Source organism: Methylobacterium haplocladii (genome assembly GCF_007992175.1).
Lineage (GTDB): Bacteria > Pseudomonadota > Alphaproteobacteria > Rhizobiales > Beijerinckiaceae > Methylobacterium > Methylobacterium haplocladii.
This window is the reverse complement of sequence record NZ_BJZT01000008.1, coordinates 110,050-158,631: the sequence shown is the minus strand read 5'-3', so window position 1 is coordinate 158,631 and position 48,582 is coordinate 110,050. Positions and strand designations below refer to the sequence as shown.

Annotated in this window: 38 protein-coding genes (1 of these 38 only partly in view); 14 read left to right on the top strand and 24 right to left on the bottom strand. The window is 66.7% G+C overall.

Features of this window, described 5'->3' with window-relative positions:
- Window positions 1-41: 41 nt before the first annotated feature.
- The 10 genes from MHA02_RS05510 to MHA02_RS05465 form a co-directional block, all read right to left on the bottom strand.
- Window positions 42-1,343: a YeaH/YhbH family protein gene (locus tag MHA02_RS05510; RefSeq protein ID WP_147077363.1), complete on the bottom strand. Its 1,302-nt coding sequence runs from the start codon at window positions 1,341-1,343 to the stop codon at window positions 42-44.
- A 101-nt stretch (window positions 1,344-1,444) separates the two neighbouring features.
- Window positions 1,445-3,397, bottom strand: coding sequence for a PrkA family serine protein kinase (locus MHA02_RS05505; protein WP_147077361.1), 1,953 nt, complete (start codon window positions 3,395-3,397; stop codon window positions 1,445-1,447).
- A gap of 258 nt (window positions 3,398-3,655) precedes the next feature.
- On the bottom strand, window positions 3,656-4,141 hold the full coding sequence (locus MHA02_RS05500; RefSeq protein WP_147077359.1) for a 4-aminobutyrate aminotransferase: 486 nt from the start codon (window positions 4,139-4,141) through the stop codon (window positions 3,656-3,658).
- Window positions 4,142-4,255: 114 nt separating this feature from the next.
- Window positions 4,256-4,675, bottom strand: a complete 420-nt coding sequence (locus MHA02_RS05495; RefSeq protein ID WP_147077357.1) for a hypothetical protein — start codon at window positions 4,673-4,675, stop codon at window positions 4,256-4,258.
- A 58-nt stretch (window positions 4,676-4,733) separates the two neighbouring features.
- Window positions 4,734-5,210, bottom strand: a complete 477-nt coding sequence (locus MHA02_RS05490) for a MerR family transcriptional regulator (RefSeq protein ID WP_147077355.1) — start codon at window positions 5,208-5,210, stop codon at window positions 4,734-4,736.
- A 56-nt stretch (window positions 5,211-5,266) separates the two neighbouring features.
- On the bottom strand, window positions 5,267-5,587 hold the full coding sequence (locus tag MHA02_RS05485) for an integration host factor subunit alpha (RefSeq protein WP_147077353.1): 321 nt from the start codon (window positions 5,585-5,587) through the stop codon (window positions 5,267-5,269).
- Window positions 5,588-5,716: 129 nt separating this feature from the next.
- Window positions 5,717-6,694 (bottom strand): beta-ketoacyl-ACP synthase III, encoded by a 978-nt coding sequence (locus tag MHA02_RS05480; protein WP_147077351.1) that lies wholly within the window; start codon window positions 6,692-6,694, stop codon window positions 5,717-5,719.
- A 28-nt stretch (window positions 6,695-6,722) separates the two neighbouring features.
- Window positions 6,723-7,757, bottom strand: coding sequence for a phosphate acyltransferase PlsX (gene plsX, locus MHA02_RS05475; protein WP_147077349.1), 1,035 nt, complete (start codon window positions 7,755-7,757; stop codon window positions 6,723-6,725).
- Between the two features lie 155 nt (window positions 7,758-7,912).
- The gene (locus tag MHA02_RS05470) at window positions 7,913-8,419 is read right to left on the bottom strand and encodes a YceD family protein (RefSeq protein WP_147077347.1); all 507 of its coding nucleotides are present in this window, start codon (window positions 8,417-8,419) and stop codon (window positions 7,913-7,915) included.
- Window positions 8,416-8,976: a ubiquinol-cytochrome C chaperone family protein gene (locus MHA02_RS05465; RefSeq protein ID WP_147077388.1), complete on the bottom strand. Its 561-nt coding sequence runs from the start codon at window positions 8,974-8,976 to the stop codon at window positions 8,416-8,418. Before MHA02_RS05465 ends, MHA02_RS05470 begins: the two co-directional genes overlap by 4 nt.
- Window positions 8,977-9,127: 151 nt before the next feature.
- Here MHA02_RS05465 and MHA02_RS05460 point away from each other — a divergent pair, with 151 nt between their 5' ends.
- Window positions 9,128-9,625, top strand: a complete 498-nt coding sequence (locus MHA02_RS05460) for an outer membrane protein assembly factor BamE (protein WP_147077345.1) — start codon at window positions 9,128-9,130, stop codon at window positions 9,623-9,625.
- Window positions 9,626-9,664: 39 nt separating this feature from the next.
- On the opposite strand, the gene MHA02_RS05455 is transcribed toward MHA02_RS05460, so the two are convergent.
- The 4 genes from MHA02_RS05455 to MHA02_RS05440 all read right to left on the bottom strand — a co-directional run bounded on the left by MHA02_RS05455 (window position 9,665) and on the right by MHA02_RS05440 (window position 13,629).
- Window positions 9,665-10,315 (bottom strand): HAD hydrolase-like protein, encoded by a 651-nt coding sequence (locus MHA02_RS05455; protein ID WP_147077343.1) that lies wholly within the window; start codon window positions 10,313-10,315, stop codon window positions 9,665-9,667.
- Between the two features lie 10 nt (window positions 10,316-10,325).
- The gene (locus MHA02_RS05450) at window positions 10,326-11,417 is read right to left on the bottom strand and encodes an alkene reductase (RefSeq protein ID WP_147077341.1); all 1,092 of its coding nucleotides are present in this window, start codon (window positions 11,415-11,417) and stop codon (window positions 10,326-10,328) included.
- 161 nt (window positions 11,418-11,578) lie between these two features.
- Window positions 11,579-12,079 (bottom strand): GNAT family N-acetyltransferase, encoded by a 501-nt coding sequence (locus tag MHA02_RS05445; RefSeq protein WP_147077339.1) that lies wholly within the window; start codon window positions 12,077-12,079, stop codon window positions 11,579-11,581.
- On the bottom strand, window positions 12,076-13,629 hold the full coding sequence (locus tag MHA02_RS05440; RefSeq protein WP_147077337.1) for a glucan biosynthesis protein G: 1,554 nt from the start codon (window positions 13,627-13,629) through the stop codon (window positions 12,076-12,078). Before MHA02_RS05440 ends, MHA02_RS05445 begins: the two co-directional genes overlap by 4 nt.
- Before the next feature lie 695 nt (window positions 13,630-14,324).
- Between MHA02_RS05440 and MHA02_RS05435 the strand changes: the two genes are divergently transcribed.
- The gene (locus tag MHA02_RS05435) at window positions 14,325-15,491 is read left to right on the top strand and encodes a type III PLP-dependent enzyme (RefSeq protein ID WP_147077335.1); all 1,167 of its coding nucleotides are present in this window, start codon (window positions 14,325-14,327) and stop codon (window positions 15,489-15,491) included.
- Window positions 15,492-15,643: 152 nt separating this feature from the next.
- Window positions 15,644-16,204 (top strand): GNAT family N-acetyltransferase, encoded by a 561-nt coding sequence (locus MHA02_RS05430; RefSeq protein WP_147077333.1) that lies wholly within the window; start codon window positions 15,644-15,646, stop codon window positions 16,202-16,204.
- Window positions 16,205-16,265: 61 nt separating this feature from the next.
- Here the strand turns inward: MHA02_RS05430 and MHA02_RS05425 are convergent, their stop codons facing one another.
- From MHA02_RS05425 to MHA02_RS05415, 3 genes are all read right to left on the bottom strand, one after another.
- A complete protein-coding gene (locus MHA02_RS05425; protein ID WP_147077331.1) occupies window positions 16,266-17,222 on the bottom strand; it encodes a class I SAM-dependent methyltransferase in 957 nt (318 codons plus the stop codon).
- Entirely contained in the window at window positions 17,219-18,496 is a 1,278-nt protein-coding gene (locus tag MHA02_RS05420; RefSeq protein WP_147077329.1) for a glycosyltransferase, read from the bottom strand. The genes MHA02_RS05425 and MHA02_RS05420 overlap by 4 nt, the downstream gene beginning before the upstream one ends.
- A gap of 379 nt (window positions 18,497-18,875) precedes the next feature.
- The gene (locus MHA02_RS05415; RefSeq protein ID WP_170249041.1) at window positions 18,876-19,091 is read right to left on the bottom strand and encodes a hypothetical protein; all 216 of its coding nucleotides are present in this window, start codon (window positions 19,089-19,091) and stop codon (window positions 18,876-18,878) included.
- 335 nt (window positions 19,092-19,426) lie between these two features.
- On the opposite strand from MHA02_RS05415, the gene MHA02_RS05410 reads away from it, so the two are divergent.
- The 5 genes from MHA02_RS05410 (at window position 19,427) to MHA02_RS05390 (ending at window position 24,748) form a co-directional block, all read left to right on the top strand.
- The gene (locus MHA02_RS05410) at window positions 19,427-20,821 is read left to right on the top strand and encodes a homospermidine synthase (RefSeq protein WP_147077386.1); all 1,395 of its coding nucleotides are present in this window, start codon (window positions 19,427-19,429) and stop codon (window positions 20,819-20,821) included.
- A gap of 414 nt (window positions 20,822-21,235) precedes the next feature.
- A complete protein-coding gene (locus MHA02_RS22890; protein ID WP_306469028.1) occupies window positions 21,236-21,445 on the top strand; it encodes a hypothetical protein in 210 nt (69 codons plus the stop codon).
- Window positions 21,446-21,488: 43 nt separating this feature from the next.
- Window positions 21,489-21,827 carry a hypothetical protein gene (locus tag MHA02_RS05400; protein ID WP_147077325.1) on the top strand — a complete coding sequence of 113 codons (339 nt, stop codon included), beginning with the start codon at window positions 21,489-21,491 and terminating at the stop codon, window positions 21,825-21,827.
- 6 nt (window positions 21,828-21,833) lie between these two features.
- Window positions 21,834-22,688 carry a DUF1206 domain-containing protein gene (locus MHA02_RS05395; RefSeq protein WP_147077323.1) on the top strand — a complete coding sequence of 285 codons (855 nt, stop codon included), beginning with the start codon at window positions 21,834-21,836 and terminating at the stop codon, window positions 22,686-22,688.
- Window positions 22,689-22,750: 62 nt separating this feature from the next.
- Window positions 22,751-24,748, top strand: coding sequence for a polysaccharide biosynthesis protein (locus tag MHA02_RS05390; RefSeq protein WP_147077321.1), 1,998 nt, complete (start codon window positions 22,751-22,753; stop codon window positions 24,746-24,748).
- A gap of 9 nt (window positions 24,749-24,757) precedes the next feature.
- On the opposite strand, the gene MHA02_RS05385 is transcribed toward MHA02_RS05390, so the two are convergent.
- Together MHA02_RS05385 and MHA02_RS05380 are read right to left on the bottom strand one after the other, a co-directional pair.
- Window positions 24,758-25,684, bottom strand: coding sequence for an NAD-dependent epimerase/dehydratase family protein (locus MHA02_RS05385; protein WP_147077319.1), 927 nt, complete (start codon window positions 25,682-25,684; stop codon window positions 24,758-24,760).
- Window positions 25,681-26,736 carry an MraY family glycosyltransferase gene (locus MHA02_RS05380; protein ID WP_147077317.1) on the bottom strand — a complete coding sequence of 352 codons (1,056 nt, stop codon included), beginning with the start codon at window positions 26,734-26,736 and terminating at the stop codon, window positions 25,681-25,683. Before MHA02_RS05380 ends, MHA02_RS05385 begins: the two co-directional genes overlap by 4 nt.
- 340 nt (window positions 26,737-27,076) lie before the next feature.
- Here MHA02_RS05380 and MHA02_RS05375 point away from each other — a divergent pair, with 340 nt between their 5' ends.
- On the top strand, window positions 27,077-29,968 hold the full coding sequence (locus MHA02_RS05375) for an EAL domain-containing protein (protein ID WP_147077315.1): 2,892 nt from the start codon (window positions 27,077-27,079) through the stop codon (window positions 29,966-29,968).
- Here MHA02_RS05375 and MHA02_RS05370 read toward each other — a convergent pair whose 3' ends face one another.
- Window positions 29,969-30,331 carry a response regulator gene (locus tag MHA02_RS05370; RefSeq protein WP_147077313.1) on the bottom strand — a complete coding sequence of 121 codons (363 nt, stop codon included), beginning with the start codon at window positions 30,329-30,331 and terminating at the stop codon, window positions 29,969-29,971.
- 408 nt (window positions 30,332-30,739) lie between these two features.
- On the opposite strand from MHA02_RS05370, the gene MHA02_RS05365 reads away from it, so the two are divergent.
- The gene (locus MHA02_RS05365) at window positions 30,740-31,060 is read left to right on the top strand and encodes a hypothetical protein (RefSeq protein WP_244612401.1); all 321 of its coding nucleotides are present in this window, start codon (window positions 30,740-30,742) and stop codon (window positions 31,058-31,060) included.
- 47 nt (window positions 31,061-31,107) lie between these two features.
- Entirely contained in the window at window positions 31,108-32,052 is a 945-nt protein-coding gene (locus MHA02_RS05360; protein ID WP_147077309.1) for a ferredoxin reductase domain-containing protein, read from the top strand.
- A gap of 57 nt (window positions 32,053-32,109) precedes the next feature.
- On the opposite strand, the gene MHA02_RS05355 is transcribed toward MHA02_RS05360, so the two are convergent.
- Window positions 32,110-34,749, bottom strand: a complete 2,640-nt coding sequence (locus MHA02_RS05355; protein ID WP_373866679.1) for a glycogen/starch/alpha-glucan phosphorylase — start codon at window positions 34,747-34,749, stop codon at window positions 32,110-32,112.
- Between the two features lie 292 nt (window positions 34,750-35,041).
- Between MHA02_RS05355 and MHA02_RS05350 the strand changes: the two genes are divergently transcribed.
- The 3 genes from MHA02_RS05350 (at window position 35,042) to MHA02_RS05340 (ending at window position 39,994) form a co-directional block, all read left to right on the top strand.
- The gene (locus MHA02_RS05350; RefSeq protein WP_147077307.1) at window positions 35,042-36,646 is read left to right on the top strand and encodes an alpha-amylase family glycosyl hydrolase; all 1,605 of its coding nucleotides are present in this window, start codon (window positions 35,042-35,044) and stop codon (window positions 36,644-36,646) included.
- Window positions 36,647-36,757: 111 nt separating this feature from the next.
- Window positions 36,758-38,308 carry a glycogen synthase GlgA gene (glgA, locus tag MHA02_RS05345; protein ID WP_147077382.1) on the top strand — a complete coding sequence of 517 codons (1,551 nt, stop codon included), beginning with the start codon at window positions 36,758-36,760 and terminating at the stop codon, window positions 38,306-38,308.
- 381 nt (window positions 38,309-38,689) lie between these two features.
- Entirely contained in the window at window positions 38,690-39,994 is a 1,305-nt protein-coding gene (locus tag MHA02_RS05340) for a M6 family metalloprotease domain-containing protein (protein ID WP_238180301.1), read from the top strand.
- Window positions 39,995-40,121: 127 nt separating this feature from the next.
- Here the strand turns inward: MHA02_RS05340 and glgB are convergent, their stop codons facing one another.
- The 3 genes from glgB to MHA02_RS05325 all read right to left on the bottom strand — a co-directional run.
- On the bottom strand, window positions 40,122-42,461 hold the full coding sequence (gene glgB, locus MHA02_RS05335) for a 1,4-alpha-glucan branching protein GlgB (protein ID WP_147077303.1): 2,340 nt from the start codon (window positions 42,459-42,461) through the stop codon (window positions 40,122-40,124).
- Between the two features lie 16 nt (window positions 42,462-42,477).
- On the bottom strand, window positions 42,478-45,729 hold the full coding sequence (gene treS, locus MHA02_RS05330; protein ID WP_147077301.1) for a maltose alpha-D-glucosyltransferase: 3,252 nt from the start codon (window positions 45,727-45,729) through the stop codon (window positions 42,478-42,480).
- Window positions 45,730-45,896: 167 nt separating this feature from the next.
- Window positions 45,897-48,582, bottom strand: partial view of a maltotransferase domain-containing protein gene (locus MHA02_RS05325; protein WP_147077299.1) — the 3' portion only. The gene runs 698 nt beyond the window's last position; only the last 2,686 of its 3,384 coding nucleotides appear in the window; the start codon falls outside the window, past its right edge; it ends in the stop codon at window positions 45,897-45,899.

Genomic DNA, 48,582 nt, shown 5'->3' with positions numbered 1-48,582 from the left:
TTTTCCGCACCAGCCGGTCGCTCGATTAGTGGGGCGCCCGCTCACGCTTGAGCCTCCGCCCGGGCATCCTTCGGCCCGAACAGCTCGCGAAACACCGGATAGATGTCGCGGCGGTGGTTGACCTTGCGCATGGCCAGCGGCTCGCCCGCCTTGGCGAGCGACTCGTAGGTGCGCCAGAGCGTCGTGCGGTGCTCGACGAAGCCGGCGCGGGGGCCGTTCTCGTCGCCGACTTCGAGATAGGCGAAGTGCTGGCAGGCGGGCAGGATGTGCGCGCGCAGCAACTCCGTCGAGGTCGGGCCGTCGGAGGAGACGTTGTCGCCGTCGGAGGCCTGAGCCGCGTAGATGTTCCAGTCGTTCGGATCGTAGCGCTCGGCGACGACGCGCTTCATCTCGACGAGCGCCGAGGAGACCAGCGTGCCGCCCGTCTCGCGGGAGCCGAAGAAGGTCTCCTCGTCGACTTCGTGCGCCTTGTCGGTATGGCGGATGAAGACGATCTCGACGTGCTTGTAGCGGCGCGTCAGGAAGATGTGCAGCAGGATGTAGAACCGCTTGGCGAGGTCCTTCATGTGCTCGGTCATCGAGCCGGACACGTCCATCAGGCAGAACATCACCGCCTGCGCGATCGGGCGCGGATAGGGCTCGAAGCGGCGGAAGCGCAGGTCGAGCGGATCGACGTAGGGAATGCGCTTCGAGCGTTCCCGGAGCGCCTCCAGCCTGAGGCGCAGCTCGGGCAGGATCGGATCGAGCTCGCCGACCTCCGCGATCTGCGCTTCGAGCGCGGCGACCTCCTCGAGCTTCGGACGCTTGAGGGCGATGCGGCGCGACATCGAATTGCGCAGCGTACGGGTCAGGGCGAGGTTGGCGGGCGATCCGCTCACCGTGTAGCCGGCCCGGCGCAGGCCTTCCGTCTCGACGATGGACAGCCGGCGCTTGGCGAGGTCGGGCAGTTCGAGGTCGTCGAGGAAGAGTTCGAGGAATTCGTCGCGGGTCAGGGCGAAGTGGAAGGCGTCCTCGCTGTTCTCGCCGCCGTCGCCGCCCTCCCCCGAGCCGCCGGCCCCGCCGCCGCCCGGCGGCCGCTCGATGCGGTCGCCTTCGACGTAGGTCTTGTTGCCGGGGATGATGTAGTCCTGAAGTCCGGTGCCGGGCTGGCGGCTGAAGCGGGGCTCACGAACGCCGTCGGCCGGCACCGAGATCCGGCCATCCTTGCCGAGGTCCTTGATGTCCTTCTCGCGCGCGGATTCTCGGACCGCGCGCTGGGCCATGTCCTTGACGCGTCGCAGGAAGCGCTGACGGTTCGGGAGGCTCTTGCCTCCTGGGTTGAGCCGACGGTCGACGATGTGCATCGTGTCTCGCTTAGCGCCTCGTCCTCAAGCCGTTGCCGGGCACAACGCTCGGTCAACGGTACGACAGTGGGCCCGATGGCGGCGAAGACTGCGTGGCCGCCTCAACCCGCCTGCTTCACCCGCATGTACCATTCCACGAGCCGCCGGACCTGACGCTCCGTGTAGCCGCGGGCCGTCATCCGCTCGACGAACTCGCCGTGCTTCTTCTCGGTCTCGCCGTCTTTCTTCGAGCCGAAGGAGATGACCGGCAGCAGCTCTTCGACTTGGGAGAACATGCGCCGCTCGATCACCTCGCGCAGCTTCTCGTAGCTCGTCCAGGACGGATTGTGCCCTCCGTGCTGCGCGCGGGAGCGCAGCGCGAACTTCACGACCTCGTTGCGGAAGTCTTTCGGGTTGGCGATGCCGGCCGGCTTCTCGACCTTTGTGAGCTCCTGGTTCAGGAGTTCGCGGTTCAGGAGCTGGCCGGTTTCGGTATCCTTGAAGTCTTGGTCCTCGATCCAGGCATCGGCGTAGTCGATGTAGCGATCGAACAGGTTCTGGCCGTAATCGTGGTAGCTCTCGAGATAGGCCTTCTGGATCTCGTGGCCGATGAACTCGGCATAGCGCGGCGCGAGCTCGGTCTTGATGAACTCCATGTAGCGCTTCTCGGTCTCGGGCGGCATCTGCTCGCGCTTGATCGCCTGTTCGAGCACGTACATCAGGTGCACCGGATCGGCCGAGACCTCGGTGGTGTCGTGGTTGAAGGTCGCCGCCAGCACCTTGAAGGCGAAGCGGGTCGAGATCCCGTCCATGCCCTCGTCGACGCCGCCGGTATCCTTGTATTCCTGCATCGAGCGGGCGCGAGGATCGACCTCGCGCAGGCTCTCGCCGTCATAGACCCGCATCTTGGAGAACAGGTTCGAGTTGGCATGTTCGCGTAAGCGCGACAGCACCGAGAACCGCGCCAGCATCTCGAAAGTGCCGGGGGCGCAGGAGGCTTCGGACAGTTCGGAGCGGGAGATCAGCTTCTCGTAGATGCGCTGTTCTTCCTGAACGCGCAGGCAGTACGGCACCTTGATGACGTAGATGCGGTCTATGAAGGCTTCGTTGTTCTTGTTCGACTTGAAGGACTGCCACTCGGACTCGTTCGAGTGGGCGAGAATGATGCCGGTGAACGGGATCGCGCCGATATTCTCGGTGCCGACATAGTTGCCCTCCTGCGTCGCGGTGAGCAGAGGGTGCAGCATCTTGATCGGCGCCTTGAACATCTCGACGAATTCGAGAACGCCCTGGTTCGCCCGGTTGAGGCCGCCCGAGTAGGAGTAGGCGTCCGGGTCGGCCTGGCTCAGCGTCTCCAGCCGGCGGATGTCGACCTTGCCGACGAGGCTGGAGATGTCCTGGTTGTTCTCGTCGCCGGGCTCGGTCTTCGAGATGGCGATCTGGCGCAGCCGCGACGGGCGGACCTTGATCACCTTGAAGCGCGAGATGTCGCCGTCGAACTCGTCCAGGCGCTTGAGCGCCCAGGGACTCATCAGGCCGGTGAGCCGGCGGCGCGGGATGCCGAAGCGGTCCTCGATCTCCTTGCCCATGAGCTCCGGATCGAACAGCCCGAGCGGGCTCTCGAAGACAGGGGAAACCTCGTCGCCGGCCTTGAGCACGTAGACGGGATGGACCTCCATCAGCGCCTTGAGGCGCTCGGCGAGCGAGGACTTACCGCCGCCGACGGGGCCGAGCAGGTAGAGGATCTGCTTGCGCTCCTCGAGGCCCTGCGCCGCGTGGCGGAAGAACGAGACGATCCGCTCGATCGTCTCCTCCATGCCGTAGAACTCGGAGAAGGCGGGGTAGACCCGGATGGTCCGGTTCATGAAGACCCGGCCGAGGCGCGCATCGCGGGCCGTGTCGACCATCTCCGGCTTGCCGATCGCGTCGAGGATACGCTCGGCCGCGCTGGCATACATCAGCGGTTCGTCGCGGCAGGCTTCCAGGAATTCGGTGAGGGACATCTCCGTGTCCCGCCGCGCCTCGTATCCTCGGGCAAAGCTCTGGAACAGGTCGCTCGTCGAGTGCGTCGGCATTCGGACACCCCCATCAAACTCAGGACAGCTTCATCCTGTCCCGGCTTGGATGCAACGGACATTATCGGTTTTGTCGCAGCGCCCACATCTCGCAGTTTGAGCGTGTGAAACGGGCCACACCATGGCAGGATTGCAGCAGGTCTCGTGGTCGGCCAAACCCTTTACAGGCTTGACCGACTTCGGCCCGCATCGACGGGCGCCAAGTCTTATGCTGCGATGCAACAAGCGCGGCGTCAACGGTCCAATCGAGGCTTCGTCTCAAAGATCGGACAGATCCTTGTCGTCCTTTTTATCCTCCGTCTTTTTCTCGTCCGGCTTCTTCGCATCCGCCTTGGCTGCCTCGACGGTGATGCGGATGTCCTGCTTCTCGACCGTGCCCTCGGCGGTCTTGACCTCGATCAGTACCTGATCGCTCCCGGTGAAGCCGGCCTTGCTCTTGTAGAAGACCGCCGTGGCCTGCGCTTCCTTGTTCGGGCAGCGGTAGCTCGCCGGGGTCTTGAGCTTGCCGCTCTTGCTCTTGAGCTGGCCGTTCTGCGGGGCGGTGACGACCTTGATCTCCGGCAGGGAGCCGGTGGAGCAATCCTTCTTCAGGTTCGGGCTGATGACGAGGCGTACGACCTTGCCGGAGGCCACCGTCTCGCTACGGGTCGTCGTGGTCTGAGCCTGGGCCGGCGCGGCGCAGACCAGCCCGGCGGCCATGAGTACGGCGACAACGGTGGCTGCAGAGGAACGGACGGCGATCATGTGATTTCTCCGAGCCCCGTTCGCCGCCGGACTGTCCGAGCGGAAGCGGAGGCCTGTGGCACGGTCCGGATGTGGGGATGCCCCCGTGCGGCGTCGAGGCCACGAAGGCTGCTCTCAATGCTGCAACGCAGCGGCGACGGCGCCGGTCACGCGAGCGATCTGCGCGGCGTCCAACTCACTGCCGAGGGCGGCGATGAGATGGCGCTCGATCCGTTCACGCTCTCCGAGATCGGCGAGGGGCGTTACGGGAATGTCTTTCTCTTTGAGGTTGCAGGCTTTCCGAATGGTCTCGGCGGCTTTGAGCAGATGCTCGCGGTCGCTCGGCCCCATATCCCAGAGCGGATTTCGCAGCCGGCTGATGACGCGACGGGCGTCGCGATACTCGCGGTCGATCGTGGTGAGCGCCTCGATCTGGCTGACGAGGAACATCAGCTCCAGCATCTCGGAGGCGGCATCGGGCGAGGCGCGTACGATCCGCAGGACGCGAGCGATCAGCTCCTGGGTCGGCGATCTCGGGCGATGGGACTCGGCCATGGCGCCTCAACGCCGGCACGCCCTCAAAGTTCGCTATGACCGTAAGCCGGTCCGCCGCTCAAGCGCTACCGGCCCACAATCCGGCGAGGACCTCGCGACACGCGCGCAGATCGCGCAACACGTCCTGCAAGAGCACGTCGGCGTCCGGAGCCGCCTCGGCCGATGCGGCTTCGGCCTCCGTCTCGCGATCCTGCAGCGTTGGGACCGTCGCCTCTGCCTCGCCCCGGCCGATGGCCTGGACGAACCGGATGCCGTTGTCCTTCAGGACGCGCTGGGCACCCTTGATGGTGTAGCCCCGGCCATGCAGCAGATGCTGGATGCCCTTGAGCAGATCGACGTCGTCGGGTCGGTAGTAGCGGCGGCCGCCGGCACGTTTGAGCGGGCGGATCTGCGCGAAACGACCCTCCCAGAAGCGCAGGACGTGCTGCGGAATGCCGAGATCGTCGGCAACCTCGCTGATCGTGCGGAAGGCGCCGGGCTGCTTCTCGGTCCTATCGGAGTCGTGACCGCTTTCGACCAGCACCGCGACCGCCATGAACTCCCCTCACCTCAGCCCGTTCAGACCAGCCGACGACGCCATTCGAACCGATCTCAGTCCTCGTCCTCTTCGACGCTGCCGTTGAGGCCGTTGATCCGGGCCTTGAGCACGTTGGAGGGCTTGAACACCATGACCTGACGGGGCTCGATCTCGACCTCGACGCCGGTCTTCGGGTTGCGGCCGACCCGCTTGCCCTTCGAGCGCACCAGGAACGAGCCGAACGACGACAGCTTGACGGTCTGGCCTTCCGACAGCGTGTTGCAGATCTCGGCGAGCACGGTCTCGACCAGGGCTGCGGATTCCGCTCGCGAGAGACCGACCTGCTGATAGACGGCCTCGCTCAGATCGGCGCGTGTGACCGTCTTTCCCGTCATGTTCTCCCCTTCGGACGATTCGTCTGTCGTGGCGTATCTTTATGATCGCGAACGCTAATCGGGCGATGAGGCCGGGTCAACCAAGCCTTTCGGCCGGACCGGCCGCGGGCCGCTGCGAGCCCGCCGGCCTCACCACCGGATGACCGCGGCGCCCCAGGTGAAGCCGCCGCCGATCGCCTCGATCATCACGAGATCGCCCTCGCGAATGCGTCCGTCCTTGCGGGCGGCGTCGAGGGCCAGCGGGATCGAGGCGGCCGAGGTGTTGCCATGCCGGTCGACCGTCAGCACCACCTTCTCGCGGGCGATCCCGAGTTTGTCGGCGGAGGCCTCGATGATGCGGCGGTTGGCCTGATGCGGCACGAACCAGTTCAGCTCGTCGGCGGTCGTGCCGGACAAGGCGAAGGCGTCCGCGATCACATCGGTGACGGAGCCGACCGCGAAGCGGAAGACTTCCTTGCCCTCCATCCGCAGCTTCCCGACGGTGCCCGTCGAGCCGGGACCACCGTCAACGTAGAGTTTCGCGCGATGACGGCCGTCGGAGCGCAGGCGGCTGGCGAGCACGCCGCGATCGGCCTTGGTCCCCTCGCCGTCGCGGGCCTCCATCACGATCGCGCCGGCGCCGTCGCCGAACAGCACGCAGGTGGTGCGGTCCTCCCAGTCGACGATCCGCGAAAAGGTCTCGGCGCCGATCACGAGGGCACGCCGGGCCGCGCCGGTTCGCAACAGGCTGTCGGCCGTGGCGACGGCGTAGACGAAGCCGGCGCAAACCGCCTGCTGGTCGAAGGCGAAGCCGGTCTCGATGCCGAGCGCCGCCTGGATCTGGGTTGCGGTCGAGGGAAAGGTGTTGTCCGGCGTCGAGGTCGCGCAGATCACGAGATCGATATCGGCACCGGAGAGGCCGGCATCGTCCAGGGCCGCCCTGGCCGCATGCGCGCCGAGCACCGAGGTGGTCTCCTCAGGCGTCGCGATATGGCGCTGGCGGATGCCGGTGCGCTGGACGATCCACTCGTCCGACGTCTCCATTCGCTCGGAGAGATCGGCATTGGTCACGACGGTCGCGGGCAGGTGCGAGCCGCAGCCGACAACCACGGAGCGTAGCGTCGTCATATCGCTCGTCCTTCCTGCTGCTGGAACGTCATACCGGCGCCACCGCCGGCGTATGTTCCAGCATCTCGCGGGTCGTGCGCATCAAGTCGTGGCGGGCCATGTCGTAGGCGAGGTCCACGGCCGCCGCGAAGCCCTGTGCGTTCTCGGATCCGTGGCTCTTGATGACGATGCCCTCCAGGCCGAGGAACACACCGCCGTTGGCGCGGCTCGGGTTCATCTTTTCGCGCAGTGCTCCGAAGGCGGAGCGGGCGAAGAAATACCCGATCTTGGCCGAGAGCGTCCGGCTCATCGCCGACTTCAGATACGTCCCGATCTGCTTGGCCGTTCCCTCGGCGGTCTTCAGGGCGATGTTCCCCGTAAAACCCTCGGTCACGACGACGTCGGTGGTGCCCTTGCCGAGGTCCGACCCCTCGACGAAGCCATAATACGAAAAATTCGAGAGCTCGGTCTCGCGCAGCAGCCGGGCGGCTTCCTTCACCGCCTCGTTGCCCTTCATCTCCTCGGTACCGACGTTGAGGAGGCCGACCGTCGGCTTCTCGATGTCGAGCACGATGCGGGCCATGGCCGAGCCCATCACCGCCATCTCGACGAGGTGCTCGGCATCGGTGCCGATGGTGGCGCCGACATCGAGCACCACGCTCTCGCCGCGCACCGTCGGCCACAGGCAGGCGATGGCCGGCCTCTCGATGCCGGCCATGGTCTTGAGGCAGATCTTCGACATCGCCATCAGCGCGCCGGTGTTGCCGGCCGAGACCGCAGCCTGGGCCTCGCCGTCCTTCACGGCCTGGATCGCCTTCCACATCGAGGACTTGCCGCGGCCGGAGCGCACGGCCTGGCTCGGCTTCTCGTCCATCGCGATGGACATCGTGGTGTGGCGGATCTCGACAGCGCCCGTCAGGCGCGGTTCGGCCTCGACGAGAGGGCGGACGATCGCCTCGTCGCCGAAGATCAGGAAGGTCATGCCGGGATGGCGCTCGCGGGCGATGGCCGCGCCGGGCACGACGGTCGAGGGTCCGTGATCGCCGCCCATGGCGTCGAGCGAGATGCAAACGCTGTTCGACATCGGTTCCGTGATCATCGCCTGTCGCGGAGGGGTCCCTCGCGAGAGGGCGATCGGGCAAGAGTGCGGCGGCGGCGAGGCACCTGCCGGGCGCGGCGCAAAATAGCGATCGGGGGCCGGGGGGCAAACGAATTCTGGCTCTGCGACCCGGGAGGGGCTCAGCCGTCGTTGGCGGGAGCCTTGCGCAGGACGGCGAACGGACCCTCCTCGTCGCCGACCGTCACCGGCTCGAACACCGTGCCGGGCTTCCTCGGAAACGGATCGAGTCCGAGTGCCAGGAACTCGGCGGTGAGCGCGCCGAAATCTACGCGCCCGTTCACGATTGGATCGGGCAGGTCGACGGCCTCGGGGTCCAGGCCGAACGAGGCGGCACCGTCGGAATACGCGACCTCGACCTCTTCGCTGACGGCCGACTCGAACGGTTCGAGGGTGACCGTGCAGACCTGCGTGACCACCGCCTCGACCGTTCCCGTGACTTCGAGGCGCGCCAGCGTGCCGGCGACGCGAAAACGCCCGACGAGATCGCGGACCGCCGGGATCCCAAAATCCGCGGCGAGCGCCGCGCATTCCTCCGGCGTCGCCTCGACGGTGACGCCGTTGCGATCGCCGACGAGGCGGTCGACGCGGATCAGGCGGCTGAGCGGTCCGGGCGACGTGCGCGTCATGCGCTGGCTCCGAAGGGTGTCGTGAGGCGGGCGGCCTGCGGAAACAGCGGGCGGTCCGCGAGAAGGTCGTCGAGGCTCGCGCCGGCCAGGCGGGCATCCGCAGCGACGACGTAGTCGGCGAGCGGTCCGGCCCTCCCGCCGTCGACATCGCCCAGCACGTTGCGGCCGAGCGCCAGCGCCAAGGCAAGCCGGTCGCCGGCATCGAGCGCCGCATCGTAGCCGCCGGCGCGGCCGTAGAAGGCGGAGCCGAGCTTCTTCATGCGCTTGGGCACGCCGACATCGCCGACGCCGAGTTCGCGCAAGGCGGCATCGAACTGCGCGAAGACGGCGTTGACCAGATCCTGTCCGACATCGGCTGCCGGCGGGGGCAGCCGGCGCAGCCGGCGCAGCACGAGATGGACGTGCAGGCAGACCGCCTCGAACCGGCCCTCGACCGTGTCCGGCACGCTCAAGATCCGGAAGAGGCCGGGCGCCCGCGCGGCCTGGTCGATGCGGACATGCAGCCCGGCGATGAGGCGACGGCGCGACTCCGCGCGGCGAAAGAAGCCGAAGATCATGCGATCCACCGCATTGAAAATGCCTGCGGCCAAGCTTGCCTTGTCAAAGCCATAACCCCGCGGTACGGCAACCCCCGTTCCAGGTGCAAGCCCGAAGACGCATGAGAGAAATCGTGCCGCGGGCCCTCCGTTCAGGGATAAAGGGGCTTCGATGTCGCGCCGTCTCGTCTCGTCGCTTGCGCGTGTCAGCGTGCTCGCACTTCTGGGCGCTGGCCTGTCCGGCTGCGTCGGCGAGGAAATCCGCCACGGCTACGTCATCGACCAGGCCGCGCTCGCCACGGTGAAGCCGGGCATGAGCGCGGAGCAGGTGCTCCAGATCCTCGGCTCACCCTCCACCGTGTCCACGGTGGGCAACAAGAGCTGGTACTACATCTCGCAGACATCCAGCCGCACCGTGCTGTTCCTCGGCGAGTCGGTGGAGGACCAGAAGGTCACGGCGGTTTATTACAATCAGGCCTTCAAGGTCGAGCGCGTGGCGCTCTACGGCCTGCAGGACGGCCGCGTGTTCGATTTCATCGAGCGCAAGACCCCGTCGAGCGGTGCCGACCGCGCCTTCCTCGGCCAGCTCTTCCGCGGCCTGACACGCTACGAGCCCTTCGGTTCGGGTGCCGGCTCCTCGGTGGTTCCCGGCGCGAACCGCGGGCAGTAGCAACGGGGGCCGCTGAAAGGCGGCAACCCAGATGCTTCGTCAGCGCGTCCCGAGATATGTTGCGATCTCGCCCGGCGTATCGAACACTATGACGGGCCGGCGCGCTGCGAGCGCATCGGCCCTCGTGTAGCCCCACGCGACGGCCGCATACGCGCATCCGGCCTGTTCCGCGGCATCCCCGTCTCGAATCTCGTCGCCGATGGCGATCGTCTCGGATGGTGCAGCGCCGGCCGCTTTCATGACCACGCGCAGCCGTTTGGCCTTGCCGAATACCGACGCGCCGCAGGCGTAGTGGCGGAAGCGCGCCGCCAGAGCCGGGCCGAGCACTTTGCGGATGTTGGATTCGGTGTTGGAACTGACGACGGCGAGCGTGAGGCCGGCGGCGTCGAGCTCTGCAATCATCGCTTCGACCCCTACGAAGAGCCGGATCGACGCCGCGTCGCGGGCGGCGAGCTTATGCATGTGCCGGGAGATCAGCGGCAGCTTCCAGGCCGGGATTCCGAGATGGCGGATCACCCCGCGGGCATCCATGCCCCTCAGCGTCTCCGCCTCGTGCGCCTCGACCCGGCGGAAGCGGTAGCGGTCGGCGACGTCGTTGATGACGCTCGCGAACCAGTCGTAGGTGTCCGCGAGCGTTCCGTCGAAGTCGAAGACGACGAGCCGGTAGTTGTGAGTGGGCTCGTAGTCCATGGGTTGCCTGTCAGGCCGCCTTGGCTTGCGACAGGGTGGGGTAATCGACGTAGCCCTCGGGGCCCTGGCTGTACCAGGTCTTCATGTCGTCCTTGTTGAGCGGCGCACCCTCGGCGATGCGCTCGGGCAGATCCGGGTTGGCGAGATACGGCCGGCCGAACGCGATGGCGTCGGCCTCGCCGGATTCGACCGCGGCCTGGGCCTTCGGGCCGTCGTAGTCGCAGTTCAGGATGACCGGGCCGCCGAAGGCCTTCTTGATCGTCGGGGCGACGGGGGCGACGGTCGCCTTGCCGAAGGTGCCGTTCGGGCCGGGCTCGCGCAGTTCGATATAGGCGAGGCCGATGCGGGCCATGACCTCGGCGGCGAGCCCGAAGACGGCGTGCGGATCGGAATCGTCGACACCCTGGATCGGGCCGTTCGGCGAGAAGCGGATGCCGGTGCGCTCGGGGCCGACCACGCCGGCCACGGTCTGGGCGATCTTGGTGAGGAGCCGCACGCGGTTCTCGATGGAGCCGCCGTAGCGGTCCGTCCGCTTGTTGGCGCCGTCACGCAGGAATTCGTCGATCAGGTAGCCGTTGGCAGCATGGATCTGCACGCCGTCGAAGCCGGCCGCGACGGCGTTCTTGGCCGCGTTCTCGTAATCGGCGAGCAGGCGGGGAATCTCGTCTTCACGCAGCGCTCGGGCTTCGCCGTAGGGCTTCTTGCCCTCGTAGGTATGGGCTTCGTCCGGCGCGGTCCGGGCGGAGGAGGAGACCGGCGGCTGGCCGCCGAGGAAGTCGGGATGAACGAGGTAGCCCATGTGCCAGAGCTGGAGCGCAATGCGCCCGCCCTTGTCGTGGACCGCCTTCACGATCGGCTTCCAGGCCTCGACCTGCGCCTCGTTCCAGATGCCCGGGGCGTAGGGCCAGCCGAGGCCTTCCTGGCTGATTCCGGTGGCCTCGGTGATGATCAGGCCGGCTCCGGCGCGCTGCGCGTAATACTCCGCCATAATCGGCGTCGGCACGTGCTCGCGGGTCGAGCGGCCGCGGGTCAGCGGCGCCATCAGGATGCGGTTGGGCAGATCGAGAGATCCGAGACGGATCGGGTCGAACAGGGACGGCATGGAAATCCTCATGCGATGGGAGGCCACGGGACTCGTCGAGCCGGGCGGCCGTATGGGGTGGGCTTGAAATGGTTGGGCATCCGGTCGCTGCCAGTGCGCTGCAGCAATCGTGATCGTGCCCTCGTGTGGCAGCGCACGTCGGCGGGCGGCCACGGCCAGTGCTACGGAACGATCAGCATCTTCTCGAAGCAGAGGGCCGCCGTGCCGTCCTGGTAATAGTCGGGCTTGGTCCCGTAATGCCGGTAGCCGCGCCGCTCGTAGAGGCGGATCGCGCCGAGATTGTCGGTGCGGGCCTCGAGCCGCAGCAGGGAGCAGCCCTGCGCCAGCGCTTCGACTTCGACGGCATCGAGCAGCAGGCTGCCGAGCCCTTGCCCCGAGCGCGAAGACGACACCGCGATCGAGGCGAGGCGTGCGATCCGGCTCCCGCGTCGGCGCTCGATCGTGGCGGCGCCGACCAGCACTTCACCCTCGGCATCGTCCGTGACCGCGGCCAGCACGCTCATGGTCGGCGAGCGCAGCGAATAGCGGATCGCACGGCGCGTCGCCCGCTCGTCGACGAAGGAGGCGTTCTCCAGGGCGACGAGGGCGTCGATGTCGGCGGCCACGGCAAGGCGGACCGAGGCCGGGAAGGCCTTCGCCGGCTTGGAGGCGAGAGCGCTCATGCCGCCGTCCACGGATAGGACCAGGTCTCGGACAGCGCCCGTCCGCCCGCGCGCAGATAGACCCGCAGCTCCGTCGAGCCCGGCGCAGCGAGGGCGACGTCCAGCGCCGCACGAAATCCGCCGATATGCGGGTTCGGCGTGATCGAGGTGGCCTGGACGGTCCCGACGGTCGCGCTCGCAACAACCTCGACCTTGGCCGGATCGGGCAGGAAGTAGGCGAGGTCGCCGCCGGTGAAATCGATGAGGAAGCGCCGCTTCAGCCGTGCGGCGACATCGGCCTCGGCCTGCTGGCACGCGCCACTCGCGGTCGCCCGAGCGATGAAGGTCGCTAGCACGCGGGCGTTCGGATGCAGCGCGCCGTCGAGCGTCGCGCGGACGCGATAGGCCAGCCGCACCGGCGCACCCGCCGGATAGGGCGAGGCCGGCCGCCAGAACGCGACGATGTTGTCGGCGGTCTCGTTGTCGGTCGGCAACTCCACGAGCATCACCCTGCCCTCGCCCCACGCGCCCTGCGTTTCCACGAAATAGCTCGGGCGCCGTTCGTAGGAGGCTTCGAGGTCCTGGTAGTCCTCGAAGGCCCGGTCGCGCTGCATCAGCCCGAAGCCCCTCGGGTTGGCGTCGCCGAACGAGGAAATCCGCCGGGCCTGCGGGTTGTCGAGGGGCCGCCAGAGCCACTCGCCGGAGCCGGCAGCGATCTGCAGCCCGTCGGAATCGTGGAGTTCCGGCCGGTAGTCGTCGGCATGGCCGCGATCGGCCTCGCCGATGAAGAACATCGAGGTCAGCGGCGCGAGCCCGACCTGATCGAGGGCTTTTCGCGGGTAGAGCGTCGCGGTCACCGAGACCGTCGTCGCCTCCCCGGGATGCACGACGAAGCGGAAGGCTGCGCTGAGCGACGGGCCGTCGAGCAGCGCATGGATGGTGAGCGCATCGGCATCCTTGGCCGGCACTTCGATCCAGAACGCGCGAAACACCGGAAACTCCTCGGCATCGCCGTCGGTGCCGAGCGCGATGCCGCGCGCCGACAACCCATAGAGTTGGTCGCGGCCGAGGAAGCGAAAGTAGCTGGCGCCGACGAAGACCATGAGTTCGTCGAGCAGGTTCGGCTTGTTCAGCGGCGCGTGGATGCGGATGCCGGCAAAGCCGAGATCGGCCGGCAGCGGCGCGTCGAGCCGGGTCCGGCCGAAATCGAACAGGTCCGGGCTGTAGGCGATCGGGCTCGCCACGCCGTCGCGCACGAGGCTCACCGTGACGGGCCGCGGGTACAGGAAGCCGCGGTGAAACAGCTGCAGGCGGAACGGACCGCCCGCCTCGCCGAGAAACGCGCGGTCCGGCTTGAAGCGGATGTCGCGCCAGGCGTCGTAGTCGAGTGCGGCGAGGGGGGCCGGTAGCGGCGGCACCGTCGCGTCGAACGGCGCCTGCGCCAGCGCCTCGGCCTGCCGCTCGACCGTCTCGAAGCCGAAGCGCGGCGCGGCCTCGCCGGCCCGCGCCGAAAGGACGATCCCCGAGGCCGCGAGCCCGGACACGACGGCGCGGCGCGAAAACCCGGTCATCGAAGCTGCGCCAAGTGTTTCGAACTCCCGAAGGACCCCTCTGCCGCCGCGGCAAAGAGGGGACGCCGGTTCCATGGCCTGCGGCGTGAGGCTTGAAAAGGGCCGCGCGCGGTTCGTGCGGCTTTTTCGCAACGAGCGGGGTTTTGCGGGCCAATACTCGGCATTGCCGGCTATCTTTGGTTGTGGCGCCCAACCCGAAACCGTATATGCGCCTTGCCCAATTTCGCACGTGCCTGTGGCCGCGTGTCGGTTGGTGGGCATCCGGTCAACTGCCGGACAGCCGCCAGGGGTCTTAGGATCGATGGTCGCAAGGGTGGATCCCTACGGCCGGCAATCCAGGTGGCGACACCGGACCCCGACAACAACCGGCAGCCGGAGGCGAAACCGGCGAACCCCGCTCTCCACGGGGGACGCAGCTTAAAGCAACGACGAACGGGCTTTTTTGGTCTCGTCGGCCCTCCAAAGGCCGGCACCGAAGAGGCTTGTTTCTCTTTGCCCGGCGTGCGGTTGGGGTTCCCCCATCCAATCCACGGCAGCTTCCGGGTGCTCTGCGCCCGCCCGCAGCGTCGTGTCTCCACAGCACGATTCTGCGCGCGTCGCATCGCCCCCTGACGCCGGCGGTCCCTCGCGACCGTCATGTTTCGATTGCGCGCCCCACGAAGGGCGCTCGCGAACCTGTGTGGTGGGGACGACCAATGACCGATCGCATCCGCGACTACCTGCGCGCACGCCGCGACCTCGGCCTCGACGAAGGTCCGGTGATGGTGCTCGACCTCGACGTCGTGCGCGACAATTTCTCGAAGTTCGCCCGGGCCCTGCCGGATACCCGCGTGTTCTACGCCGTGAAGGCGAATCCCGCGCCGGAAGTCCTGCGCCTGCTGGCCGAACTCGGGTCATGCTTCGACACGGCTTCGGTCGCCGAGATGGAGATGGTGCTGGCTACCGGCGCCACCGCCGAGCGGATCTCCTACGGCAACACGATCAAGAAGCGGCGCGACATCGTCCGCGCGCTGAGGCTCGGCGTGCGCCTGTTCGCCGTCGACTGCGAGGTCGAGGCCGACAAGATCCTCGCCGCGACGGCGGAGGCCGGCGTGGAGACGGCCGACGTGCAGGTCTTCTGCCGCATCCTCTGCGACGGCGCGGGCGCCGACTGGCCGCTCTCCCGCAAGTTCGGCTGCGAGCCGGAGATGGCGGTGAACGTGCTGGAGCACGCCCACCGTCTCGGCCTGCAGGCCTACGGCGTATCCTTCCATGTCGGCTCGCAGCAGGCCAACACCGAGGCCTGGGACGGAGCGCTCGCCTCCGCCTCCGAGATCTTTCGCGAGTGCGCGCTGCGCGGAATCGGCCTGTCGATGGTCAATCTCGGCGGCGGCTTCCCGACCAAGTACCTCAAGCAGGTCCCGGGTGTGGAGACCTATGGCGACTCGATCTTCCGGGCGCTCACCAAGCATTTCGGCAATCGCATCCCGGAGACGATCATCGAGCCGGGTCGCGGCATGGTCGGCAATGCCGGCGTGATCGAGGCCGAGGTCGTGCTCGTCTCCAAGAAGTCCGAGGCCGAGGACGAGGTCCGATGGGTCTATCTCGACATCGGCAAGTTCGGCGGGCTGGCCGAAACCATGGACGAGTCGATCCGCTACGCGATCCGCACCGACCACGACGAGGACCGCATGGCCCCCTGCGTCGTCGCCGGACCGACCTGCGACTCGGTCGACGTCCTCTACGAGAAGAACCCCTACCCGCTGCCGGTTTCGCTCTCGATCGGCGACAAGGTTCTGATCGAAGGGACGGGTGCCTACACCACGACCTATTCGGCGGTGGCCTTCAACGGCTTCCCGCCCCTCGAGCAGATCGTGATCTGACTTCCTGGGGGGGGCCGGCGCGGAACCGGTGCCGCTTCACCCAAGCTTCATCCGCAATAACGCAAACCACAGCAGTTCCCGGACGCCTGCCGCGCGCGGCAGGTCGCGAGGGCTGATCTTCCCGATTGCCAGGACCTTGGGAGGGTACGGCCGTGATCCAGATCCGTGACGAGATCGCCCCCGACATCGGCGCCCGCGAGCGCCTGCTCGATGTGTGCTTCGGCGCAAACCGCTGGGCCAAAACCTCCGAGCGCCTGCGCGAAGGCCGGTTCCCGGCCGAGGATCTCAGCCTTTCGGCCGAGGACACCCACGGCTGCCTCGTCGGCACCGTCCGGCTTTGGCATGTCGAGGCCGGCCGCGGCTGTCCGGCCCTGCTGCTCGGCCCTCTCGCGGTCGACCCTTCGATGCAGGGCTGCGGCCTCGGGGCGCGGCTGATGCGCGTCGCCCTCGGACAGGCGCGCGTTCTCGGCCACGCCGCCGTGCTGCTCGTCGGCGACGCCCCCTACTACGCCCGCTTCGGCTTCTCGCCGGCGCGCGCCGCCGGGCTGTTCATGCCGGGACCGTTCGAGCGCGCCCGCTTCCTCGGTCTCGACCTCGTGCCCGGCGCGCTCGACGGGGCCAGCGGCATCCTGCAGCCGGCCGGTGCCCTCGTCCGGATCCCGGATCTGGCCGCCGAGACCGTGGTCGACGGCGCGCGACGACAGGCTGCCTGAGTCGGACGCCAGGTAACGGGTTTGTCGAGAGAGGGTGCGGGCATGATCCCGTACCGGCCGATCACGCCGCTTCCGGTCGCCGCGCCACCAGCAGGAGCGAGACGCCCTCGTCGCTGCCGGCTGCCGGCAGCGGCATCACCCGGCTGGCGATGTAGGCCGGGAGGATCGCCAGCAGCGGGCCGACATACGAACCGAAGCCGTGGTGGAAGTGGCGCTGCGTCGCGCGCACCGCACCGAACCGATCGAGCCAGTAGACGAACACGTCGCTGCGCGCCCAGGGGCTGGCTTGCACCTTTGGCACGACGAGGCCGGACCGAAGGGCGAGATCGTTCAAGGCGCGCTCGGTCCACCACGTGAGATGGTGCGGGACCGCATTCGTCAGCCAGTTGGGCACGCGGGTCGGGGCGGACGGCACATGCGGCACCCCGACGACGACCTTGCCGCCAGGGCGTACTGCCCGGGCCATCTCCGCCAAGAGGCCGGCCGGATCCTCCACATGCTCCATGACCTGGAAGGCGCAGGCGACATCGTAGGTGCCCTCATGCGCGACGAGATGATCGGCCAAGCTCTCGGCCCGCGCCCACGGGTTGGTTGCAGGGTCTCCGGCAAAGTGTGGGTCCAGACCGGTGTAGCGCGCATCCGGCACGCGATGGCGGAAGGTTCCGAACCCGCAGCCCACGTCGAGCACCCGATCGCCCGGCCGGATCTCGGCGGCGGCAAGGCCGAACTCCCCGCGGTCGGGATCGCGCAGATACCCCTGCATGCCGCGATTGGCGTAGAACCGGGCGTAGAAATCCGCGTCGCCCGCGAGCATCGGATCGAAGAAATAGAGGCCGGTCGGCGACTCCCACAGGCCGAAACGCCCGACTCCCCTGAAGCTCGGACGCGGGTCGGCCCGGAACAGGATACGCCATAGGGCCGTCAGCAGTCGGGCGTCGATCACCTGAACGCGGCGGATGGCCGGTTCGCCGGTGACGGGACAGCGTGGGACGTGTGGAACGGCGGCAGGCTCGGTCATGCTGCGATCATGGCCTCCACGCAATCCACGGCGGCGGACACGCCGGGCTCACGCATCAGGATTTCGGAAAGGCGCGCCGCCGCATTCGCCATGGCCGCATCGCTGCAGGCCCGAGCGATCCGGCCGGCCAGATCCTCGGCCGTCACCTGTCGGAGCTGGACCGGCGCTTCCGCAGCGCCGAGGGCGGCGACCCGCCGGCCCCAGTAGAGCTGGTCGCCGAGAAGCGGCAGGATCACGCTCGGCCGGCCGGCGCGCAGGGCGGCCGCCGTGGTTCCGGCCCCGCCGTGATGCACCACCGCCCGCACGCGGGGAAACAGGAGAGCGTGATCGGCGTGGCTCGTCACCCGAAGGTTCGGGGGCAGCGCCGCCCAATCCGGCAAACGCAGGCCGCCGGCCCCGACGTTGACGATCGCGCGGCCGCCCCAGATCTCCAGCGCCTTCAGGACGATCGCGGTGTTGCGTTCAGCCCCCCACAGCATCGAACCGAAACCGACATAGACCGGCGCCGGACCGCGCGCGAGGAAGGCTTCCAGATAGTCCTGGAGGGCGCCATTACCGATTGCCTGCGTCCACGGCCCCGTTGCCGTCACCGGCACCGGAAGGTCTCCCGGGTCCGGGCTCAGGGCGGGGCTGTAGGCGCCGAGATGACGAACGCGACGCAGGTGCGCCGTGAGGGGGTTGGCGAAGGTGCGCCAGCCCCGTCCGGCTCCTGCCGCGCGTAGCTTCGGCGCGGCAAAAGCTGCCGCGGAGAGAGGCGACAGCATCCGGAATGTCTCATAGCTCAGACGGTTGCCCAGACGCCCGAGCGGACGACCGCCGAAAATCGAAAGCGGCTCGCTCCAGCTCGGGACCAGGGGCTGGCACATGGCGCGGACCGCCGGAATGCCCTGTTTGAGGGCGGTCTCGGCGGCGAAGTAGGCGAACGGGTTGAATACGACGAGATCGCATCGTTCGACCTCCTCGTGCGTCAGAAGCATCAGGTCGGAGAACCGGCCGAGGAGCGTCCGTCGCAGCGCCAGAAGGCGCGGAATAGCCGACAGGCCCGCCGAAAAGTAATTCTGAAACAGGGCCTCGTGCTGCGGGTCGTCGAGCACCTGTTCGAAGCCGGCTCCGCTATCGACGGGGTCGAGCCCGAAACGTCGGACGGTTCCGTGGTAGTCGCTCACGGTTACGAACCGCACGACATGGCCGCGCGCCTGCAGCGCGGCACCAAGCACGCAGAACGGCAGAACGTCGCCGCGCGTGCCGAAGGTGACGAGGAGGATGCGGCTCACGGAACTCTTGAGGTCGGCGCCGGGTCGCGACCATGCTTCGGTTGGGCGCGCCGTATCTCTTATAGTGAGCTGCCGACGTGCAGGTACAGCGATCACCGGGCATCCGGTGCGCGACCGATGTCTGGGCACAGGTTCAGGGCGAGTCGAAAGGCACGGGCTGAGGCGCCGGCAGGCTTCGACGCTTACGCATTCGCGCCGGCGGGGATCGATGACCGCCAGGAATAGCGTCGCGCGCGAAGTCGACGTGCGAGCCGGAAGGCGTCCAAGACGCGCGGGGGCATGTTGTCAGTGATTTTGGCAATCTCCGGTGAAGGAGAGCGCTTGGGCGTTTCCTGGTGCGGCCGGACCTGAGAGGCCGGTTCGCGAGCTTCAGCCGGGTTCAGCGCGAGCGGTGATTGTAGGGCCAAGCGGTCGAGGAGCTGAACACTTCCGCTTCGTTCGCGCGCTGATTGACGGTACGGACCGAGCGAACGACGGCTGCAGTCTGGCGGGCAGTGAACCGGGCGAAGGCGGCGATCAGGCTGACGATGCCGGGATCGCGATCCAAGGTATCGGATTCGGGCCGGATTTCCTTGACGGTCATTAGACTTAACATGGTGACATTCCCCTTTGAGCGGCACCGCGGGACCATCCCGCCGAGCCCTCTTGTTGCACCGCAATATAAGCGCCGCCGGGGCGCCCGGCACCACGACACTGTCACGCCCGCATTGCAGTGAGATCATGCCGACGCGGTTTCGGCTTCATAGTTCTGCAAGAATGTCATGGTTTGGGCAGTTGACCACGGCAGGACGAGGCGTCATCCGCTCGTCATTTCCCGTCAGCAAGGACGTCGCTCCCCTATCGAGCGACCCATCGAGGAGTGACCGCGCCGTGACAAATGGCACGCAGACCGACTGGCCTGTCTACGGCCACATCACCGGCCCCATCGTCATGATCGGCTTCGGCTCCATCGGGCGGGGCACGTTGCCGATGATCGAGCGCCATTTCGAGTACGACAAGAGCCGCTTCGTGGTCATCGCGCCGGACGACGAGAACCGTCACCTTCTCGATGAGCGCGGCATCCGCTTCATCCAGGAAGCGCTCACGCCTCAGAACTATAGGGAGATCCTCGAACCCCTGCTGACCGTCGGCGGCGGCCAGGGATTTTGCGTGAACCTGTCCTGCGACACCGGCTCGCGCGACATCATGGAATTCTGCTCGAGCCTCGGCGCGCTCTACATCGACACCGTCAACGAGCCCTGGCTCGGCTTCTATTTCGATGAGAGCAAGGGTCCCGGCGAGCGATCGAACTACGCGCTGCGGGAAATGACGCTGGACGCCAAGCGCGCCCGCCTACCCGGCTCGCCGACGGCCGTGTCCTGCTGCGGTGCCAATCCCGGCATGGCGTCCTGGCTCGCCAAGCGGGCGCTGACGAACCTCGCCTCCGACCTGCGCCTCAACGCGACGCAGCCGACGACGCGCGAGGAATGGGCGTCGCTGATGCAGCGCGTCGGCGTCAAGGGCATCCACATCGCCGAGCGCGACACGCAACGCTCGCGCAATCCCAAGCCGCCGAACGTCTTCGTCAACACCTGGTCGGTGGAGGGCTTCATCTCCGAGGGGCTGCAGCCGTCCGAGCTCGGCTGGGGCACGCACGAGACGTGGATGCCGGAGAATGCCCACACTCATGAGACCGGCTCCCAGGCAGCGATCTACCTGATGCAGCCCGGCGCCGAGACCAAGGTGAGAAGCTGGTGCCCGACGCCGGGGCCGCAATACGGCTTCCTGGTGACGCACAACGAGTCGATCTCGATCGCCGACTACTTCACCGTACGCGACGACAGCGGCAGGGCGGTCTACCGGCCGACCTGCCACTACGCCTATCATCCGCCGAACGATGCCGTGCTCTCGCTCCACGAGATGTTCGGTAATGCCGGCCGACCGCAGACCGAGCACCACATCCTCGAGGAGAGCGAGATCGTCGACGGCGTCGACGAATTGGGCGTCCTGCTCTACGGCCACGAGAAGGGCGCCTACTGGTTCGGCTCGCAGCTCGACATCACGGAAACGCGCGCGCTTGCCCCCTACCAGAGCGCGACCGGCCTGCAGGTGACCTCCGCCGTGCTGGCCGGCATGGTCTGGGCGCTGGAGAATCCGCGCGCCGGCATCGTCGAGGTCGAGGAGATGGACGTCGACCGCTGCCTCGAGATCCAGCTTCCCTATCTCGGTCCGGTCAAGGGTTACTACACCGACTGGACGCCCCTCGATGGACGGCCGGGCCTGTTCCCAGAGGACATCGACGAGAGCGACCCCTGGCAGTTCCGCAATATCCTGGTGCGCAGCTGACACGGTAAGCCGCCCGCAACGTCGCGAGCGGCTTCTGGAATGCCACCATCGCGGTCCTCACACGGGAGGCCGCGATGGCCGTTGCCGCACGGGGCGACGCGCGCATGAGCGACGCCGAATACCGGGGCTCGGCCGAGCCCGATAGCGAGCACTGGGAGTTCTGGACGGCGTGCCAGTGCTGATGTCGCCGACGAGCGGACAGCACCAGCGCATCGTCTATGACCCCGAGCGAAAGCCCGGCGATCTTGCCGAACGCGAGGGCTGCAGCGCCCGGCCTCGCCGTGCTCAGCGAAACCAGGGGCGGCTTCGCGCCGATGTCCGACATCGTCGTCCGGTGCGGTCCCCTACCCCGCGACGGCTAAGCTCGCCATCCGCTGCTGGTCGTGGAAGTGCGATCCATCCTCGAAGATGAGCATGGATCGCGGCCGAAAGACCGCCTGCGTCCGGACGGTGCCGTCGCTGCAAACCGTCCTGATCCTCTGTCAGGACGCGACGCGCGTCGAGGTCTGGCGCCGCGAGACTTGGTGGGCGATGCAGAGGCTCGGCCCTGGCGACGATATCGAGTTTCCCGGACGCGGCGGCACGCTTCACGTTACGGATGTCTATGCGCGCGTAACGTTCTGACTCATTATCTGTCCGGATCCGCGTCAAGCTCAGGCCGCCGCCCTTGCCTCATCTCGAAGACTTCTATGCGAACAAGCTGCGCGGTGGCCTCGGGGTGACCGATGCGGAATCCGTGCTCGACCTGCGCGGGGCACCCAGGGTGCAGGCCGAGGCCTCGTTGAACGACATGCTCCAGCGTAGCCGCTTCTCGAAGGGCAAGACCGTCGCGATCCGGTTCGACGCGCCCCCAGAGGGCGGCGGAGAGACGTTGTTCCAGCCGGTCGGGCGCCTGCTGCTCGATGCCAAGCGCCGTGGCTGGATCGAGCGTCTGCAGACTCTTCCGGCCGAGGATGGGCTCGGCTTCTACGTCGCGTTGGCCGGCAAGCCGCAGCGGGAGGCCTGAGCCCGCGTGGCCTGGAGCCGGAACGACAACACCCTCGAATACCTCGCCCGCTTCGGCTACGGCGCCCGCGGCACGGTCTATTGCGTGGTCGGCGGCCTCGCGGTCCTCGCGGCGCTCGGCCGGGGCGGTTCGGCCGGTGACAGCAAGGACGCGCTCCGCTTCGTCCTGGGCGGCCCATTCGGCGCGGTGCTCGTCGGATTCATCGCGCTCGGGCTGCTCGGGTTTGCGTCCTGGCGGCTCGTCGAGGCCATCACCGACGCCGACCGGCGCGGGGCAGCGCCGAAAGCGCTGCTGGTGCGCGGCGGTCATCTGATCAGCGCAGGCGTCTATCTGGCCTTGGCCGTGACCGCCGGCAGCCTCGCCTTCGGGATTGGACGGGCCTCGGCCGGCGGCGACGGCGTGCGCGACTGGACCCGATGGTTGCTGGAACAACCCTTCGGCCCGTGGCTCGTCGGCATCGTCGGGCTGGGCGTCGCCGGCACCGGTATCGGCTATGCGGCCAGGGCCTGGAAGGGCGATGTCGCCGACCGGCTCTCACTACCGGCGGGTGCCGCAGGCCGTTGGGCCTGCCCGGTCGGCCGCTTCGGCTATGCCGCCCGAGGCGTCGCCTTCCTGATCATCGGCGGCTTCATTCTGACGGCAGCCTGGACGCAGGCGTCCTCGGACGCGAAGGGCTTATCAGGCGCTTTCCAGGCGCTTCGGGCTCAGCCCTACGGTTGGGTCCTGCTCGGGATCGTCGCGGCGGGTCATTTCGCCTTCGGCGCCTTCGGTCTGATCCAGGCCCGCTATCGCCGGATCGAGGCGCCGGACCTCGACAAGGCCGACGACGCCCTCGCGAGAGCGGTGCGTGCTCTGACCTGAATCGCCCGCGCGTTGACTTCGGCCGAGGCCGCGTCGATACCGCCAGCGGCCTCGAAAGCACGATGCAGCAGCGTACTCTCAAGACGGCGGTGATGCTCGTCCACGACCTCGTGGCGACCGTCGCGGCCGTGATCCTCACCTTCGTATTCCGCTTCCAAGGCGATCAGCTCGCCGAGCGGATGCACGCGCTCCCCTGGCTGCTGCCGCCGTTCCTGGCCTTTGCCGGAATGGTCTACGGCTGGTTCAAGCTCTACCGGACGAAATGGCGCTTCGCCTCTCTGCCCGATCTGGCCGGAATCGTGCGCGCGGCGAGCGTACTGGCGCTGACGCTGCTGGTTCTCGACTACGTTCTCGTTTCGGAAAACCTCTACGGCTTCTATTTCTTCGGGAAGATTGCCATCGTCCTCTACTGGATGTTGCAGGTCTTCCTGCTCGGAGGCCCGAGGCTTGCCTTCCGCTACCTGAAATACGCCCGCTCGCGGCAGACCCATGCGCGCGCCGCGACGACGCCGACCCTGCTCCTCGGGCGCGGCGCCGACATCGAGACCGTACTGCGTGCGATCGAGTCGGGCTCGGTGCGCCGGCTCTCACCCAAGGGCATCCTCTCGCCGCGCGCCGACGAGGCCGGCCAGATGATGCGCGGCGTGCCCGTGCTCGGCGGCTTCAGGGACCTGGAGCGGGTCATCGCCGACCTCGCCAACCGCGGCATGCCGGTGCGCCGGCTCGTCGCCACACCAAGCGCGCTGGCGCCGGAAGCCGAGCCCGACGACCTCATCGCCCGCGCCCGGCGTCTCGGCCTGCCGCTCGCGCGCGTCACCAGCCTCGGCGAGGGCATGCGCGACGCCGAACTCGCACCGCTGGAGATCGAAGATCTGCTGCTGCGGCCCACCGTGGCGATCGACCGGCCACGGCTGGAGCGCTTTCTCTCCGGCGCCCGCGTCGTCGTGACGGGCGGCGGCGGTTCGATCGGCTCCGAGATCTGTGCTCGCGCTGTCGCCTTCGGCGCGAGCGCTCTGCTCGTGATCGAGAATTCGGAGCCGGCCCTGCACGGCATCCTCAACCACCCGCCAATCCTCAATGCCGACGCTACGGTGACCGGTGCCCTGGCCGATATCCGCGACCGCGAGCGGATGCATGCGCTGCTGGCCGAATTCCGGCCGACCTACGTCTTCCACGCCGCTGCACTGAAGCAGGTGCCCTACCTCGAACGGGACTGGGTGGAAGGCATCAAGACCAACGTGTTCGGCTCGATCAACGTCGCCGACGCGACGGTGGCGGCCGGGGCTCGCGCGCTGGTGATGATCTCGACCGACAAGGCGATCGAGCCGGTCTCGCAGCTCGGCGTCACCAAACGGTTTGCGGAAATGGTGGCCCAGGCGTTGGATGCCGAGCAGACCGGGGCAGAGCCGACACGCCTCATCGCGGTCCGCTTCGGCAACGTGCTCGGCTCGGCCGGCTCTGTGGTGCCGGTGTTCAAGGCGCAGATCGCGCGCGGCGGCCCCGTCACCGTCACGCACGCCGAGATGGTGCGCTACTTCATGACCGTGCGGGAGGCTTGCGATCTCGTGCTGACGGCAGCCTCCCACGCCGATGGCGAGGCGCGCACGATCACGGATGAGGCGTCTGACCAGCGTGCTGCCGTCTATGTGCTCAAGATGGGCCAGCCCGTAAAAATCCGGGAGCTCGCCGAGCGCATGATCCGGCTCGCCGGCTTCGAACCGGGCGAGGACATCGAGATCGCAGTCACCGGCGCGCGGCCGGGAGAGCGGCTCAACGAGATTCTGTTCGCCAAGGAAGAGCCGCGGGTGAGTCTCGCCGGCATTGACGGGGTGATGGCGGCGAAGCCCGTCTTCGCCGATCGCGCCGTTCTGGAAGGCTGGATCGGGAGGCTGGGTGAGGCGGTGGCGCGCGGTGATCGCGCCGCGGCGGAAGCCGTGTTCGAGGAAGCCATCCCGGACTTCCGGCACCGCGACCGCAAGGTTCCGAATGCCGTTCCGGAACCGATCGCGCCGCTGGCTGTACCGTCCGGGGCATTGGAGCCACAGCCCTCGACGGCTTGAGGTTTCGTCTCAGCCCGCGTTGTCTGCCGCGAGCGCCGCAAGACCGTCCTGCGACGCCTGTGACGGCTGCCATCCCAACGCCGCCAGTCCCTCTGCCGTCGCTACGAGCGAACCGGACAAGCGGTCGAAGACCTCCTCGCGCCCGGTCATGCGGCAGGCGAGACCGATCAGCGGCACCGGCACCGGCAGCATTCCGGCCCTGCGGCCGAGCCCGCTGCGGAGGGCCGCGATCATCTGCGGAAGACTCAACGGATCGGGATCGGCGACGATCAACGGCCGGGCGAGCGGTCCCGGGACCTGAAGCACCGTAGCGACCGCGGCCGACAGGCTCTCGACGGAAACGAGAGAGCGCCGCCCCGACAAGCTCGCGAGCGGCAGCGGGTATGGCGAGCGGGCAAGCCGCATCAGCGCCGCCATGTTGCCCTTCACGCCGGCGCCGTAGACCAGCACCGGGCGCAGGGCGACCCAGTCGAGCCCCGTTTCGGCGAGCGCCTGTTCGGCTGCGAGCTTCGAACGGCCGTAGGCATCGGTCGGGGCGGGGTGATCGGTCTCGCGAACCGGGGACGGTGCGCTCGGTCCGGTCTGTGCCCGGATCGAGGATAGGAAGACGAAGCGGCGCACCTTCGCGCGCTCCGCGGCGTCGGCGAGGCGCTTCGTGGCCTCGGTGTTGGAACTGCGGAAATCGTCTTCCGGCGCGCCCGACATGGCGTGGGCGAGACCGGCGGAATGGACCACGGCATCGACGCCCGAGAGCGCCGCAGCCATGTTGATCGGCCGCGCGAGATCGCCGACGACGGCGCTACTCGCCCCGTCCGGTACCGCGACGGGGCGGCGCAGCAGAACCCGCACACGAAAGCCCCGTGCCGACAGTGCGGTCAGTAGGTGTCGTCCGATGAAGCCGGTCGCGCCGGTGAGCGCAATCAGAGGTCCGCTCACGATGCCGACGCTCCTCTCTCGGTTCGCGCCGTCTCAGACCCGGTACGCGGCGTGTTGAAACGGCGCAGGAGCACGACGACGAGGCCGCTCCCCGCGGCAAGGGCCGCGACGGTGACGGGCCAATTCGGCCAAAGCAAGCTCGAGGCAGCGAGCACGGCAAGCATCAGGCTGACGCCGAAGACCGACCCCACCACCTCCGGCACCGAGAAGCCGTTGACCGTGGCGACCTGGTAGAAGTGGCTGCGATGCGCCTGCCAGACCTTCTCGCCGCGCTTGAGCCGCCAAAGCAGGGTCAGCGTGGCGTCCGCGACCGGATAGAGCGGCAGGAGCAGCGCCGCGGCGGATCCACCTTCGAGCGCGAGACGATAGAGCAGCCACGCGATGAACAGCCCGACCGGGAGCGAGCCGACATCGCCCATGAACAGTCGCGCCACCGGCCGGTTGAACGGCGCAAATCCCAAAAACCCGCCGAGCAGGGCAGCTGCGACGAGCGTGGGCAGGACCGGCAGCAGGCCAGAGTAGCCGAGCAGCACGAGCACGACCGTCACCGGAACCATGCCGGCGAGGGTCATCCAGTCGAGCCCGTCGGTGAAGTTGATCAGGTTCACGAACCAGAGCCCGGCGAAGATTTCGATGCCGCGCTCCAGAACGAGCGGCATCGCGGGCCAGAGCCGGCCGCCGGTGGCGACGATGACCGCCGTGACCGCTGCGACCTGGAGCCCGAGTCGGATCGAAACCCGCAGTGGCTTTACGTCGTCGCGGCCGCCGACGACGGCGAGAGCGATCACGGACAGCATCAGCACGACAGCCTCGTTCGATGGCAACGCCTGCGTGTCGGCGATGAGAAGGGCCGTGCTCACCGCGACCGTCGCGGCAATGATCGCAACGCCTCCACCCTGGGGTGTCGGGACGGCGTGGCTGGAGCGGGCGTTCGGGCGGGCCAGCGCATAGCGCCGCAGCCATGGCATCAACAGGACGATCAGCACGGCGCTCGTCACCGCCGCGAGCAGCACGGCGAGGAGGGGGACAAGGTTGGCGGGCGATGGGCTCATGCAACCGGCTTTAGCGGTTTGCCGCTTGCGGCGGGAGAGGACGCAAGGGCCAAGGCACTTTGCCAAAGGGCACCCCCGGCTTGTTTTGGCCGCAAATCCGCGCGACCCGTCTTCGGGTGTCGCGGCATTTGAGCGGTGGGCACTCCCGCGCCGTGGGGCTCGCCGCCTTGCCCGGGGAATGCCACGCCGATACCAGTTGTCCGGCTCGCTCGATCCCGTGCCACGGTCGTAAAGTGCACCTCACAAGACCCCCGACCACAGGGAGTTCTCTCTCTGGCTCCGACGGTACAGCGGGAGTGGCGTGAGAGACACTGAAGACGGCCCGCAAGAAAACGTCCCGTTGCGCCAGATCCCCCTCGTCCTCGTATTACTGTCGGCGCTCCTGGGCGCCCTCGGAATCAGCCTGCCCGCGCAGGCGGTCGAGGCCGTACGCGTCAAACTCGACGCGCCGGCCATCGACCTGACGCCGACGATCGAGCGCTATCGCTCGGACGGTGACCTGATCCAGATCTCGACGGCGCCGGGCAAGGACGGGATCGTGCGCCGCATCGTGGTGAAGGCCCGCGAGACCGGCGCGCGGCCGGACTGGATGGTGTTTGCGCTCACCAACGACACCGACGAGCAGATCGACCGGCTGCTGGTGGCCCCGCATTTCCGGCTCGTCGGCTCGGGTGTGGTCTGGCCTGATCTCGGTGGCTCCCGCATCGCAGCGATCACGGCGAGCGAGGGCATCCGCCCCGACCGCGACGAGAGCACCGACGCCGACCAGTTCCTGATCACCCTCGATCCCGGCACCACGATCACCTACGTGGCCGAGTTGAAGGGGCCGAACATCCCGCAGGTCTATCTTTGGGATCAGGACGCCTATCGCAAGAAGACCAGCGGCCTGACCCTCTACGAGGGCATCATCATCGGCATCGCCGGCCTGCTGGCGCTGTTCCTGACGATCATCTTCGTCGTGAAGGGTGCGATCATCTTCCCGGCCGCCGCCGCCCTGGCCTGGGCGGTGCTCGCCTATGCCTGCATCGATTTCGGATTCTTCCAGCGTATCTTTCCGACGACCGAGGTGGTCGAGCGGGTCTACCGGGCCTCGGCCGAGGCTGTGCTCGGGGCAACGCTGCTCGTCTTCCTGTTCGCCTATCTTAACCTGTCGCGCTGGCACGTGCGCTACAGCCACGTCGCCTTCTTCTGGCTGGCTTTTCTCGCCGGGCTCGTCGGGCTCGCGGCCTTCGACCCGCCGGTGGCGGCGGGGGTGGCGCGCATCTCGATCGCGGCAGTGGCCGGCGTCGGCCTGCTGCTGATCCTCTATCTCGCGGTCCATAACGGCTACGACCGTGCCATCCTGCTGATCCCGACCTGGCTTCTGCTGCTGTTCTGGGTGGTCGCCGCGGCTTTCACCGTCACCGGCCAGATCGGTTCGGATCTGGTCCAGCCGGCGCTGATCGGCGGCCTCGTGCTCATCGTAATGCTGATCGGCTTCACGGTGATGCAGCACGCCTTCGCCGGCAGCGGCATGAGCCATGCCCTCGTCTCCGACACCGAGCGCCGGGCGCTTGCGCTGACCGGCGCCGGTGACGTCGTCTTCGACTGGGATGTGCCGGGTGACCGCGTGTTCGCGGGCCAGGAGATCGAGAGTCAGCTCGGACTGAAGCGCGGGGCGCTCGAAGGCCCTGCAGCGAACTGGCTCGGTCTGCTGCACCCCTTCGACGTCGAGCGCTACTCGGCGGCACTCGATACGGTGATCGAAGAGCGGCGCGGACGCATCCTGCATGATTTCCGCCTGCGCTCCTCCGCCGGGCCGTATTATTGGTACCGCCTCAAAGCTCGGCCGGTGATCGGTACCGACGGCGAAGTGGTGCGCATCGTCGGCACCATCGCCGACGTGACCGAGAGCAAGACTGCCGAGGAGCGGCTTCTGCACGATGCGGTCCACGACAGCCTCACCGGCCTGCCGAACCGTGAGCTCTTCTACGACCGGCTCGATGCGGCCCTGGCGCTCGCGGGACAGGACCAGCGCCTGAAACCGGCGGTGATCGTTCTCGACATCGATCGCTTCAAGGCGATCAACGATGCCGTCGGCCTCTCGGCCGGCGACTCGATTTTGCTGACGCTCTCCCGCCGCCTGGGGCGGCTGCTGCGGCCGCAGGATACACTCTCGCGGGTCGCCGGCGACGAGTTCGCGGTGATCCTCCAATCCGAGCGTGATCCCGACCGTATCCTCTCCTTTGCGGAGATGATCCGCCGGGCCATCGCCACGCCGGTGACCTATGCCGACCGAGAGGTGTTTCTCACCGTCTCCGTCGGCATCGCACTCTACGAGGGCGGACAAGGGAACGCGGCGCCCAAGCGCGAGGACGTATTTAAGAACGCCGAGATGGCGATGATCCAGGCCAAGCGCGGCGGCGGCGACCGCACCGACGTCTTCCGCGCCGCCATGCGCAGCGAGCGTTCGGACCGGCTGATGCTGGAAAGCGACCTGCGCAAGTCGCTGGAACGCGGCGAGATGAAGGTCCTGTTCCAGCCGATCGTGCGGCTGGAGGATCGGACGGTCGCCGGCTTCGAGACGATCCTGCGCTGGGATCATCCCAAACTCGGCCGCATTCCGCCCTCGACCTTCATGCCGGTGGCCGAGGAGACGGGCTTCGTCGTCAACCTCGGCAATTTCGCCATCGAGCGTACGGCGCTGGAACTGGCGGCGTGGCAACGATCGCTCGAAGTCGAGCCGCCGATCTTCGCGACCGTCAACATCTCGTCCCGTCAGCTTCTCCGGCACGACCTCCTGCACGACGTGAAGACGGTGTTGGCGCGCTCCGGCGTGTTGCCCGGTTCGCTCAAGCTGGAACTGACCGAGAGCCTGGTGATGGAGAACCCGGAATACGCCGCCCAGATGCTGGCGCGGATCCACGATCTCGGTGCGGGCCTGTCGCTCGACGATTTCGGGACCGGATACTCGGCGCTGTCCTACCTGCAGCGCTTCCCCTTCGATACGATCAAGATCGACAACACCTTCGTCCGGCAGATGGGCTCCGGGCGCACGGCGATCCTGCGTTCCATCGTCAAGATGGGCCAGGAACTCGGCCTCGCCATCGTTGCCGAGGGCGCGGAATCCGAGGCCGACGCGCAGGGGCTGCAGGATGTCGGCTGCGACTACGCGCAGGGCGCCGCCTTCGGTGAACCCATGACGGTCCTGCAGGCGCGTCAACTCGTCGGAGCCGCGCCGGAAGCGGCCTGATCAGGCCTGTTCGCAGAGGTCGCGCAGCGCATCGACGAGGCGGTCTGCCCGGACGGGCTTGCGATGGATCGGGATGTCCGGCCATTGCAGCCGCATCGCCCGGGGTAACGTTCCGGCCGTGCAGACCAGGATCGGCACGCCGGTGGCGACCAAGCGTTCCGCGACAGGCGTCGCCTCGCCATCGGCAAGGTTCAGATCGAGGATTGCCGCATCGACTGCTTCGCTGTCGAGCACGCGCAGGGCCTCGCGATTGGTCCGGAACGGACCCACCACGCTGCCATGACTTCTCTCGACGATGTCGGTCAGTTCGATCGCAAGCAGTGCTTCGTCTTCGACGATGAGAACCCGCCGTCCGTACAACATTGAGCGCTCCCCGGCGCACGACGATGCGCCAAGCCAGAGGTGTTCGAAAAAACGCGGGAACGCGAGAAAGCCTTCGTCGAGGCAGACATCGACGCGACGCTTCGAAGAGAGATCGAACTCTCGAAGCAGTTCGTGATCACAGAATGAAGCTTGACGGCAGGCTCGTCAACAACTTGCTAGCTGCGAAAATCAACTTGGCGGCGACGCCCGATGAACTGTCGGGTGTCCGCCGTTCCGGGACCGGGAAGCCGGGGCTGCGGAGTCCGTTTAAAGCTCCCTTAACTATGTCGCCGCAAAGTCCTGTGGAGACAGGTCGATCGCTTTCGCGGCGATCTACGAGCGTATTGCGGAGACGGTGCAATGGCCGAGGCGGCGCGGCGGACGGGATACGGTCACGGCTCTGACGTCGTGCGGCGCCTCATCGCGCGGCCGATCCGCATGCAGGCGACGCCGATCGTGCGGCCGGTCGCGGCCGAGGTCGAGCCGGCAGGCCAAGCCACGGTCGCGGCGGGCATCGACGAGACCGATATCCCCCCCTCGGATATCGCGCGGCTGCGGACCGAGATGATGCTGCTGAAGGCCGTACTCCAGGCCGAGCGCACCGAGAATGCCAGCCTTCGCGCCTGCGTCGGCTTCGACGAGGCGGACGAAAAGTTGGGAGACGAAGCGCGCGCCGTTCGCGACCGCTGGGCAACGCTCGTCGACCGCCTGCTGCACAGCGCCGCCTGACGCGTCCGAAACGCATCCATCGTCATCCATCGAAGCGGGAGACGGCCATGAGCGCCCGTTGCTCACTCGTCGTCAACGGCAAGCCGATACGCGTCTCGACCGGAGACACGCCCGTCGATGCAGCCGTATCCGACGGCATGATCACTCCGATCCAAGGCCTGCACGGTAACGCGATGCTCGGCCAGGGTGCGGCTCCCGCCGGACGCCGGGCCGAGCCGCGCGGGTTCCGGCCCGAGCCGATGCGTCTCACGTTGCCGGCCGCCAATCCGCTGCAGGCACCAGGCGATCCGGAGCCCACCGCGGATTCGGTGAAGCGCAGCGGCAGCATCACCGAGATCAGCCGACTCTGCCCCGGAATCGTCGAGGCGGTGGTGACGCTCGCCAATCCCCTCCCCTACCAGCCCGGCCATCAGGTGGTGCTGACCATGACCGGCTGGCATCCGGTCACGCTCACGCCGTCGCTGCGCGTGGACGGTGCGGCCGAACTGAACGAGCTGGTCTTCCACATCGGCTGCGAAGCCGGCGTGGTCGGCGGCTCGTTCGCCGGAGAGCTCGAACTCGGCAAGCCGGTCAGCGTGACGGGTCCGGTCGGCCGCGGCCAGTATCGGCCCGGCGGGGGCCGCATGGTGCTGGTGGCGGACGAGGCGGGTTTCGCCGGCATCTGGGCGATTGCCCGGGCGGCCCGCTACATCGAGCCGGCCCGCGAGCAGACCCTCGTCGTCGGCGCGCGCGACCCGCTCGATCTCTACATGCAGCCGGCCCTCGACTGGCTGAAGGCCACCGGCGTCGCCCGCATCGTCACCGTCGCCGACCGTAACCGGCAGCGCCCGCCGGACGTGAAGCCCGGCCCGCTCACCGCCCACATCCCGATGCTGCGCGCCAACGATGCCGTTCACGTTTCGGGCCGCGCCGCGACGGTCGGCGCCGTCGAAGTCCTTGCCGCGAGCGTCGGCGCGCGCTGCTACACGATCCCGCTCGACCCGACGCTCTGATAAGAAAGCCCATCGCGACGGATCGCGACGGGCTTTTTGCTTGAACGTCCCTGGCCGTCAGTCGACCTTCACCCGCCAGATCTCGGCCGCGTATTCGCGCATCGAGCGGTCCGACGAGAACCACGCCATGCGCGCGGTGTTCAGGATCGCCGCGCGCCACCACGTCGCCGGGCGTTTCCAGGCTGCGTCGATCTCCCGCTGCACGCGCCAGTAATCGTCGAAGTCCACGCTGATCAGGTAGGGATCGTGGTAGCGCACGCCGTCGACCAGCGAGCCGAACCGGCCGCGCTCGTCCGGTGAGAAGACACCGGAGCCGATTGCGTCGAGTGCTTTGGCGAGACGCGGCGAGGCTGCAATCGCCCGCTGCGCATAGGCGGACTCGCCCACGCGAGCCTGCACGCCTACGGCATCGAGACCGAAGATGAAGATGTTGTCCGCACCGACGTGATCGCGGATCTCGATATTGGCACCGTCAAGCGTGCCGACGGTGAGCGCGCCGTTGAGCGCCAGCTTCATGTTGCCGGTGCCCGAGGCTTCCATGCCGGCGGTGGAGATCTGCTCCGAGAGGTCGGCCGCCGGGATGATCGCCTCGGCGAGGCTCACCGAGTAGTTCGGCAGAAAGACGAGCTTGAGCCGTCCGGCGACGTCCGCGTCGTCGTTGATGGTCCGGGCGATGTCGTTGGCCAGCTTGATGATCAGCTTGGCCTGTACGTAGCTCGGCGCCGCCTTGCCCCCGAAGATCTTGACCCGTGGGGTCCAATCCTTGTGCGGGGCCTCCTTGATCGCCTGATACAGCGCGACCGTCTCGATCAGGTTCAAGAGCTGGCGCTTGTACTCGTGAATCCGCTTGATCTGCACGTCGAACAGGGCCGACGGATCGACCGAGATGCCGGTACGCTCGACGATGACCTGAGCGAGCTTACGCTTCCGCACACGCCGCACGGCCGCATAGCGTTTGCGGAAATCCGGGTCGTCGGCGTGGTCGGCAAGTCCGGTGAGCAGTTCGGGATCGTCGAGGACCTCCTCTCCGACCGTCTCGACGGCGAGCGCCGTCAGCTCGGGATTGGCGTTGTGCAGCCAGCGGCGGAAGGTGATGCCATTGGTCTTGTTCAGGATCTTGTCGGGCTCGAGCTCATGCATCGGCTTGAAGACCGTCGTCTTCAGAAGCTCGCTATGCAGCGCCGAGACCCCGTTGACGCGGCGCGAGCCGTGGAAGGCAAGGTGTCCCATCCGCACGCGCTTGCCGTGCGACTCGTCGATGAGCGAGACGGCGGCGACGTGGGCGGAATCGCTCTTGCCCTGTCGCGCCTGCTCTTCGAGATGGGTCCAGTTGATCAGGTAGATGATCTGCATGTGGCGCGGCAGCAGCCGTTCCATCAGATCGACCGGCCACGTCTCCAGCGCCTCGGGCAGCAGGGTGTGGTTGGTGTAGCCGAGCGTGTTCGTCGTGATGTGCCAGGCATCCTCGTAGGAGAAGTCGTGCTCCTCCATGAGGATGCGCATCAGTTCCGGTACGGCGATGGCGGGGTGGGTGTCGTTGAGCTGGATCGCAGCGTGGTCCGGCAGCGAGCGCAGGTCGCCGCGCTCGTTCAGGTGCCGCCGCACGAGGTCCTGCAGCGAGGCCGAGGTGAAGAAATACTCCTGCCGCAGCCGCAGTTCCTGGCCCTCGGCCGAGGAGTCGCTCGGATAGAGCACCCGCGAGATCGACTCGGCGCGCGCACGCCCGGCCACCGCGCCGACATGGTCGCCGCCGTTGAAGCGGGCGAGTTCGACCGGCGCGTCGGCCTCGGCCTTCCAAAGGCGGAGCTGGTTGACGTGCTTGCCCCGCCAACCGACGACCGGAATATCGTAAGCGACCGCGTTGACGGTCTCGGCCGGGTGCCAATGGCGCCGGATCTGGTCGCCGTTGGCCGACATGGTGACATGGCCGCCGAAGCCGATCCGGTAGGTCGATTCTGGCCGCGGGAATTCCCAGGGGTTGCCCTCTTCGAGCCAGGTCTCCGGTGCCTCGCGCTGCCAGCCGTCTTCCATCGACTGGCGGAAGATGCCGTGATCGTAGCGGATGCCGTAGCCGATCGCGGGGATCGACAGGCTCGCCATGCTCTCCATGAAGCAGGCGGCGAGACGGCCGAGGCCGCCATTGCCCAAGGCCGCGTCGGGTTCGGCCTCCTCGACCTCGCTGAGTTGGACCCCGAGATCCTTGAGCGCCAACTTGGTTGTCTCGACGAGGCGCAGGTTGTTCATCGCGTCCGACAAGAGCCGGCCGATCAGGAACTCAAGGGAGAGGTAGTAGACGCGCTTCTCCGGCACCTTGCCGCCGGTGCCCTCATGGCAGGCGTCGATCACACGGTCGCGCAGCGCCAGCGCGGTCGCGGCGAACCAGTCGCGATCGCGGGCGCTCTCGGGTGTCTTACCGAGCGCATAGACAAGCTTTGCCCGGATCGCCTCGCGCAGCTCGACGACGGAATCGCCGTTGAACAGCTTCTCCTTGGCGAGCGCCCGCGTCGCCGCGGAGTCCTTCGCGAACTTTGCGGAGAGCGACGCGGAGGCGTCCGCTCCGCCAATCGGTTCGTGACCGGCCTGAGCCTCGTTCAACACCTTCGAGTCCCCCTTCGTCGCGGCCGGAGCGCGCTCGGATTCCGCGGGCGTCACGCGCTTCTGTCGACGGTGATCGGCTCCGAGATCCTGGTCCGGCATGGTGTGTCCAGCTCTGTCGTTCTGTCGAGACGTCGGCATGGTGCTATCCGGCGCTGCAAGCTTTTTGCCGGCCCATCTGTGTCTCAGTCGACACAGACCGCAACCCGCCACCGGCGAATAGTCCTTGCAGGCGGGTGCTTGAAGCCTGCCTGAACGGTTCGATCAAGGGGGGCCGTTTGGAACGCGCACGGTTAAGGTCTGGCCCGTCCCGAATGATTCGGCGGCTCGCCACGCTCGCCGACACTGGCTAAGCCTACCGCGTGCAGTCTCGGGATTCGGCAGGGAGCTCCGCATGTCCGGCACGGTCTGGTGGAAGAGCGGGACCGTATACCAGATCTATCCGCGCTCCTTTCAGGACAGCAACGGGGACGGTGTCGGCGATCTGCGCGGCATCACCATGCGGCTCGACTACCTCGCCTGGCTCGGCGTCGACGCAATCTGGATCTCGCCGTTCTACACCTCGCCGATGGCCGATTTCGGCTACGACGTCTCCGACTATTGCAACGTCGACCCGCTGTTCGGGACCCTCGAGGATTTCGATGAACTGATCGCGGAGGCACACCGGCGGAAGCTCCGGGTGATCCTCGATTTCGTGCCGAACCACTCGTCGATCGAACACCCCTGGTTCACAGAGAGCCGCGCATCGCGGTCGAACCCGAAGCGGGACTGGTACATCTGGCGCGATCCGGCTCCGGATGGGGGCCCGCCCAACAACTGGCTCTCGAATTTCGGCGGCCCGGCCTGGACGCGCGACGCGGCGACCGGGCAATTCTACTATCACGCCTTCCTGCCCGAGCAGCCGGACCTGAACTGGCGCAACCCGGCGGTGCGGGCAGCGATGCACGATGTGCTGCGCTTCTGGCTTCAGCGCGGTGTCGACGGCTTTCGGGTCGACGTGATCTGGCACCTGATCAAGGACGAGGGGTTTCGCGACAATCCGCTCAATCCCGCCTTCGTGCCCGACCTGCCGGAGATCAACCGTTTTAGCCAAGTCTATTCCTGCGACCGGCCGGAGGTTTTCGACATCGTTGCCGGGATGCGGAAGGTCTTGCGCGAGCAGGGCGAGCGCGTGCTGATCGGCGAGATCTACCTGCCGATCGAGCGGCTCGTCGCCTATTACGGCGAGGATCTCACAGGAGCCGACCTGCCGTTCAACTTCCAGCTTCTCAGCACGGCGTGGGAGGCGCCGTCGGTGGCGGCTCTGGTCGAGGAATACGAGGCGGCCCTGCCCGACGGTGGCTGGCCGAACTGGGTACTCGGCAACCACGACCGGCGACGCATCGCCGACCGGGTCGGGGAGGCTCAGGCCCGGATCGCCGCGATGCTGCTGCTGACGCTTCGCGGCACGCCGACGCTCTATTACGGCGACGAGATCGGCCTCGCGAACGTGCCGATCCCACCCGACCGGGTGCAGGACCCCTGGGAACTGAACGAACCGGGCCACGGCCGCGATCCGGAGCGGACGCCCATGCAATGGGAGGACGCACCCCATGCCGGTTTCTCGGTGTCCGAGCCTTGGCTGCCGCTCAGCTTGGATGCGGCCAAACGCAACGTCGACGAGATGCGCGACGATTCCGGTTCGATCCTCACGCTTCACCGCCGCCTGCTGCACCTCCGCAGGGACCATGCCGCGCTTTCGATCGGCGGCTACCGCACGGTCTCTTCTCCAGCGGAGTTGAGTGAAGACCTGTTCGTCTACGAGCGTTACGAGGGCGAGGCGACGGTGCGGGTCGTCCTCAACTTCGGCGATCGGGAACGGCGGCTGACGTTGCCCGGCGGCGCGGTTTGGATCGTGCTTCTGTCGAGCCGGTCGGGTCGCTCGGGTGCACATGAAGCCGGTGAACTGGCCGTCGCGCCGAGCGAAGGCCTTATCCTCGCGCCGCAAAATCGCAGCTGATCGCGAAAAATTGCTGCAGCGCGAGAGACGTACGAGATTCGTTAACCTAGAAGATGGCCTGGATTGTGCAACGCAACGATTCCGTTGCAACACGGGACCGTTCGCATGCCGATGCCTGGGCTGGATCACGAAGCAGCCGGCTTAGCACTTCCCGATCTCGACCGATCATCGGCTTCCGATGGAAACGAGCTCGTTCCGGGACCGACCTACCGTACCTCGCTGGCGCCGCGCGTGCTGTTCGCGACGCCGGAGATGTCGGATTTCGTGAAGACCGGTGGGCTCGGTGAAGTCGCGGGCGCCCTGCCCCGTGCCTTGCGGCGGCATCACGATGTCCGCGTGCTCATTCCCGGCTACAGGCAGGTCGTGGAGAGCTGCGGTGACATCGCGCTCGTCGCGCATCTGCCGGGCTTCGCCGACGTGCCGCCCTGCAATCTCGGCTTCGTCGAGACCGCGGACGGACTCGGCATCTACATTCTGCTGTCGGCCGAGCTCTACGATCGCGACGGCTCGCCCTACGGCAACGCCGCCGGGGATTTCGACGACAACGACCTGCGCTTCGGCCGGCTGAGCCTCGCCGCTGCCGAGCTGGCGCGCGGCGCCGATCCGGCCTGGTCCGCCGATCTCCTGCATCTCAACGACTGGCAGACCGCGCTGGCGCCGGCCTATCTCGCTTGGCGCGGTGCACGCACGCCGAGCGTCCTCACCATCCACAATCTCGCCTATCAGGGTCTCTTCCCCCATGAGACGCTGCATCGGCTCGGACTGCCGGAGGATGCCTTCCGGGTCGATGGCGTCGAGTTCTACGGCCAGCTCTCGTTCCTGAAGGCTGGCCTCTTCTACGCCTCGCAGGTGACCACCGTCAGCGAGACCTACGCCCGCGAGATCACGACGCCGGAATCCGGCTGCGGCATGGATGGCCTGCTGCGCACCCGGGCCGCGCAGGGTCAGCTCGCCGGCATCCTCAACGGCATCGACGAAAGCTGGGATCCGCGGGTCGATCCGCATCTCGCCGCCCGCTTCGAGGCCGGCGACTGGAAGGGCAAGGCGGCCAATGCCGAAGCTGTGCGGCAGGGTTTCGGCCTTGCGGTCTCGCGTGGACCGCTCTTCGCGATCGTGTCGCGCCTCGTCCACCAGAAGGGCATCGACCTCAGCCTCGACGCCGCCCGTACCATCCTGTCCGAGGGCGGACAGCTCGTGGTGATGGGCCAGGGCGAGGGCCATTTCGAAGAAGCCCTGCGCGGCCTCGCCGAGCGCAATCCCGGCCAGGTCGGCGTCCATATCGGCTTCAGCGAGGAGAACGCCCGGCGGGTCTTCGCCGGGAGCGACTTTCTGCTGATGCCGTCGCGTTTCGAGCCCTGCGGATTGGCGCAGCTCTACGCCCAGCGCTTCGGCTCGCTGCCGATCGTTCACCGCACCGGTGGGCTGGCCGACACCGTCGAGGACGAGGTGACGGGCTTCAGCTTCGCCGAGGCATCGGCAAACGGACTCACGCAGGCCGTGCGGCGGGCGATCGACGCCTTCGGTCGCAAGAAGCGGTTGAACGCCATGCGCCAGACCGCCATGTCGCGGGATCGCGGCTGGAACGGCGCGGCGCTGGATTACTGCGCGCTCTACACACGTGCGCTAGGCAATAGTGCCCCGGGACGCTGCCAAGCCGCCTGATGTTCTGCGAATATGCATAGTATTTTTTTATATTGCGATCTTCGACATCCATATTTATAGAATATATACTATGTGGGCTTATTAAAACTAGTATCAGAGTAATGCATAATAACTCATCTGATCTTATTTAGAAATTTATTACATTAACAAAATCAGAAATTGATGATTAAGCAAAATCTGGAATTTTTTGTTGATTAATTTTCTAGTTCGCGCAAATTGTCGGCAACCCAAGGGAGTCTGACAATGCGATACTCTCTGAAGCCATTCTCAAATTGTGCCTGCCGGCGAGAACAATGCCAAGTGCCACCCTCGCCGGGTCTTATGGCTCAACTTTACGCTCGATATTTAGCGCTTCTGCAAGACGGTCGACTTCCCGCCGCCATGACATTCGAAGCTTATTTTCAAGTTTGGCGGGCAAATCGTCGAGGATCAAACTATATAGGATTGGACGACGGTTCTGTTTTGCCTGGTTCTGCAAGAAGTGGGCCGGAGCGGATTGATAGGCCAACGACAAAATTGAAAGGACAGATCCGTACGCTAGTCCTGCTCGTGGATTTTCCGGATCTGACTCACGATCCAGACAGGAGCGCAGGTAGCTTCGACCAGATGCTTTTCAGTGAAAAGGTCTTCCCGACAGGAAGCATGCGTGATTTCTATCAAAAAGCCAGTGGTTGGAACAACGCCGACCATGGGATCGACGTGGTGGGAGCTGTCCACGGCTGGTTTCGACTGCCTGAGCCGATCAACTTTTATGCCGACAGCAGTTCGGGCATGGATGGAACGTTTCCGCGAAATGCTCAAGGTATGGCCCGTGACGCGGTTCTTGCGGCTAAAGCCGCTGGCATTGATGTCTCAGGGTACGATGCGTTCGGGGAAGGCGAAATCACAGCTTTGTTCGTCATTCATGCTGGTCGGGGTGCTGAGGTAAGCGGTAGCCGAAACGATATCTGGAGCCATAAATGGATTATTCCGCAAGGTATTGATTTCGGCGGCATCAAAGCATCTAAGTATTTGACTGTGCCCGAAGATTGCCACGTGGGTGTATGCGCTCATGAGTGGGGCCACCTTGCCGCTCGGTGGGCTGATTACTACGACACGGGGAAGTCCGAAAGCACGCGCTCAAATGGCCTCGGCGACTTCTGCCTAATGGCTTCGGGATCATGGGGGCAGAACGGCCTGACGCCGACCTTTCCAAACGGAATGCTTCGGATGTTCCACGGCTGGACTAAGCCAGACGTCATCAACAAATCAAAGAAAAATCTAGTTTTAAAACCAGCTGCCGAAGGAGGTTCTTCTGTTGTTATAACGAACCATGAAACGATGTCGGACGGTCAGTATATACTTGTAGAATACAGACGAAAGAAGGGTCAGGATAAATTTCTTCCCGATCAAGGAATTGCAATTTATGTCGTGGACGAAGGCATCGACGACGTCAATCGCGAAGACCGTCTCGCAATAGAGCTTTTGCAGGCGGACGGTTTGCGCGAATTAGCGCTGACCTTCGGCAACGGAAACCGGGGCGACGCAGACGATCTCTACAACAATAATGGGCAGATTGGCCAACGTACAAAGCCGCCGCTCAACATGCCAAATGGAAAATGGTCAGGCATCTCGATCAAAGTGAATGGAAATGCTGGAGATGAGGCAATGTCGATCGATGTAAGCATCGCAACGGCTGGCGTTTAAAAGTCTTCAAGTTTTTAGAGCGGCTTCGATAAATTTTTAGCTTATCGAAGCCGCTATAGTATTTACACGTGACTTCCTCAACATTTCTCGCTCGCAAGAGCTGTAGTGAAAGCAACTAGGAAAAACGTCAGCTTTCTCGCGCCAAAATAAGCGTGCCAAGCGGGGGCAGCCTCAGGCTGAGCGAGTGTTGCTGCCCATGGCTCGGCACGGCCTCGGCTTGGAGGCCACCCATGTTGCCGACGTTCGAGCCGCCGTAGCGGTCGGAATCGGTGTTGATCGCCTCGCGATAGAAGCCGCCGGCCGGCACGCCGACGCGGTAGCCTTCGCGCGGCACCGGCGTGAAGTTGGAGACGACGATGGCGATCTCGCTCTCGGTCTCGCCCTTCCGGGCCCAGGCGATGACGCTGTTGTCCTGGTCGTCCGCCACCAGCCACTGGAAGCCGGCCGGCTCGAAGTCGCGCTGATACAAAGCCGGCGTCGCCCGGTAGACGTGGTTGAGATCGTGGATCAGGTCCTTCACGCCGCCGTGCAGGCCGTCTTCCAGCAGGTGCCAGTCGAGGGAGTGGTTGTGGTTCCACTCGCGCTCCTGCGCGAACTCGCCGCCCATGAAGAGCAGTTTCTTGCCGGGATGGCCCCACATGAAGCCGAAATAGGCACGCAGGTTGGCGAACTTCTGCCAGCGGTCGCCGGGCATCTTTCCAAGCAGCGAGCCTTTCCCGTGCACGACCTCGTCGTGGGACAGCGGCAGCACGAAGTTCTCGGAGAAGGCGTAGAGCAGTCCGAAGGTCAGGTTGTGGTGGTGGTAGCGGCGATGGATCGGATCCTGACTGATGTATTTCAGCGTATCGTGCATCCAGCCCATGTTCCACTTGAAGCCGAAGCCAAGGCCGCCCGTATAGGTCGGGTGCGAGACCCCCGGCCAAGAGGTCGACTCCTCTGCGACCGTGATGGTGCCCGGGGCGTGGCTGTAGGTGGCCTCGTTGGTCTTGCGCAGGAAGTTGATGGCGTCGAGATTCTCGTTGCCGCCGTACTGGTTCGGGATCCACTCACCGGCGCGGCGCGAGTAATCGAGGTAGAGCATCGAAGCGACGGCATCCACGCGCAGGCCGTCGAGATGGTAGTGCTCCAGCCAGAATCGGCCGTTGGCGGCGAGGAAGGACGAGACCTCCGAACGGCCGAAATTGTAGATGTACGTGCCCCAGTCCTGATGGAAGCCCTGGCGCGGGTCGGCATGCTCGTAAAGATGCGTGCCGTCGAACATGCCGTGGGCGTGGGCGTCGAGCGGGAAGTGGCCGGGCACCCAATCGAGCAGGACGCCGATGCCGGCCTCGTGCGCGGTGTTCACGAAGGCCACGAACTCGTCCGGCGTCCCGAAGCGGCTCGATGGCGCGAACAGCGAGACCGCCTGATAGCCCCATGAGCCATCGAACGGGAATTCGGTGATCGGCAGCATCTCGATATGCGTGAAGCCGAGCTCCTTCACGTACGGGATCAGGCGCTCGCCGAGCTCCTTGTAGGTCAGGTAGCGGTTACCCTCCTCGGGCACCCTCATCCACGAGCCCATGTGGACCTCGTAGATCGACATGGCGACATGGCGCGGGTCGCGCTCGTCGCGCGAAGCCATCCAGGCCTTGTCGTGCCAGACCGGCGCATGCCCACCCTGGAGAACCGAAGCGGTCTCTGGCGGGTGCTGGGCGCGGAAGGCGACCGGGTCGGCCTTGAGCGGCAGCAGCGCGCCGTCGGGGCCGCGGATCTCGTACTTGTAGGTCTGGCCGGACTTCAGGCCGGGAACGAACAGCTCCCAGACGCCGCCGCTCTGCCAGAGCCGCATCGGATGGCGACGGCCGTCCCATTCGTTGAAGTCGCCGACGACGCTGACCTTGCGCGCGTTCGGCGCCCAGACGGCGAAGCGGAAGCCGTCGATGCCGTCCTGCTTGCGCTCATGCGCCCCGAGCACCCGATAGGTCGCGTTGCTGCCGATCTCGCGAAGGGCTTCGATCTCGGGCAGTTCGAGCGTGGTGCCGAAGCCGTAGGGGTCGAATCGGCGGCGCTCGCTGCCGTCCCACTGCTCGACTGCGATCTCGTAGAGTGGACGCCCTTGGCTCTCCACCGTCGCGACGAAGAAGCCGTCGGGATGCGCCTTCTCGAACGGTAAGCGCTGACCGCCGAGGAGGAGGGTCGCGCCCTTGGCTTCCGGCAAGATCGCGCGGACCTCCCAACGACCCTCGCTCACCTGATGCGGGCCGAGAACAGCGAAGGGATCGCCGTGATCGGCGCCCATCATGGCGGCGATGGCATCGGGATGCAGGGTCGATGCGCGCGACGGTGCGGACACCTTCGGCGTCACCGACACCGACTGCGTCGAACCGGTCCGGGAGCCGAGGTCACGGGACGCTCCATCCGCGGCCGCGGTGCTGCTCACCGGGGTGGCAACCTTCGTCGCGAGCTTCTCGTCCGCATCCGTCATTCAGTGAACTCTTCCCTTAGCTTCGCTTGGCTTCGTCCAGAATGTTGAGAACCCCGCGTGCCGGGATTTCGATCCAGTCCGGACGGTTGTTGATCTCGTAGTCGACTTCGTAGAGCGCCTTGGCGATCAGGCTCAAGCGCAGCAGCTGGTCGAAGGTCGAACCGTCCGCGACAGCGGCGCGGCTACCGGCGACGGCGCTGGCGTAGCCTTCGAGGAACGCCGCATCGATCATGCCACGCCAGGCGATGGCCGCATTGCGGGCGCGTTCCTCGCTGTCGCCGAAGCGGGCGGCGATCTCGCGCACCACCGTCTCGGCACCGTAGGCGAACGACCGCAGCATCCCGGCGACGTCGCGCAGCGGCGTCGATTTCGCCCGGCGCACGTCCACGGGACGCGACGGCTCGCCCTCGAAATCGATGAAGACGAGGTCGTCCTCGGAGGCCAGAACCTGACCGAGGTGGAAATCGCCGTGGATCCGGGTCTTGTAGGCCCCGATCGCCGGGCGTTCGGACAACGCGTCGATCAGTGCCTCGACCTCGGCGCGACGTCCCGCCAATACCTGGCTCGCCGAACCGGGAGCCCAGGCCGCGACGGCATCGAGGCCGGTGAAGGCGCGCTTGGCCTGCGCCCGTGCATCGGCCACCAGCGTGGCGAGATCGTCCTCGTCGAAAGCCTCGGCCGCGAAGGCCGGGTCGTCGGTCTCGATCGCGAAGGCCTTGTGCAGCTCCGCCGTACGGCGCCCGAGCAGGTCCGCCCAGCGCATGTGGTCCTTGAAGGCCTCCTGTGGGCTCGGCGCTTCGCTCTCGGGGACGAGCACCAGGATGTCGAAGTCCCGGCGCAGGCCTTCCAGCATCAGCGTCCAGGCATCGCCCTGGTTGCGCACGAAGCCCTGGAGCACGGCGAGCGCCGTACGCGTTCCGTCCGCCTCGACGTGCTCTAGGGTACCGAGGAGTTGCGGCGTGTTCGGGAAATGCGCCTGCTCGGTGAGGAAGCGTCCGACTTCGACCTCCGGATGCGTGCCGGTCTGCAGGCGACGCAGGATCTTCAGCATCGCCTTCGATCCGAGGGCGATCGAGGTGTTGCTCTGCTCGGCCGAGAGGCGGCGGACGTCGCCAGCCTCGAAGGTGACCGCGTGATCGTAGGCCTCGGTCGTCGCGAAGACGAGCTTACCGCGTTCTGTCGCGATCTCGCGGCCCGCGCGCATGCCCTCGACGAGGCAGATCGGGAAGTCCGACGAGGCGACCGCGCCGTAGAGCAGGCCAGTGCGTGGTCCACGCCGGACGCGCGCCACGGCGTGCTCGAGCAGCGTCTCGTCCTCGCGGCCCTCGTCGACGCCGACGGGCACGAAGTAGTCGTGCGTGTCGCCGTTCGAGAGCTGGACCTTGAGACGCGGCAGCAGGAAGCGCGCCTCGCCGCCGGCTTCGAGGGTGGCGCAATCGGTGACCTGCACGCTCTTGATGCGCGAGCCCTTCGCGCCGAACCAGCGGCGCGTGGCCAGGAAGGGCGGGATCACGGTGCGCTCGAACGCCGTGCGCTCGCGGCCGGCCATCAGGCTCTCGACGCCGCCGGTGAGGACCAGCGTGAACAGCTCCGGCGTCAGCGGCTGCGGGCCGACTTGTCCGGTATCGGCGTAGCTCAGCGAGAACCAGTAGAAGCCGTAGGCCGGCAGCGTCAGCAGGTAGGGCAGATCACCGATCGCCGGAAATTCCGAGCCGCCGGTGAGCTCGACGGGGATCGCCCCGCGCAGGTCCGAGAGGTCGAGCTGTACCGCCTGCGGCGCCCGCGAGAGATTGGCCACGCACAGGATGCGCTCGTCCTCGAACTCGCGCAGCCACGCGAGGACCTTGCGGTTCGACGGGTAGAGGAACTGGATCGTGCCGCGGCCGAGCGCGGTCGAATTGTTGCGGATCGCGATCATGCGCCGCGTCCAGTTCAGCAGGCTGGTCTGGGCCTGCGTCTGGGCCTCCACGTTGATCGCGTCGAAGCCGTAGATCGGGTCCTGGATCGCCGGCAGGAAGAGCTTCTGCGGGTTGGCGCGCGAGAAGCCGCCGTTGCGGTCCGGGGACCACTGCATCGGTGTGCGCACGCCGTCGCGGTCGCCGAGATAGATGTTGTCGCCCATGCCGATCTCGTCGCCGTAGTAGAGCACCGGCGTGCCGGGCATCGACAGGACGAGGGACTTCATCAGCTCGATCTTGCGCCGGTCGTTCTCCAGGAGCGGCGCGAGGCGGCGGCGGATGCCGAGGTTGATGCGGGCGCGGCGCTCGGCGGCATAGAACGACCAGAGGTAATCACGCTCTTCGGCGGTGACCATCTCGAGCGTCAGCTCGTCGTGGTTGCGCAGGAAGATCGCCCACTGGCAGCCGTCCGGTATCTCCGGCGTCTGGCGCATGATGTCGGTAATCGGGTGCCGGTCCTCGCGGGCGATCGCCATGTACATCCGCGGCATCAGCGGGAAGTGGAACGCCATGTGGCATTCGTCGCCGTCGCCGAAATACTGCGCCGTCTCCTCCGGCCACTGGTTGGCTTCCGCCAGCAGCATCCGGTCGGGATAGCTCTCGTCGAGCGCCGCGCGGATCTTCTTGATGACGGTGTGGGTCTCGGCGAGGTTCTCGCAGTTCGTGCCGTCGCGTTCGATCAGGTACGGGATCGCGTCGAGCCGCAGCCCGTCGACGCCCATGTCGAGCCAGTAGCGCATCGTCTCGATGACGGCGTCCAGCACCTTCGGGTTGTCGAAGTTGAGATCGGGCTGGTGGCTGTAGAAGCGGTGCCAGAAATACTGCTTGGCGACCGGATCCCAGGTCCAGTTCGACGTCTCGGTGTCGAGGAAGATGATGCGCGTATCGGAATACGGCGTGTCGGTATCCGACCAGACGTAGAAATCACGCTCGGGGCTGCCGGCGGGCGCCTCGCGGGCCGCCTGGAACCAGGGGTGCTGGTCCGAGGTGTGGTTGATGACGAGCTCGGTGATGACGCGCAGGCCGCGCTCGTGCGCCGCCGCCACGAAGCGCTGGAAATCCTCCATCGTCCCATAGGACGGGTTGATCTCGCGGTAATCGGCAATGTCGTAGCCGTCGTCGCGGAGCGGCGAGGGGTAGAACGGCATCACCCAGATCGCGGTGACGCCGAGGTCACGCACGTAGTCGAGCTTCTGCGTCAGGCCCTCGAAATCACCGATCCCATCATTCGTCGAGTCGAAGAACGACTTGACGTGGATCTGGTAGATGATGGCATCGCGGTACCATTGGGGATCGCTGCGATCGATCATCGCGTCGCTGCCTCAGTCTCGGTTCGGGAGCATCTCGGACGACCTTCCAGCCCGGGTCGAGATCCGGAAACGAAGGCGGCGAACGCGGCTATGACCGCTGATCTTGGCGTTAGCGCGACCCGCAAGAGCCATGCTGTATCGCGACGCACCGGGTTACACGCCCGCACCTATTGCGCAACCCGCCGGGGCACTCTGAGACGCCAGATCACGCAGGAACGCTCGGCCGGATCGAGCGCGATGCGATGGCCGCGGCCGCGCAACTCGAACTTATAGCCCTCCAGCAGATCCTCGACCTCCAGCGCCCCGTCGTCCGGTTGCCCGAACAGCCAGAGCGGGATCTCGTAGGCGCATTCCTGACGGTTCTTCGGGTCGAGGTTGACCATGGTGAAGACGCAGTTGTCGCGGTCCGGCGTCATCTTGGCGTAGGCGATGATGCTGGCGTTGTCGGCGCCGGTGAAGACGACGTTGCGGAAGTCCTGCAGCGCCGGGTTGTCGCGTCGGATCTGGTTGAGTTTGACGATGTGCTCGCGGATGTTGCCGGGCCGGTCCTCGTCCCAGGCCTTCAGCTCGTACTTCTCGGAGTTCAGGTACTCCTCCTTGCCGGGATACGGCGCGGCCTCACAGAGCTCGAAGCCGCTGTAGATGCCGTAGACAGAGGACAGCGTAGCCGCGAGGGTCGCCCGCACTATAAAGCCGGGGCGGCCGCTGGTCTGCAGGTAGTACGGGTTGATGTCCGGCGTGTTGGCGAAGAAGTTCGGGCGGTAGTACTCGCCCATCTCGCCGGCGAGCTCGACGGAATAGTCGATGAGCTCCTGCTTCGTGTTGCGCCAAGTGAAGTAGGTGTAGCTCTGCTGATAGCCGGCCTTGGCGAGCTTTTTCATCATCTTGGGCCGGGTGAAGGCCTCGGCCAGGAAGATCGCGTCCGGATAGCGGCCGTTTACCTCGCGCAGCATCCACTCCCAGAACGGGATCGGCTTCGTGTGCGGGTTGTCGACGCGGAAGATGCGGACGCCGAGTGCGCACCAGCCCATCACGATGTCGCGAAGCTCGATCCAGAGCGAGGGCAGCGCTCCGCCGTAGAAGCTGACGTTCGAGATATCCTCGTACTTCTTCGGGGGATTTTCGGCGAATTTCAGCGTGCCGTCCGGGCGCCACTCGAACCACTCGGGATGCTGCTTGATCCAGGGATGGTCGGGCGAGCACTGGATCGCGAAGTCCAGCGCGATCTCCATGCCGTGGACATGTGAGGCGGCGACGAGCTGGCGGAAGTCGTCGAGCGTGCCGAGTTCGGGATGCACGGCCTCGTGGCCGCCCTCGGCCGCGCCGACCGCGTAGACCGAACCGACATCGCCGGGCTCGGCCTTCAGGGTGTTGTTCTTGCCCTTGCGGTTGGTGCGCCCGATCGGGTGGATCGGCGTGAAGTACAGCACGTCGAAGCCGAGCTTTCGGATTTCGGGCAACCGGCGAACGACGTCCTGGAACGTGCCGTGGCGGTTGACGTCGCCGGACTGCGAGCGGGGAAAGATCTCGTACCAAGCCGAGAAGCGGGCCGCGAGGCGATCGGCGATGACGGGGACCGACACCGAATAGCGCGAAAGATTCACGCGCTCGGCGTTGCGCCGGACCAGGGCGGCCGAGTCCGGCGCGAGGATCCTGTCGAGGACCGCAGGCGAGGCTTCCTGCTCCGCCGCGAGCGCGGAGACGAGCGCCGCCAGCCGCTCCTTGTCGCGCCCCACCGCGAGGTCGGCAGCGATCTGCACCAGCTCGACGCCCTCGACCGTCTCGAGTTTCACGTCCACGCCGGCATCGCGCTTCTTCAGCGTGTCGCGCGCCCAGGACGAAAAACCGTCGCGCCAAGCCTCGACGGTGAACTCGTAACGGGCGTTTCGCTCCAGCGGGAAGTGCCCGGCCCAGCGGTCGTTGTCGACGAAGACCATCGGGTCGCGCCGCCATTCGGCGTCGCCGACGATGCGCGAGAGGATCGCCGCGGCGATGATCTCATGACCGTCTGAGAAGATGTCGGCCTCTACCTGAACCGACTCGCCAACGACTCGCTTCACCGCGGAGCGGCCGCCGTCGATCTCGGGCGAGACCGCCTCGATCACCACACGACCCTGCCCGTCGGGCGTCGTCGGCTTAGGCGCCGACTTTTCGATGGGGGCGTCGGCGGCGAGGATGCGCAGTTCGCCCGGCAGCAGATCGATCCCGGCGCCGGGATGGAAGGCAATCAGATCGGCATCGGGGGTGCGGTCGACGAAGGCGCCGAGCCGGCCCCCCGTCCGTGCGATCAGGCGTCCGGCATCGACCGGCACGGGGGCCTTCGTCGGGTTGTAGAGCACCAGCGTGCCGTGGTTTGCCGAAGCCGAATGGCCGGTATCGGTGCGGAACAGCGCGACGTAGGGCGCGTCCGGCGACGACAGCCGTGCCTGCGCTCCCTCGACATTGGCGGAGGGCAGTTCGGCCTTCAGCGCGTTGATCGCGGTGACGTAGGCCGAGATGTCGATGCCGGTGTCGTCCTCGCGCGCGCCGGGAGTCGTGTCGACGACGTGAAGGGCACGGCGATAGCCCCATTCATAGCCGATCGGCATCAGAACTCCGGCCGAGAAGAAGGCCGCGAGCGCATAGCGGGCCTTGAGATGCGCCGCGATCGCCTCCGGCCCGCCGGCCGTATTGGCGGCGAGCCGCGGCATGTCGTGGTTCTCCGGGAAGGCAATGGAGGGCGCGATGACGCGCAGGCGATCGTACTGTTCGAGCGCCCAGGGCGCCTTGAGGTCCCACCAGGCGAAGGAGTTGAACAGGTAATCGAAGCCGGCGCCGGCCGTCGCCTGCGCCTCCTCGAAGGTGCAACCGAGC

Bases quoted from the DNA above. Each gene is read 5' to 3' on its own strand.
- MHA02_RS05510 (WP_147077363.1), bottom strand. From the start codon at position 1,343: ATGCACATCGTCGACCGTCGGCTCAACCCAGGAGGCAAGAGCCTCCCG.
- MHA02_RS05505 (WP_147077361.1), bottom strand. From the start codon at position 3,397: ATGCCGACGCACTCGACGAGCGACCTGTTCCAGAGCTTTGCCCGAGGA.
- MHA02_RS05500 (WP_147077359.1), bottom strand. From the start codon at position 4,141: ATGATCGCCGTCCGTTCCTCTGCAGCCACCGTTGTCGCCGTACTCATG.
- MHA02_RS05495 (WP_147077357.1), bottom strand. From the start codon at position 4,675: ATGGCCGAGTCCCATCGCCCGAGATCGCCGACCCAGGAGCTGATCGCT.
- MHA02_RS05490 (WP_147077355.1), bottom strand. From the start codon at position 5,210: ATGGCGGTCGCGGTGCTGGTCGAAAGCGGTCACGACTCCGATAGGACC.
- MHA02_RS05485 (WP_147077353.1), bottom strand. From the start codon at position 5,587: ATGACGGGAAAGACGGTCACACGCGCCGATCTGAGCGAGGCCGTCTAT.
- MHA02_RS05480 (WP_147077351.1), bottom strand. From the start codon at position 6,694: ATGACGACGCTACGCTCCGTGGTTGTCGGCTGCGGCTCGCACCTGCCC.
- plsX (WP_147077349.1), bottom strand. From the start codon at position 7,757: ATGTCGAACAGCGTTTGCATCTCGCTCGACGCCATGGGCGGCGATCAC.
- MHA02_RS05470 (WP_147077347.1), bottom strand. From the start codon at position 8,419: ATGACGCGCACGTCGCCCGGACCGCTCAGCCGCCTGATCCGCGTCGAC.
- MHA02_RS05465 (WP_147077388.1), bottom strand. From the start codon at position 8,976: ATGATCTTCGGCTTCTTTCGCCGCGCGGAGTCGCGCCGTCGCCTCATC.
- MHA02_RS05460 (WP_147077345.1), top strand. From the start codon at position 9,128: ATGTCGCGCCGTCTCGTCTCGTCGCTTGCGCGTGTCAGCGTGCTCGCA.
- MHA02_RS05455 (WP_147077343.1), bottom strand. From the start codon at position 10,315: ATGGACTACGAGCCCACTCACAACTACCGGCTCGTCGTCTTCGACTTC.
- MHA02_RS05450 (WP_147077341.1), bottom strand. From the start codon at position 11,417: ATGCCGTCCCTGTTCGACCCGATCCGTCTCGGATCTCTCGATCTGCCC.
- MHA02_RS05445 (WP_147077339.1), bottom strand. From the start codon at position 12,079: ATGAGCGCTCTCGCCTCCAAGCCGGCGAAGGCCTTCCCGGCCTCGGTC.
- MHA02_RS05440 (WP_147077337.1), bottom strand. From the start codon at position 13,629: ATGACCGGGTTTTCGCGCCGCGCCGTCGTGTCCGGGCTCGCGGCCTCG.
- MHA02_RS05435 (WP_147077335.1), top strand. From the start codon at position 14,325: ATGACCGATCGCATCCGCGACTACCTGCGCGCACGCCGCGACCTCGGC.
- MHA02_RS05425 (WP_147077331.1), bottom strand. From the start codon at position 17,222: ATGACCGAGCCTGCCGCCGTTCCACACGTCCCACGCTGTCCCGTCACC.
- MHA02_RS05415 (WP_170249041.1), bottom strand. From the start codon at position 19,091: ATGTTAAGTCTAATGACCGTCAAGGAAATCCGGCCCGAATCCGATACC.
- MHA02_RS05410 (WP_147077386.1), top strand. From the start codon at position 19,427: ATGATCGGCTTCGGCTCCATCGGGCGGGGCACGTTGCCGATGATCGAG.
- MHA02_RS22890 (WP_306469028.1), top strand. From the start codon at position 21,236: ATGGATCGCGGCCGAAAGACCGCCTGCGTCCGGACGGTGCCGTCGCTG.
- MHA02_RS05390 (WP_147077321.1), top strand. From the start codon at position 22,751: ATGCAGCAGCGTACTCTCAAGACGGCGGTGATGCTCGTCCACGACCTC.
- MHA02_RS05380 (WP_147077317.1), bottom strand. From the start codon at position 26,736: ATGAGCCCATCGCCCGCCAACCTTGTCCCCCTCCTCGCCGTGCTGCTC.
- MHA02_RS05370 (WP_147077313.1), bottom strand. From the start codon at position 30,331: ATGTTGTACGGACGGCGGGTTCTCATCGTCGAAGACGAAGCACTGCTT.
- MHA02_RS05360 (WP_147077309.1), top strand. From the start codon at position 31,108: ATGAGCGCCCGTTGCTCACTCGTCGTCAACGGCAAGCCGATACGCGTC.
- MHA02_RS05355 (WP_373866679.1), bottom strand. From the start codon at position 34,749: ATGCCGGACCAGGATCTCGGAGCCGATCACCGTCGACAGAAGCGCGTG.
- MHA02_RS05350 (WP_147077307.1), top strand. From the start codon at position 35,042: ATGTCCGGCACGGTCTGGTGGAAGAGCGGGACCGTATACCAGATCTAT.
- glgA (WP_147077382.1), top strand. From the start codon at position 36,758: ATGCCTGGGCTGGATCACGAAGCAGCCGGCTTAGCACTTCCCGATCTC.
- MHA02_RS05340 (WP_238180301.1), top strand. From the start codon at position 38,690: ATGACATTCGAAGCTTATTTTCAAGTTTGGCGGGCAAATCGTCGAGGA.
- glgB (WP_147077303.1), bottom strand. From the start codon at position 42,461: ATGACGGATGCGGACGAGAAGCTCGCGACGAAGGTTGCCACCCCGGTG.
- treS (WP_147077301.1), bottom strand. From the start codon at position 45,729: ATGATCGATCGCAGCGATCCCCAATGGTACCGCGATGCCATCATCTAC.